This is a genomic window from Campylobacter showae, assembly GCF_963515975.1.
Taxonomy (GTDB): Bacteria; Campylobacterota; Campylobacteria; order Campylobacterales; family Campylobacteraceae; genus Campylobacter_A; species Campylobacter_A showae_F.
This window is the reverse complement of the sequence record NZ_CAUPZM010000017.1, coordinates 1-49,857: the sequence shown is the minus strand read 5'-3', so window position 1 is coordinate 49,857 and position 49,857 is coordinate 1. Positions and strand designations below refer to the sequence as shown.

The window sequence follows — 49,857 nt, the reverse complement described above, 5'->3', positions numbered from 1 at the left end:
GCATATCGGCCATGCCGCCTTGATACATTAGATCTACGATTAGTTTTAGCTCGTGAAGGCACTCGAAATACGCCATCTCAGGCTCGTATCCGGCATCGACCAAAGTCTCAAAGCCCGCGTTTACTAGCGCGCAAAGTCCGCCGCAAAGCACCGCCTGCTCGCCGAAAAGATCGGTCTCGGTCTCGTCTTTAAATGTAGTTTCTATGATGCCCGTTCTGCCGCCGCCGATAGCGCTAGCGTAGCTTAGAGCTAGCTCTTTAGCCTTTCCGCTCGCGTTTTGCTCTACGGCGATTAGATCGGGGATGCCGCCGCCGCGAACGAATTCGCTTCTTACGGTGTGGCCGGGCGCTTTTGGGGCGATCATGATGACGTCGATGTCCTCGGGAGCTTTGATCTGTCCGAAATGCACGTTAAATCCGTGCCCAAATGCGATCGCCGCGCCGCTTTTAAGGTTAGGTTTAATTTCTCGCTCGAAAATTTCGGCTTGAAGCTCGTCGGGGGTTAAAATCATAACGACGTCGGCGGCCTTTGCGGCTTCTGCTACCGTTTTTACCTCAAAGCCCTTTGCCTCGGCCTTCGCCCAGCTTCTGCCGCCTTTTGCCAGGCCCACGATCACCTTTACGCCGCTGTCGCGCAAATTTTCGGCGTGCGCGTGTCCTTGCGAGCCAAAACCTATCATCGCGACGGTTTTGCTTCTAATCAAGCTCAAATCGCAATCTTTGTCATAGTAAATACTTACTGCCATATTCTCTCCTCTTAAAAAATTTGTGAGATTATACTACCTAAACACTGAAACAAACTTGACTTTAAGTTTTTTAAAAAGCCTTTTAGTGTAGAATTAGCGATTATAAAATCTCGATATGAAGTGGGAAAAATGAACGAATCAATCTATAAACATATAAAAGCTCTTCCGCCGCTTGACGACACGGTCGTAAAAATTCAAGCCATTTGCAGAAACGAAAATAGCTCAATGAACGATCTATCCCAAGTCGTCGAAAAAGACCCGATGCTAACGGCAAACGTCTTACGCTCCGCAAACTCTCCGCTTTACGGATTTAGTAGGGAGATAACGACCGTTTCTAGAGCGGTGGCGCTGTTTGGCATGGCGACGGTTCGCGGTTTCGCCCTATCAAGCGCGGTCAAAAAAAGCTTTAAGATAAATTTGGATCCTTACGGCATCACAAACCAAGATTTCTTAAATATATCCATGATACAAAACGCATTGATGTACAACTGGTACTCGAAAATAAACGCTAGCGATCTTGCGATTTTAAGCCCCGCTTCGTTTATGCTCGAAGTCGGTAAAATCGTCATCTCTAACGAGCTAAATGAATCCGGCAAAGCGGCCGAATTTAAGGCAAATTTGAAAAACATTTCAAATCCTTTCGACCTATCTGAGCTTGAAAACAAAATCGTCGAGATTTCAAACGAAACCGTAACGGCTAAAATTTTCGAGCAGTGGAATCTAGAGTCTGAGCTAGTCGATGCGATTTTGTATTCAAACAACCCAGACGACGCGCCGGAGCACATAAAAAGCTATTCAAAAGCGCTTAAAGTCGTAAAAAGCGCGGTAAATATATTCAACCAGCTAAACGACGATAATCTACAAAACACGCTAATGCATCTCGACGAATACGGCTTTGCGCAAGATAAATTCCTAGAAGCCGTCGCAAAAGTCAAAGCGAATTTGTGAAAGAATTTTTAACCAAACTACTTGACGGAGTGAGCGAAAAGGAAGTCGCCTCCTCCGATAAAGAAATCCTACGAAATTTACTAAATTTAAACGCCGTAAGCCAGCACAAAGATCGCTACTATCTAAATAACGGCTTTGTCTGCGGCAAACTCGATATAAGCGCGAACGGCACGGGCTTTTTGGCGCCTTACGACAAACGCTTTAAGCAAGATATAATAATAGAAAATAAAAATTTAAACGCCTCGCACTACGGCGACATCGTACTGGCAAAGCTCCTGCCGCTAAAGAAAAAACGCCAAAGCGCCAAAGTCGTAATGACGCTAAAACTCGCCAACGAAACGAGCGTAGTCTATACCAAACAAATAGGCTCGGTAATCCTTGGCGTAAACGTAAAAACCGCGCTTAGCTCGCCACTAAAAGCGTCGCAAAAATCTCTAAAAATGTTGCCGCCAGGCACGCTACTAAAAATCGGCAATCTAAATAACGAAATAGTCGAAGTCATCGGCAATATAAACGACCCACTTAGCGACGAGAAAATCTCGCTCGCCGTATTTAACAAAAACGACGAATTTAACGAGGAGTGCGAAGCCGAAGCGCTCGCGTGGGGCGATGAGGTCGATGCCGCGATGTATCCGCAAAGGGTAGATTTAAGGGAACTGCCTTTTTGTACGATCGATCCCGTCGATGCCAAAGACTTTGACGACGCGATATATTTTGACGAGAAAAAGCGAGAAATTTACGTCGCGATCGCAGACGTTAGCGAATACGTCACTCCCTACTCTCCGATAGATGCAGAGGCCAAAACGCGCGGATTTTCGATATATTTTCCGCATAAAGCCGTGCCGATGCTGCCACGAAATTTGAGCGAAAATATCTGCTCGCTTAAGCCAAATACCGCGCGCCTTGCATTTTGTTTCAAAATCACGCTAGACGAAAACGGCGAAGTCGTAAAAGAAGAGCTCCTAGAAGCTCTAATCGCCTCAAAAAGACGCTTTAACTACGACGAAGTCGATCAAATTTTACGCGGCGAACGCGAGGACGAAACCGACTGGATCAAGCCTCTTTTCGCGCTCACATCGCGCCTGCGCAAAAAACGCCTGAAAAACGCGTTTGACTTTAGAACGCAGGAGCTTCGCATGAGCCTTGACGCGGACGGCGGGCTTTCATCTACGAGATTTGAGACCGATACCGACTCGCACAGACTCGTCGAGGACTGCATGCTGCTAGCCAACGTCGCAGCGGCAAAACGTATCGGTAAAGGCATCTTTAGAAATCACGGCTCGCCGGATCTGCGAAAAATACAAATTTTGCTCGAAGACCTCGGCGCTCTGGGCTTTGACTTCGTTTATGAAAGCGACATCGCAAATTTAGTTCGCAAAATCCAAGCGCAGGCCGACGCCGTAGGCAACCGCGAGGAGATCGACAAACTCATCATAAAATCGCAAAAAAAGGCCGAATACGGCGCGCAAAATTTGGGCCACTTCGGACTGGGATTTGAGCGCTACACGCATTTTACGAGCCCGATCCGCCGCTACTCCGACCTTACGCTGCACCGCCTTTTAAAGGCCAAGCTGCGCAACGACGAGAAATTTTTCAACTACCTGCTTTTAAATATCGAAGCGACTTGCTCAAATTTAAGCGAACTCGAGCGCGAAGCCGACAGGGTCGCGTTTGACTTTATGGATAGGAAATTTGCGCGCTGGGCAAAAGAGCGCGTCGGACAGCGATTTAACGCCTATATCAGCGAAAATCAAAACGTCGCGATAGCTAGGCTTGACGACGAGATAAAGGGCGCCAGGATATTTTTGGGCGCGTACAGCGTAAATTTACTACAAAAAGTCATCGTCGAAATCACGGATGCAAATATCGCAACGGCCGAAATTTTTGGCAAGGTCGTAAAGAAAATCGATGTATAGAAAAGAGCTCGAGGCCGCGCTAAATTCGGCTAAATTTCCAAATTATTTCCTGCTTTACGGCGCAGACGAATACCAAATCGAGCTTTTTGCGAAGGAAATTTTAGCCAAATTTAAAGATTTTGAAATTTTGAGCCTTTACTACGACGAGTACGATTTTGACGCTGCACGTGCGCACCTTTGCGAGCCTTCGCTATTTGGCGGTAGCCCGCTTTTGCACGTAAAAAGCGATAAAAAAATCCCCGCAAAAGAGCTAAAAATCCTGATAGACGGTTGCAAAAACGGCGGCGTATTTATTTTTGAGCTTTTTGAGCCCGATGCTAAAGCCGTTTTTGATACGCAAAAGGCTTTCGGGGTAAATTTTGCGAGATTTTTTAAACCCGGCTCGCCCGAAGAGGCAGTAAATTTACTCGGCAGACAAGCCGCAAAAATGAACCTAAATATTACAAAAAACGCGCTTTTTGAACTCTACCGCATACATAACGAAAATTTATATTTAGCTGCAAGCGAGCTAAATAAACTAGCCTCTCTAAACGAGCCAATAAACGAAAATATCGTAAGAAGCTTGGTCTTTTCGCTATCAAGCGTGAGTTTTGACGATTTTTTCGATAAATTTATCGCGCTAAAAGATATCAGGGCCGATTTTTTCTCCTACGCGGACGATGGAAATTTTAATGAAATTTTATTTATAAACTCGCTTTACCGCGCGTTTTTTAGGCTCTTTAAACTACATGCCGGCATCAAGATAACAGGAAAATTCGACATCAAAGAAACGCTCGGCTATGCGCCGCCGCCAAACGTCGCAAACGAACTAAAAAGGCAGTGTCTGGCAGTAAATTTAAAAGCGTATAAAGAAATATTTACCGAGTTAAATTTGGCGGAATTTGAACTAAAGGCAAACTCTGCGCTCGATAAAAAAACTTTTTTACTCTCCTGCGTACTCGGCCTACAAAATCTTATCGGTAAAAACAGCAAATATTAAGTAAAAAAAAGATAAAATCAGCTCTTGTCGAAAGACTTCCTTGCCCGTTTGCAACCGCGCAAACGAGCTTAATACCCACAAGGAGAATCAATGAAGCACTACGAGCTTTTATTTATTTTGAAGCCTACTTTGACAGAAGAAGAAGTAAGCGCAAAAGTTGATTTCGTTAAAGAAATCCTAACCAAAAACGGCGCAAATATCGCGTCTGTGCAGTCTATGGGCACTAGAAAACTAGCCTATACCGTAAAAAAATACGAGCGCGGAACGTATTTCGTCGTGTATTTCGAGGCTCCGACCCAAGCTATCGCCGAAGTCGAGCGTATCATCAGAATCACCGAAGAGATCATCAAATTCTTAACAGTCAAATTTGAAAACAAAAAAGAGATCGCCGCTTGGGAAAAGATGAGCAAGGGCATCAAACTAAACAAAAAAGAACCGAAAGTCAAAGCAGAAGAAGCTCCAGCAGCGCAAGAATAAGGACGAAAAATGTTTAATAGAGTCGTTTTAGTAGGAAATTTAACACGAGATATCGAGCTTAGATATACGACTGCGGGCGCAGCCATAGGCAACAGCGCCATCGCCGTAACGAGAAAATTTAACGTAAACGGCGAAAAACGCGAAGAAACGTGCTTTATTGATATAACATTTTTCGGAAAACAAGCGGAAATAGCAAATCAATATCTTTCCAAAGGCTCAAAGCTTCTAGTAGAAGGCCGCTTAAAATTCGACCAGTGGACGGACAATAACGGACAAAATAGAAGCAAACACACGATCAGCGTGGAAAATATGGAGATGCTAGGCGGAGGACAACAGCAAGGCGGATATAATCAAAATAGTAATCAAGGCTATCAGCAAGGCGGTTACCAAAATAACGGCTACGGCGGCGGCTATCAAGGCGGACAAAATCAGCAAAATAGCTATGCTCAAAGCAGCGCACAAAGGCAAAATTTTAATAAACCGCAGCAACAAAAGCAACAGCCAAAAGACGAATACTACGGCGATAACGTCCGAGAAATAGATATAGATGCCGACAAATACGATGACGGCGACGAAACCATACCATTTTAATTAAGGAAAAAACGATGGCTGAAAAAAGAAAATATTCACGCAAATACTGCAAATTTACAGAGGCAAAGATAGATTTTATCGACTACAAGGACACTTCGCTTTTGAAATACTGCTTGTCAGAGAGATTTAAAATCATGCCAAGACGCCTAACCGGCACTTCTAAAAAGTACCAAGAGATGGTAGAAAAGGCTATCAAGCGTGCTCGCCAAGCAGCTTTGATACCTTACGTAGTCGATCGCGACGACGTAGTAACTAATCCTTTTGAAGGACTATAATTTTTAAGCCCTTTTTAGGGCTTATCTTTTCTTTTCAAATTTTCTAAATTTTACACTCTTCGCTTTTCTCAGGCTCAATTCCAATACAAATATTTTTACTTAAAATAAGTATAGTGGTATTGGCACTAACGAGATTAAATTTTATAACTTAGCATCATAAACCCACACAGAAAACATCATATGCTAAATTTTAGATCGATTGATGGCACATATTTTATAAATTCATACCAAAGTAGCATATGTTGCAAGATTATGCATACGGAATGCAAGAATGTTGTTTGCAAATTTGAAGTATCGAGATCCAAGCTAATTTATATAAATAAATCAGTGCTCAAATTTTATGGGTAACCAAAAATTTATACACCCTATCCAGCCGATTTTAGATACTTATCATATTAAAAAAGAATTTCAAAACATAAAATTTATTCAAATAAATTTAAGGATATTAAAGTAGAAATTTAGCCCCGTGATCGAGGCCAAATTTAATCAAATTTTGTAGTTATTTTGCGACGAACGCATTTTTTAGAACATCTTCGATGACGTCCACAGGGATGATTTGCATATCGTTTTTGACGTCTTGCGGGATGTCGCCCAGATCTCGTTCATAGTTTTTGCGCGGTATCAGAGCGGTTTTGATGCCGGCCTTATGCGCGGCAATGAGCTTTTCTTTTAGCCCGCCGATAGGTAGCACGCGGCCGCTGAGCGTAATCTCGCCCGTCATCGCCACGTCGCTTCGCACTTTTGTATCCGTTAGGATCGAAGCAATCGCCGTCACCATCGTGATACCGGCACTCGGACCGTCTTTTGGCGTAGCACCCTCAGGTACGTGGATGTGCAGATCGTAGCGACGATACACTTCGCTAAGGCTCGGCTCTTTTTTTACGCCGTCTTTGACGTCATCAGGCAAGCCCGGGATGATTTTGGCCGGTACTTTTATCTTTTTTGCATCGATCAGTACTTTAACGAGACTAAAAGCTATATACGCGCTCTCCTTCATCACGTCGCCCAAAGAACCCGTGATCTGCAGGCCGCCTTTGCCCTGTATGCGTATAGCTTCGATCTTTAGCACATCGCCGCCCACGCTCGTCCACGCCAGCCCGTTTACCTGGCCGATCTGCGGCTTTTTGTCGGCATGCTCGATCTCAAAGACCTTCTTTTCTAAAAACTCATTTAAATTTTTAGTCGTCACGGTTATCTTTTGCGCCTCGCCTTCGAGCAACCTTTTTGCCACTTTTCTAAAGATATCCGCCAGACGGCGGCGCAGATTTCGCACTCCGCTTTCGCGCGTATAGTCTGAGATGATGAGACTTAGCACGTCTTTGCCTAGGGTCACTTCGCTCGGTTTTAGGCCGTGTTTTTTGAGCTCTTGAGGGATTAGATATTTTTTAGCGATCTCAAATTTTTCCTGCGGCGTATAGGAGCTAAGCTCGATAAATTCCATCCTGTCGCGCAGTGCCGGCGGTATGGCGCTCACGTCGTTTGCCGTCGCGACGAAAACAACCTTGCTCAGGTCGATATTAAAATTTAAATAATAATCCCTAAATTTGTTATTTTGCTCAGGGTCTAGGATCTCTAGCAGTACAGCGGTCGGGTCGCCGCGAAAGCTCCTGCCGACTTTGTCGATCTCGTCTAGCACCACGACGGGATTCATCTGCTTTGCTTCGATGAGCCCCTGCACGATACGGCCAGGCATCGCGCCTATGTAGGTGCGGCGGTGTCCGCGCAGCTCGTTTACGTCCTCAAGACCGCCCAGCGCCACGCGCACTAGCTCGCGTTTTAGCGCCTTTGCGATGGAGTTTGCTAGACTCGTTTTACCAACGCCCGGAGGACCTGCAAAGCACAAGATTGCGCCGTTATTTACCTTGCCCGCGACGCCTCGCAGTTGCAAAAGCTCGCGCAGAGCAAAATACTCCTCTATTCTATCTTTTGGCCTCTCAAGCCCGTAGTGATCGGCGTTTAGCTGCTTTGCGACCTCTTGTACGCTTAGTTTTTTGTTGGCCAGGTTTTCAAACGGCACCTCCACGACCCAGTCTAGGTAGCTTTGCGTCGTGTTGGCGTCGGCGGAGTCTGGATGCATGCGCGATAGTTTGTCGATTTGCTTTTTTATCTCTTTATACGCATCCTCGCCCATAAATTTTTTCTTAGCTTCCAGCTTCTTGCGGTACTCCTCGATCTCCTCTTCGCGGCTCGTATCGGAGCCGAGCTCTTGCTGGATCTGCTTTAGCTGCTCTTTTAGAAAATACTCCTTATTTACCTTGTCGATCCTTGAATGGACTTTGTTTTTTATCTCGCGCTGAAGCTTGTTCGCCTCGATCTCCTCGATGACGTAGTCGATGAGTTTTAGCAGCTTTTGCTCCAAATTTTCCTCGATAAAAAACTCGTACGCCGTCTTTTTCTTTAGCCTTAGCGAGCTTAAAATCAGATCGCAAACGCGGCTAGGTTCGGCGCTCTCTTCTATCGTTTTTAAAAGATCGGGCGGGAAAAAGTGGCTAAGCGCGGCGAGATCTCGCACCTTTTCGCGAAGTACGGTTAGTAGCGCGTCGCTTTTGGTGTTTTCGGGTCTTTTTTCGTGCAGCACATCTACGATAGCTTGCAGTGGCTTTGAGGAGACTTTTGAGACTATACGGCCTTTGCTAGTGCCTTGAAATAAAATTTTCACTCTGCCGTCTGGTAGCGGCACTCGCCTCATCACGGTGCCTATGACGCCAGCGTCGTAGATGGAGTCAAATTCTCGCGCGCCTTCGTTTTGCGCCTTCGTCGGTACGACTAGGATGGGACTCTGCGACTCGAGAGCTAAATTTAGCGCTTCGATATTTTCCTCGTCGCTCAAAAAAAGCGGCGTGATCATAAAAGGATATAAAAATAACTCGTCCTCCACGATGACGGGTAGCTGCGCCGGGAACATTTTTGATTCGTAAATTTGCAAATTTAGCTCCTATTCAAACATTTTTCTATACCAAGGAAGCTGCGGAAGCACGATATTTGCGTCGTTTAAAGGCGATGCTTGCACCTTTTCTTTATAAATTTGCGCCGATTCGTCCCTGCCGGTACGCTCATAAAGATCTGCTATCTGCATGTCTAGGTTGTAGATCGCGAGTTTAAATTTAACCAGCATAGTTTCGATCAGCGGGCGATACTGGGTGTTTGGGTAGATGTAGAGAAATTTTTCTATCTCGGCGATACTGTCTTGCATTAGCTTTTGGTTTCGATTGGGCTGCGAGAATGAATCAAAATTCGCCTTTATCTTTAGATACTGCGCAAATTCGCTCCTAGGGCCGCTATCGCCGTATCTTTTAAGGTATTCGTCTAGGTAAAAATTCGCCATCAAGTACTCTTCGTCGTTGGCGTGAGCTTGGGCTAGGATTAGTAGCATTTGCTCCAAAAGCGGACTAGCTACGTGCTCGCTAGACATCGCCGTGTAGTGTTTGTCGGCGCTTTCTAGGTCGCGATTTTTGATATCGCCGATGATCTCGGAATACCACTGATCCGGCGTTAGATTATAAAGTTCCGTGTATTTGTCGGCACAACCGCCGATTAAACAAACAAAAAATACCGCAGATAAAAATTTGATCAAATTTTTCATACGTTCCCTTAAATTTAAATTTTTTAAATGGGCTATTTTACCATTGTTTTTGTTGCTTTTTGGTAAATTTTTGTTTTATTTATGCTTAAAAATAGAAAAATTTGGGTACAATTCGCGTAAAAGGTAAATGTATAATTAAGGAGATGTATATGGTTTTTCAAGTCAAAAGTCCGATTTTAGGCTTTGAGCATATCAAAAGTTACGAACTAAAAGAGCTAGATCAATTTTTCGTAAAGCTTCAAAGCAAGGACGATGAGACGTCTTTTACCGCGATAAACCCGTACGCCTTGAGAAATTACGAATTTGATATACCGACGTACTACCAGGAGCTGATGGACATAAACGACAAAAGCGAGCTAAGGATCTACAACATCATGGTCGTAAGCACCCCAATCGAGACCTCGACGGTAAATTTCATCGCTCCTATCGTTTGCAATATGACAAACATGACACTCTCTCAAATAGTGCTTGACGCGTGGGCATATCCGATGTATAAACAGGCCGAAAAAATTTCGGATTTTATAGAAAAATAAATTGCTTCTCAGCAAGAGGAAAAATTGAAATGAAAAACATTAAATTTGCGCTAATTGCGCTTGTGACTTTATCTAGCGGACTTTTTGCCTTTGAGCATGACGGACTGGAACACCCAATAGTATGGAAACAAACCGGCGCCACTAACGATATCGGAGTATATACAGACATAAAAGAGGGTATGGTAAGAAGGTCTATAGTAGGCAAAGACGGCAAAGAAATGAAACGCATATACGGCGATATGGATATCATAGGCGCAACCATATCCGTACCGACAAACGGCGGATACAATTATGTGCCGGTAACTGGTACATTATGGAAGGGAACGCTTACTAATATTAAGGGTATTGACGATGCAAACTATAGATCGCAATGCACGCAATGGGACAGAAATAATGGTAAATGTACTTTAGACTATTTTAACTCGTCCTATTCTACCTTTGATTTTTCAAACAAGCCTACCGAACTAGAAAGAAATCACATAGATGGCAGTAAAGTTATATATGCTAGGCTTTACTGGGCGGGCGGTCTCTCAAATCCATGGAATGACCATCCGGCAAGTAACGTTGCAGGACTCAGAAATAAATATCTAAATGGAATTAGCGGCTTTAAATATGTAAGATTTGGTACGCCAGACGGAAAAATGCACCGCCTTACCGCAAATCCGGGAGATGTTTATTGGTGGGGAGCTTATGCATGGTACAATACTGCTTATCAAGGCGGAATGTATTTCATGTACCAAGCTAGCGTCGATGTAACTGATCTTGTTAAAGCAAGCCTAACAAAAGACAAAAGAACCTTTAGCGCCGGAGGCATAAGAACGTCATCCAGCTTAGATGACAACAACTGGATGTCGATGTACAGAGACGGCGACTTCAAATCAAGTAGATACTATTTGCCTCCACATTATGGAGGTTGGGCGCTTTTAATAGTTTATGATTTTGGTGAAGACGAAAGTGAAAACATAAAACCAAAAAGCGTTAATATTTATGATGGACTTAGAGTTTTAGATCCGTCGGTTAGAACCAATCCAGGCTCCGTAAGCAAAAATTTGGAATTAAAATTTGAGGGATTCTATACCCCACCTAGTGGCAATGTGAATTCAACTCTTGCCGTTATGAGCTTTGGCGGTAAATACGAAACCGGAAGCGAAGATATACAAGTTTGGGACAAGAATAATAGGAGATATGAATCCGTCACCTCCGGTCAAAATGGAAGCGGAAAACAGTTTAACAGCACTATAACAAAATTTGGATCAAATATTAACTCTGGAAAAACATACAATAACCAAATGGATTTGGATGTTTTTGACATCAGCGGAAAAATAGGAAACGCACAAACTGACGCCTGGATAAACTTAATAGCAAAATCTGAGTGGAACAGCGGCATATTGTACTCCGAAAGAGCAAACGTCGGCTTGGTGGCTTTTTCTACTGAGCTTTATTCTCCAGAGGTATGCTATGAAGAAACTTTGTTTACAAAAGGCAAAGATGCTCCAGATAGCGAATTTAGAGAAGTAAGTACAAACAAAAACTCGTATACCAAGGTGGAAAAAGACAGTATACTAAGAGCACAAATTGCAATAAAAAACAAAGGAAACGAGTCGGCCCAGAAACTAACGCTCACCTCAAGCCTAGAGCAAAAAGGCTCCGAGTATAAGCCAAATACCACATATATAGTAACAAGCGAGCCTATAACTACGACAAAATTTAAAGTAGGCCCACACAATCCAGACAACACAGCCTTTCAAACATCGTCTAAAAACCTACTTACTTTTGCTCTCGGAAGCGGGGCGGGTCATATAGGCAGCGCAAATCAAGGCGGTACGATAGATCAAACAAATCAAGCCTTTATACAATACGATGCAACCTTAAAACAAATAGAAAAATTTCAAGCAAACATATACAGAGCATCCTTTACTAACACAGCTTTAAATTTAAGCTTTGAAGGAAAAATAAAAAGATGCGACAATAAAGAATACTATCTTAGCGTCATAGACGTACCTGACGTTAACAACTTTAGAGCTGTAAATAAGAACTTTACCAAGGACGGAGATTCGCAAAATCTTTATACTCAAATAGCCAACCGCAAATTTGACATAAAAATAGCCCATTTTGGTAAAGAGACGGCATCTGGCAATCAGCTATCTAAAACAAATATCGATACAACGGTAGGAGTAGATATAGTAACCACTTGCGCTGCAGGCGGCGTTTCGGTAACACAGCCAATGCAAGTAGAATTTAAAAAAGGAGAAAACGGTAAGTCTATAGTGGAACTCAAAGACGTACTAATAGAAAAGGCTTATTCAAATTTATACGTACGACTATCTTTTAAAGACCCGATATCCAACCAAATCAAAACTAGTTGCGCCTCCGATACGTTTACCGTTAGGCCTAAAGAGTTTAAAATTTATGATACTTCATCAAAAAATATAGTAAATAACCTTAATTTAATCGGGGGAAGAAAATATCCTAATTTTAGCGCCTTGGCTACAAATGATACAGGCAAACAAGCCGGCGGCTACACAACCATGCTTCCGGACAGCACAGGCACAAGCTATGCGAGATTTGAACCGACGATACCGCCGACTTGCACTGCCGTTACAAGCCTGCCGATTACTTGGTTTATGACTAAATTTACAGATGGCGTAGCTAAGCTTGAAAGATATAAAGAGGGAGCAACTGCCATCACAGACAATAGGGATTTCGTGTATAATGAAGTAGGCAATGCGAAGCTAGTAATACTTGATAACAAATGGACTACGGCAAGCAACGACCAAGCAAATAGCGACTGCATAGCAAATAGCCATAGCAATACCGAATCCAACGGAAAAGTCGGTTGTAATATCAGATCAGAATTCGACTTTACATTTGATCCGCAAGATATCCATATCGACAGCCTCAGGATAAGCGGCTTTAACGGCGGTCCTATGAGCTATATGTCAAATGACATAGCAATGCCCGCAATAGCTACATTTAATGTACAAGCCAGGCTAGGAGATGCCTCGCGCACTATAGCAAGGATGTATACGGCGGGTTGTTATTCTAAAGATACGCAGTTTACAATGGGAGTAGATACGGGCATAGCTGACCTAAACGATCGAAATAACGTCAAAACTCCGCTACCTGCCGCCGCAAATGCTCGGATTTTATTTTTTAACGATGGCGACAATCCGCAAGTAGTAAAAAGAGATGGCGCAAATAATAACTCGGGAGTCTATAACGTACCTAGTAATGCATTTACAAATGGTCAATTGATAGGCGGGCAAGTTAAATTTAATTTCGCTAGAGTAGTAACGGATCCGATAAATCCATTTACCGTAAATAGCAATATATTTACCTTCACAAATGTAAGGGAGCAAGTAAATACCGCTGCCGTGCCTAATACCTATGTCAAACCGCTAGCAGCCAATGAGACGGCTACTCAGTTCTACTACGGAATGGTATATGCGCCGTACTATGAAGGCCCTAGACGAGGCTTTAATGCCAATGTATATTTTGGCGTGTATTGCAATGCGTGCGATAAAACTATCTACACATTAGCAAACGGTCAGACATTGCCATCCGTCACAAACTGGTTTACAAACGAATCCCATATCGATAACACGTATGGACAAGTAAACGCATATGTTCAGAGTTCAGGTGCCGGCACTGTTACCATAACGCCTCAAACCATAGCAAATGGCGTTCAGATTTTAACCCTATCTGATACCCAAGCCGAGCTTGTGGATATAGATATGCAGGCGTCAAGTTGGCTCATCTACAACAAAACAAATGCAGCTGCGACGGTTAATAGATTTCAAGTAAATTTCTTCGATAGGCCTAGATGGGGCGGTCAAGCCCTGGGACAAAAAGGAGATAATCTTAATGGCCCCGGCAATGTACTAGATACTGAAGACGGTTCGTTAAATTACTCCATAAAGACCAATAAAAGGTCGGATTGGTAAAACATGAGAAGAGGCTTTTCGCTAATAGAATTAATTTTATCTATAGTCGTAGTTGGGATATCTGTAATAGCTATCCCAAAAGTTTTATCGCAGACGACAAGCAATAATCAACGCGGATTAATGCAGCAAAGCGTAATGGATACCAAAACAAGAATGGCGCTAGTATTAAAATCACCCTATGCTTGCGTAGGCAACTTATTGTCTATTACTAGTGACAAAACTCCTATTTTTGGCAATACGGTCGGGATACCGGGCAATAATTTTTATACCATAAACGGCATCGTAGCAGATGTAGGCACTAGACGCCAATTTGGAAACTACAAAACAAACGCAGCTATAGCCCCTCAACCATGCACTGATCCAAATGATGTAAGCGTAAATTCATTTAATACCAATGTAGACGGCGTAGAACCGATCAAAATACAAACATCTCAGCTATACGGTAGCCGAGATAACATAATTAGCTCAACCATCAACACGACAACACAACAAAGAGACATGCAAGGTGCGGCAGATAGTGACATAACCGAGATAATTATGACTACCACGACGTCTATGGGTCGCGATGTTCAAAATATAATCTTAAGAGCATACGCTGCAAATATAGGCGATAGCCCCAACATACTATCAAGGTCTTGGTGATATGATATGAAAAAAGCCTTTACATTAATAGAGCTTATTCTTGTAATAGTTATATTGGGAATATTGTCTTTTGCGGGTATTAATATAATAAAAAATTTATATGAAAACTATCTACAAGCAAGATCCATAAACACTCTCGAAACACAAACGGAACTTGTCTTGGAGCAAATTTCAAAAAGACTTGCGATAAGAGTAAAAGGCTCAACGATAGGACGACGGGCAGCCAATAATAATTTCGTGTCAACAAGAGATCCTGCCCTTAATGTCCAATATAACATATTAGAGTGGATAACATATAGCTACGAAAGCTTTCAAAACGGGGGTTGGAGCGGCTTTGTGGATTTAGACGATCCCGCCACAGTACCCAATGCCGCAAGAAATGGCGGAAATTTGGCAACTCATGGAAGCACGCTAAATAGTGCAAATTTAGATATATCTAATTTAACAAACGGACGTGCTACGCTCAATAACAACCAAGTTGGATTATTTTTCAAAGGTCGACCAACCAACATAAACACCGACTTTGGATTCAATACTGCTACAAACCAAGCAAATGCAATAGCTATAGCTACGCAAAACGGAAATGATGTATTGACGATCGCCAACTATACATCCACGGATATTTTTGAACAATATTATTTATTACATACTGCCTACGCAGTTGTTCCGACCGTTAGCCTTAATCCAGACGGTACAAGAGGTACGGATCTTGATCTATGGCTACACTATAACTACAGACCGTGGGCCGGCCAGAACTACAATGACAATGGCACAAGTAGAGATTTGCTTGCCAGAAACGTGACTAGGTTTAACTTCACGGAAGACAATGGCGTCATAGTTATAAAACTATGCATAAGAGACGCCGGAAGATCGTTGGGGCCGACTAGAGCTGAAACAACGGTATGTAAAACAAAGGCGGTGTATTAATGAGAAAAGGTTTTAGTTTAATCACGGCGATAATTTTTATGGTTTTGATAGCAACTTTATCTATGTTTGCGCTAAATATCTCCTCTCTGACCTCAAAACAAACAACCGATGTATTTTTAAGAGAGCAGGCAGAGCTTTTAGCTCAAAGTGCCACAGAGATAGCCATCCTTAATCTTTTAAGGATGAATTTTAGTACAAATTGTCCGTTAAATTTGCCCAATAGAAATATAGTAAATACTTCATTTCCAAACAATGCTACGCCGATGTTTCGAGTTACGGTAACGCTAGAAAGGTTATTTGGTACCTTTGGAGCTTGTAATCAACCAAATGCCGCAAACCCGGCTCTTAACCATGCTGCATCTGCAGGAACGGTAATATTAGACGTAGTAGTTACTCAAGCAAACGCAAATATGCCGCCGATAAGAATTCACAGACGCACGATTCAAAAACTCTAAAATAATACTTTATATGCTATAATGTTAGCACTTTAACGTAAAGGAGAGATGATGAATTTAAGCATCGTAGGTAAACAATTTGACCTAACGGACCCAATCAAACAGCACATAGAAAACGCATTTGATGCGCTTAACAAATACGGACTGGATATAATTTCAGGTCGCTGCGTAGTTTCAGCGGACGAAAAAAACGGTAAAAAGGGTTTTAGCGTAGAGTTTGCGCTAAATTTGGCAAAAAAGGACACGATCGTAATCCGCCACAAAGATAAAGATCTGTACGCTGCAGTAGATCTCGCGCTTGAGCGCGCATCAAAGGTGCTTCGCCGCGAGCACGACAAAAACACAACCGTGAAAAATAAAGACGACGGCAAAGCTGTTAGAGCTGCGATCGCCGACGAACACCACATAAACGACGGCGAAGTAGATGAGATAATCCCTATGGAGCTTGAGCTATACAAGCCGCTAGAGATCGAGGAGGCTATGCAAAAGCTAAAAGATAGCGATGCGCAGTTTTATGTATTTAACGATATGGATGCCAAAATGCGCGTAATCTATAAACGCTCTGACGGTAAATTCGGACTTTATTAATTAAATTTAGGCGAGATAAATTCTCGCCTTCTTACTTTTTAATCTACAAAACTATCAATCAAAATCCAATCGTTCTTGTTACCGACTTCATCTTAAATTGCTTAAATTTTATGAAATAAATCTCAAATTTCAAAAACTACTAACGATAAAGAAATTTATATAATGCAGGTAAACCGTTCATAATGGAAAAGTTTTAAGTAAGATCGAAATTTGAAAGATATTTTTAGATTTAATAATTCGCAATAAAACAATTTTTTACTACTTTGTTTTTGAAGGCTAGTTTGTAAAATTATCTAAAAATTTACTTTAAATCATACAAGTTTTAATATATTTCCGATTTAGTCTCGGCGAGCTTTTAAGGCTTTGATTCTTAATTAAATTCAAATTTCATGCCGACTCGCCGCGACTTAAAACTACGCCAGATTTATACGATACCTAAAACCGCGCCCAACATTGACGGATTTTTATTTTGTAAGGCTTGCTGCTTTTCTAGCAAGGAGTTGCTTTGCAAGCTAGCTCGAAGCTCTTTTTCATATTTGGTCAAAAGATCGTCCAGTACGGCTTCAAGCTCATCTCTTAGGCTTTTTTTCATATCGGTATTTAGTCCTAGAGCCTCCATCAGCTCCTCTTTTTTGACCCTTAGTTTTTCCTGTATTTTTTGTTCGTTCATCTGTGATAAAAATCCAGCCGCGCCAAGCTCGGTAAGGGTTCTTTTAAACCCCTCTACGTCAGGCTCTTTGGAGGTTTTTACCTGCACGGTAGCTTTTTTGAGCTCCTGTTCAAAGTCGCTCTCTTTTGCCCCTTTTGCGCTCTTTTCTGCAGCTTTTTGCGCAAGCTCGGCCAAAATCTTTTGGATAAATTTTTGCTCTTCGATCGTCATTTCGCATCCTTTATAAAAGATACACTATCGCAAGCAAATTTTATTCCTTAGCTCTATCTGCGATAAATTTAGCAAATTTATCATCGTCGTTTGGGCAGGCTACGACGTCGTAAAAATCAAATTTTAGCTCGTCTGCGATATGGCGAAATTCCTTTGATAGCTCAAAAACGGTTTCGGAGTTATCGATACAAAACGAGATCGGATAAACAAGCGCTTTTTTATCTTTTATCTCGGCTAGCGCTTGATTTAGCGAGGGTTCGAGCCATTTTACAGGGCCTAACTTCGACTGGTATGCGAGCAAAATTTGCTTAAATTTAACCCCTCGCTTCTCCAAAATTTCGGTTAAAATTTGAACGTGCCGCTTGACGTGCTCCTCGTAGATATCGCCCGCATCGATCATCTTTTGCGGCAAAGAGTGCGCCGAAAACACCAGCGTTATCTCATCTGCATTTAGATCGCGCGCGCTTTTTTCGATGCCGTCTACTATGATCTCGTTATATCTCTCATCCTCGAAAAACGGCTCGACGATTTTTACTTTCGCCTTTAAATTTAGCTCACCCCGCGCCTTTTCAAAGTCGCTTATACTAGACGATACGGTCGTAAACGAGTGATGCGGGTATAGCGGGAAAACGACGATCTCAGAGACCTCCGTAAACTCGGCCAAAACGTCTTTCGCAAAAGGCGGTGTGTAGTTCATCGCAAAGGCTACCGCCGTATCATCGTCTAAAAAATGCGAAATTTTACCGCACAGCCTTGCCGTAAGCTCGCAGATGGGCGACTTGCCGCCGATTTGGCGGTAGTTATTTTGCGCGGTTTTTAGGCGAGAGCTAGTTATCATAAACGCCACGAATTTACGTAAAATCGGGCTTTTTATCCCCAAGATATACGGGTCGTTAAACATATTTTTTAAAAAAATTCCAACCTCGCTAAGGTCGTTCGGTCCGCCCATGTTTAGTAGCAAAATAAGTCTCATTCGCAAATCTCCTGAGCCTTTAGGGCATCTTCGAGCGTGCTTAGATCGCTTTTTGCGCCGCAGCAGGCCTGATAAAACTCGTCAAGCATCGCTTTAGCCGGCGAAACGTCGCTGTAAACTTTCAAATTTTGCTGTCCGTCAAGCGTGTATTTGTTTAGCTTAAGGCCCAGCATATCGCCGAAATACACGCCCCCGCTCGCGGCAAATTCTATCGTAAATCGCTCCGCCTTAAAGCGCTTTGAGTTATGGATGCTAGCTAGAGTCTGGTTTTTAAATTTAAGCTGAAAAAGCGAGTCGGTTTCGCTTCTTTTATCGTCGTTTTGGATTGAAACTTTATTGCTAAAGATTATCTCGCTACCCGTTATAAACCTTGCAACGTCGATGTTTTGTAAAATTTCAAGCTGCAAATTTACGCCTTTATTAAAGCCGCGAGCGATATTTATCGAAAAAGCTTCCTTCTCTTTGGCAAGCTCTTTTTTTACCGAGGCGATTACGGGATTAAACCTATCGATAAAACCCATGTAAGCGCTGATATTTTGGGATTTAAAGCAGTATTTTAGCTCCCTTATCTCGCCTGATTTGCAAAACCAAGGATCAAGCAAGATAAATTTTATAAAATTTAAGCACTTAGGTATCAAATTTAGATATTTATGCGTGTCGGTAACGATGAGGGCGTCGATACGCACCGATTCCAAAAGATCGTTTATATTATCGTAAACAGGAATCCGTCCGCAAATTTCACTATTTTGCACGCCGTCAAAAACCGCCGCCAGCTCAAAGTGCTCTGAGCGGCGAAGCTCGTTGTAGTAGTGTTTTGCATCGTTTCCAAAACCTACTATCGCAACTCTTTTTTTCATAATCTTTTTCCCAAATTTTAATGTTTTTGTGACAATTATAGTAAAAAATAGTAATTAAACGGCTAATGCGAGCGATTTTTAAAATTTAGCCGATGCCTTTTACGGCGAGCCTCAAACAAGTTTTATCAAATTTATGATAAAATCAGCCCTATTTTAAAACTTTAACCAGGAAAAAACGATGGATATTAGAGAGGCTTATTTAAATTTTTTTGCAAGCAAAGGTCATGAGATCATTCCGTCCGCGCCGCTAGTGCCAAACGACGCTACGCTGCTTTTTACAAACGCGGGCATGGTGCCGTTTAAGAGCATTTTCACCGGCGAAGTACCGCGCCCTACCCCGCCGATCCGCACGAGCTGCCAGACCTGCATCCGCGCAGGCGGCAAGCACAACGACCTAGATAACGTCGGCTACACCGCGCGCCACCACACGTTTTTTGAGATGCTGGGAAATTTTAGCTTCGGAGAGTACTTCAAAAAAGACGCAATCGCATATGCGTGGGAGTTTGTAACGCAGGTGCTAAAACTACCCAAAGACCGCCTCTACGTGACCGTCCACGAGAGCGATGACGAGGCGTTTGCGCTGTGGGAGCAGCACGTCGCAAAGGAGCGCATTTATAGATTCGGCGATCACGATAACTTCTGGCAAATGGGCGATACGGGACCGTGCGGACCGTGCTCGGAGATCTTTTACGACCAAGGCGGCGAGCACTTTAATACGCCTGAGGACTACATGGGCGGCGACGGCGACAGATTTCTTGAAATTTGGAACCTGGTTTTCATGCAGTACGAGCGCGGCAGCGACGGCAAGCTAACTCCGCTACCAAAACCGAGCATCGACACGGGCATGGGCCTTGAGCGCGTCACGGCGATAATGGAAGGCAAATTTAGCAACTACGACAGCTCGCTTTTTGTGCCTCTTATAAACGAAGTAGCCGCGCTTTGCAGTAAGCCTTACACCTATGAGAGCGGCGCTAGTTACCGCGTCATCAGCGATCACATCCGCTCCGTGACTTTCCTGCTAGCTCAGGGCACTACATTTGACAAAGAGGGCCGCGGCTACGTACTTCGCCGTATCCTTCGCCGCGCGATCAGACACGGATATCTACTAGGTATAAAAGAGCCATTTATGTACCGTCTCGTCGATAAAGTCTGCGAACTGATGGGGGGCCACTACGCCTACCTAAACGAGAAAAAAGCGGCGGTAAAAGAGCAAATCAGGCTCGAAGAAGAGAGATTTTTAGCCACGATAGCAAGCGGACTTGAGCTTTTTGAGAGCGAGCTAGCACGCACGAAAGATATTTTTAGCGGCGAGGCTGCGTTTAAGCTTTACGATACGTTCGGATTTCCGCTAGATCTCACGGCCGACATGCTACGCGAAAAGGGGCTCAAAGTAGACGAAGCTAAATTTGACGAGCTAATGAGCGAGCAAAAAGCGCGCGCTAAGGCTGCCTGGAAAGGCAGCGGCGACAAGAGCGCAAAGGGCGATTTTAAGGCGCTTTTAGAGAAATTTGGCGAAAATAAATTTAGCGGCTACGAGGAGCTTGAGCGCACGAGCAAGGTTTTAGCGCTACTTGACGAGGACTTTAAGCAAACTCAAATTTTAAAAGCGGGCGAGCAAGGCTGGGCGATGTTTGACGTGACGCCTTTTTACGCCCAAAGCGGCGGCCAAGCGGGCGATAGCGGCGAGATAGTAGGCGCGGCCGACGTGCTAGATACGCAGAAGTTTTTCGGACTAAATTTATCAAACGTCGCGGTTAAAAAAGAGCTTAAAATCGGCGATACGGTGAAGCTAAAGGTAAGCGAGCAAAGAGCCGAAATCGCTCGCCATCACAGCGCCACGCACCTGCTCCACTCTGCGCTTAGAAGCGTGCTAGGAACGCATATCGCGCAGGCCGGATCTAGCGTCGAGGCAAACAGACTTAGATTTGACTTCTCGCATCCAAAGGCCGTAACGGCGGAAGAGCTAGCTAAAATCGAAAATTTCGTAAACGGCGCAATCGCCGAGAGCATCGTGGCAAAAACGGAGATAATGGACATCGAGGACGCTAAAAATAGCGGCGCGATCGCGCTATTTGGCGAGAAATACGCCGACAAAGTGCGCGTGCTAAGCTTTGGCGAGGTTAGCAAGGAACTTTGCGGCGGTACGCACGTGGCAAATTTAAGCCAAATCGGCGCGTTTTTCATCACTAAAGAAAGCGGCGTGAGCGCGGGCGTGCGCAGGATCGAGGCCGTATGCTCTAAAGCCGCGCTAAATCTAGCAAAAGCCTGGCGCGGCGAGATCGAGGAGTTAAAAACCGAGCTAAAAAGCGCCGAGCCGATGAATGCAGTAAAAAAACTAAAAGCCGAAATAAAAAGCCTAAAAGACAAGAGCAAACAGGCCAAAGACGCGCACGCGCTCGTGGCGGTGAACGTAAACGAGACTAAGCTTTGCGTCGCGGTGCTTGATAGCGGCGATATAAAAGCCACGATAGACGAGTTTAAAAACGAGAACGAAAAGGTGGCGATCCTGCTCGTGCAAGTAAACGAAGAGGGCAAAATCGCTCTGGCCGCAGGCGTGAAAAATGCGGCTTTGAAAGCTGGCGAATGGGTCAAATTTACGGCGCAAATTTTAGGCGGAAATGGCGGCGGCAAGGACGACTTCGCAACCGCAGGCGGTAAAAACGTACTAGCGATCGAGGATGCGATTAGGCAGGCGTTAGAGTTTGCTAAAACTAGGCTTGAAAAATAAGCTCGCGTCGGTCAAATTTAAGAAAACAGCTTAAATTTGACCGTGGTTTTGCGGCGTGAAATTTTAAAGCGAATTTGAGCCGGTTGCGGCAAGATCAAATTTGACGCCGCAAAGCAAATTTGGAAATTTACATTTTACTAGCCGAGATAAAATTTAAAGGAAAATATAAGTTTATGAGTTTATTTTATTCGCGCATTTTGGCGTCAAATTTTGCTGCCGTCCAAGTAACTTTAGCGCGAGAAAATTTTAGATCAAAGGGGACAAATGCCCGAATTTAACATAGCTTTTGCAAAGATTAGCAACGCCCTGCCCTTTATCCACATCCTCTCCGTGGTCGTTTTTATCGGATTTCAAGCAAATTTTTTTCTCATCGCTAAATTTTTTATGAAAAATATCGAAGGCGACACGCAAAAATACCAAACGATAATCTCCATGCTAAAGCGCCTAGGCTACGCGATCTACGGCTCGATCGCCGTCATGGGCGTAACCGGCGCGATACTAGCTAAGCAAAACGCGATCAAAAACGCCGATCCGATGCTAAACACGATCTTAACGACGAAATGGGCGATCTGGGGATTTTTGTTTCTTAACGTCATTTACGTCACGTACCGCCTAAACAAAGCCTCAAAATCTCTGCAAAATAGCGAATACATCGAGCTTCATGAGAACCTCATAGTTACGATTTATTATTTCATTCCGCTAAACGTGGCGTTTGCGCTGCTGGCGGCGTATCTTGGCGTATCTTATAGGGAGTTTTAATGATTATTTTGGCTTCGAGCTCGGTTACTAGAGCTAAGGTTTTGCGAGATTACGGCGTTAAATTTGAGCAGGTTTTCTTTGACTATGACGAGAGCGGCGTGGATAAAAATTTACCGCCGCACATCTACGTCCAAAAGATCGTCGCGGCAAAAAAAGAGCAATTTTTAAAGGCGAATGAAAACGTAAAAAACGTCGTTTTCGCAGATAGCGTCGTAGTATGTGGCGGTAAAATTTTAGGCAAAGCAAAGGACGAAAAGGAAGCTTTTAAAATGCTACAAATGCAAAGCGGCAACGTCGCTAGGATCGTAACCGCGATGATATTTTTGGGCGAGAAATTCGAGCTTTTTAACGTAAGCTTTGCCGAGTATAAATTTGCTAAATTTGACGAAGCCGACCTACAAAACTACCTATCGGGCGATCTTTGGCAGGGCAAGGCCGGAGCCATGACGATAGAAAATTTCAACAAAAAATATATCCTAAGCCAAAACGGCGAAACTAGCACCGCAATGGGGCTAAACGTGAAAATTTTAAAGGCCTTTTTATGAGAATTTTAGCTTCGATTTTGTTTATTATCTTTGTTTCGCTGAGCGCGGCGTTTGTTTATCTTTATTCGCAAGTCACCTTTGATGCGTCAAATATTATCGACTTTAAGCCAAAGCTCACGACTCAAATTTACGACAGAAACGGCGAGCTCATCGCAAATATCTTTGATGAAAACAGGATCTACGTCAAATACGAGGACATCCCGCCGCGCGTCATTGAGGCGCTGGTAGCTATCGAGGATACAAGCTTTTTCGAGCACGGCGGCGTAAACCCCGAGGCCATCACGCGAGCTATCGTTAAAGACATAAAGGCGGGCAAACTAGTCGAGGGCGCTAGCACGCTCACGCAGCAGCTCGTTAAAAACATGGTGCTCACCAGAGAAAAAAAGCTAACGCGCAAGGTCAAAGAGATGATCATCTCGATGAAGCTAGAAAACGAGCTCAGCAAAGAGCAAATCCTAGAGCGCTACCTAAACCACGTCTATCTCGGACACGGCTACCACGGCATCAAGACCGCGGCCAAGGGGTACTTTAGAAAGGAGCTTAACGAACTCACGCTAAAAGAGATCGCGATCCTAGTGGGCTTGCCAAAGGCTCCTAGCACCTACGATCCGACTCGCCACCTAGACCTCTCGCTAAGCCGCGCAAATAACGTAATCTCAAGGATGAACGCGCTAGGCTGGATCAGCGACGCCGAGTACAAAGCCGCGTTAGTCGAGCAGCCCGTAGTCTTTGACGATACGCTCACGCAAAACAAGGCCCCGTACATCGTGGACGAGGTGCTAAAAGAGGCCTCAAAACGCTTTGAGGATATCAAAACCGGCGGCTACGTCATCGAAACAAACGTCGATCTAAAAGTACAGCAAATGGCGTCCGAGGCGCTCAAATACGGCCATAACGAGATCCTAAAACGAAACAAAGACGCAAACGCTAGCATCCTAAACGGCGCTATCGTCGTCACCCTGCCAAAGACCGGCGAGGTGCTCGCGCTAGTCGGCGGCGTGGACTACGCCAAAAGCAGCTACAACCGCGCCACGCAGAGTACCCGCCAGCCGGGCTCTAGCTTTAAACCCTTTATCTACCAGATCGCCCTAGACATGGGCTACTCGCCGATGAGCAAGGCTGCCGACATATCAAGGGTCTTTAACGAAGGCAGCCAGTACGAGTGGCGCCCGAAAAACTACAGCGGCGGCTTCCAGGGCTACATCACGCTGCGCGAGGCCTTGCGTCAGTCGCGTAACCTCGCTACGATAAATTTACTCGACGAGATCGGGCTTGATACGGCTTACAAAAAGCTAACCGAGATGGGCTTTAAAAACATACCTAAAAACCTATCCATCGCGCTTGGCAGCTTTGGCATCTCGCCGTTGGAGTTTGCTAAATTTTACTCGATGTTTCCAAACGGCGGCGAGATCGTGGAGCCAAGCCTCATCAAACGCATCATAAACTATCAAAATTTAGAAGCGGTTTTCGAGCCTGAGCGGACGTTCGTCACCGAGCCCGAGCAGGCCTATCTGATGACCGATATGATGAAAACGGTCGTGGAGCGCGGCACGGGACAAAGCGCCAGGCTAAACGGCGTGCAGGTCGCGGGCAAGACCGGCACGACGAACAACAACATCGACGCGTGGTTTTGCGGATTTACGCCCGAAGTCGAGGTGGTCGTGTGGTACGGCAACGACGACAACACGCCGATGAGAAAGGTCGAGGGCGGCGGACGCACGGCGGCTCCGGTGTTTAAGAAATTTATGGAAAGCTACATGAAAGAGTACCCGCTAAAACAAAAAACTTTCATCGAGCCAGAAGGCGTCTTTCACACCGCGTACGAGGGCTTGATCGAAGTCTATACGAAGATCTCGCCGGTACCCAAGCAGGACGCGCAAGATACTCTAATCAAACAAGACGACGAGGGACTGATTTTTTAATTTGCTAAAATGTCGGCTAAATTTGAACGCTTTACTGTTTAAATTTAGCCGCCGCTTCGTCAAATTTAACCCCGCTTGCCAAAAAGCTACGACAGCCTAGGCTGGCTCAAATTTTACTCTTACTTTAAATTGAGAGGCTCACCCACATGCGGTCAAATTTGATCTCGTTTGCTCTCAAAATCCAAATTTCAAAGAAAATTTAAGTTCGCTTTATAGTTTAGTCGGGTTAAATTTAGCGGTTATTTTTACATCTCCAAGATAAAACTTAAGAAACAAAAACATCGATATTTTAAAATTTAAATACTACATTTTGCCGTCGCTTGGCAAATTTAATCAGGCAAAAAGTCAAATTTAACGTCAAATGGCCTTAAATTTAACCCGTTTGCCGTAAAATATCTGCGGATAAAAAGATAGCGCCGCACCGCGCACGAGCCTAGGCCCGGTACAAAGCCAAAAGTACGGCGATCAAACCAAAATTTAACCCGAGCTTCCCGGCTAAATTTGAGCTGGTTTCAAAAGCAAAAGAGGATAAATTACTCCACGAGCTTCATCTGCTCGGCGCAGATAGCCTTCCACGAGCTTTGCAGATTTGAGCCGACGCACTCCTGTAGATACGGTTTTGCTTCGCTTTCGCGTTTTAGCTTGATGTAGATTTCCGAGATCTGAGCTAGAGCGCGTAGCCTGTTTTCGGGATCTAGGCGCGTATCTACGAGTTCTCGCGCGGCGTCTAGGGCCTCGCCTAGTCTATCCAGCTTGCTTAGCGAGCCGATGTACTCAAAGTCGATTTTCGGGCTAAAGGTGGCGATATGTAGGCGTTTTTGCAGGTCGATCGCCTTTTTGGCGTAAACAGACGCGTTTAAAAAGTCGTTCGCGCTGTACGTCGCCTCGGCCATGCGGTCGTAGAGCTCGATGACTTTAAAGTCGTTTTTACGTAGCGTCTCGACGGCCGTTATCGTCGCGGCGGCGTCGGTGAGCCTGCCTAGCCCCATCAGCGCCTCAAATCTGTAAAAAAGCACGGGCGAAACGTCGGCATACTCCTGCCTAGACGCGACAGCTAGGGCTTCATCTGCCACGCGCAAGGCGTCGTTATACTTTTCCGTTTTTATCAAAACGGAGGCTAGCTTGATGAGCCACTCCACGCGGTCTAGCATGTCGGGCGCAAGGATATTTTGCGAGGCAAGCTCGTACGCGGCGGCGAAGCGCGATAGGCGCATATAGCAGTCAAAGAGCTTAAATTTAGCCCCGATTTTATCGCCTACGCCGTAGTTTTCGGTCAAATTTACCGCCGTAGCGCAGTCGTTTTGGCGAATGGCTTCGTCCGCCAAATTTAGCGCAGCCTGAGTTAAAACGGCGCTTGCGTCCGTATCGTTTAGATCGCGCACGGCCTGGGTATAGCGCAGGACGGAGTCAAATTTACGCTCTTTTAGATAGAGCGCGACCTGCTCTTTTAGCGCTTTAACGCCGACGTCCGTTTTGCCGTACTTGTCGATGAGCGCGTCGTAGTGATCGTGTAGCTTGGTCGCATTACTCTCGTCGTTTCTAGCGAAAAATAGCTTATCTAGCGCATTTTGCACGATGGCGGCGTACTGCCCATCCGCAAACTCGTTTTGGTATCTTTTTAGGTAGTCGTAGGCCTTTTGCGTATCGGGAGTGCCGGCTAGAGCGATGCCTAGATTTTTTAGCAAGGTTTCGTAATCATCATCGTTTTTGTCTAATCTAGCGAGTAAAATTTCATAAATTCTCGCGGCGATATCGTCCATCTTTTTCTCGTGAAATACCCCAGCCAGCGCCATTAGCTTGGACGCGTCGTTTAGTAGGTATTCTTGGTTTCTGTTTAAAATTTTAAGCATAAAGTCCTTGGCGCGGTCAAATTTGGCCTTGTCGATACTGCCTTGCACGAGGCTAAGAGCCGCGCGGCTAGCTACGTCTAGCGTCTGCGCCGAGTACAGCACGTCCTCATACATCCTCACGGCCTCGTCCTGCCTACCGGAGGCGTAGAGCTTATCGGCAAACTCAAGCTCGGCTAGCTTGGTGAAATTTGAGTTTGGATGCTCGCTTTTAAGGATATCTAGCGTGTAGTTCGCGTCGCTAACCAGCTCCTGTTTTAGGTAGGCTTTGGTCACGAGATAGAGCACCTCAGGGTAGTTTTCGTCCGACACGAACCTACGCATCCACGCGCGCCCCTCGCTTGCTACATCTGCTGCGCCAAGCCCCTCAAAGCTATTTTGCGAGTCTAAAATTTTATCCAAAGCGCGCAGCCTATAGAGCAAAAACTCGCTGGCGAAAATGCTGTTTGGATAGCGGCGTAGCGCCATTTGCGTAGTATTTATCGTCTCATCGTAGCGCTTGGCGTCGTAGCTTTTTTTGACGTCTAGATACATGTTTATGTCGTTGCTATCGCCGCTTTCTATCGGGGCCTTGTTTAGATCGAGCGGCCCGACGCTAGGCGCGGTCATCTGCTCAAATATCGGAGCGAAATTTATCCCCGAGTTTGCTTGTTTTTTAAATTCGCTTAAATTTTGATCTATCACGATGGCGTGGCGTTTGGCTGCGCCGCCGTTTTTACTAAACGGCACAGCGGACGCGCCGTAAAGAGGCTCGCTAGACGAGATCAGGCGGGAGCTCGAGCGGGGCACGACGTAGATCCGCATACCACCCTTTTCCTCGCGAAACCTCACCTCCGCAAGGGCCAAAATTTTATCGTCGACCTTCGGTAGCGCGCCGCTAGCGACGTCGCAAAAATAAAGCTTGCGGTCGTAGGCGAGGATCTCCTCTTTGCAGACGAATTCCTTCTCGTCGCTGATGTTTATCACGGTGTAGGGCCTGCCGTCCTCTGCGCCCGAATTTACGCTCAGGCTAAAAGAAAACGCCAAAATCGGTAAAAAAAGTAAAAAATATTTTTTCATGCGGCCATTATACCCTTTTTCGTTTAAAAAGCGCTATAAAAGCGAATATTACGCGCTTTTGAAGCGATTTTCTACTAAATTTCGCGCATTTGGATAAAATTTTATTTAGCCTAAATTTAACTTTGGCATAGAGGAGAAATTTGGGTTTTGAAGTAGCGAGGTTGCGGGTAAATTTGCCCCTCTAACGTCAAAAAGCTCCGCCCGCTACGTCAAATTTGACATAGCAAGCCCGGCTTTTGTGATTAAATTTATAAAATTCGGTCGCCTCGGCAGATAAATCTATGTGTCAAATTTGACCGATTGCCGCTACGCCTCTTTTGAGATCTTAACGAGCTTAAACGCGTATCCGCTAAATTTCGCTCTGCAAAGCGCGACCGTGCCCTTCATCTGCGGTTCTAGCTTAAATTTGGCCTTTGCCTCTACGCCCTTGGCCTGCACGCTCACCATATCGCCGTCTTTTACCTTTGCAGCCGCGGCAAACGACGCCGAGCCGATTAGCTCCTTTGCCTCGCCGCTCAAATTTGACCCGTCCGCCTCATCCATAAAAAACACGACGCTACCGTCAAAGCTCTCAGGCTCTTTTAGCGGAGCTAGCTCGCCGTCCGTTTTAAACTCGCCCTGCGCGCCGTCGGCTAAAACGACGTTTTTGCCGAGCATTTGCAAAAACTCGAATATATTTTTCGCATCCGCGTGTGCCAAAAAGGAGCTATCGATCACGATATTTTCGCACTCCTCTAAAAACTCCGCGATCTGCTCAAACTCCTCCTCGCCGACGTTGCACTCGCCGCTTAGGTATCCTTCGTCAAGCCCCTCAAAATATTCGTGCGTTTGCTCGTCAAATTTAGCTGCGTCAAGCGAGTATTTACAAAGCAAAGCCAGCACGTAGCTAGCCGATCCGATCTCGCAGCGAACGAGATTTTCAGTGCCTAAAATTTTATCCTCAAAGCAAGAAATATATAAAAAATCATTTTGCTTTATCTGCTCCGCTAGCTGCGGATTTTGCTCGCAGAGCAAGCTTGCCAGGCTTAAAGTTTTTGCATTTTTAAATTCGCCAAATTTCATCGTTTTATCCTTTAAATTTAGCTTGGATTTTATAAAAATTTGTTTTAAGAGGGGGTAAATTTGCGCCGATTAGACGCAAATTTGATTATTTTTCTAGGCCGAATTTGACGGCTGCTTTAGCAAGCTCGAGAGTGGCGTCTACGAATTTATCTTTTTTCGTCGCGTACGGCAAAAATAGCGGTATCTCCGTGCAAGCCGCGATATATGCGTCAGCCTCGATAGCCGAGATCGTATCGTTAAAGAGACCCACGTACTCCTTTAGCTTATTTGCTTTTGCGCCCTTATAAATGCAGTCCATGATGTTTGACATCAAATTTTCGGGGATTTTTACGCACTCTAGGCCTGCGGCGATCAGCTCGTTTTCGTAAATTTTAGCCGCAGTCGTGCCGGTAGTGGCGATGACGGCGATCTTTTTAGCATGCGGGAAATTTGACTTTACCGACGCGGTCGCGATTTTAGCGATGTGCAGGATATTTACGCCGCACTCATCCGTTAGGCGCTTTGCAAAAAAGTGAGCCGTATTGCAAGCTATGCAGATAGCCTCGCAGCCCGCGTTTTTGAGCCTAGTCGCGGACTCTTTCATAAAAGGAAACGGATCCTCGCCTCCGTGCAGGATATACGCCGTGCGGTCCGGGATCTGCGGGTGGTTGTCGATGACGATAGGGATGTTGTCCTGGTCTTTTGCGGCATTTGTGAGTTCTACGATCTTAGCGTATAGATCTATCGTAGCTAGCGGTCCCATGCCGCCCAAAATTCCGATTCGTTTCATGAAAAAGTCCTTAAATTTAAAAAAGCCGAGAGCAAAGTCTCGGCTAAAATTAGCTCAAAATTCTTAGAGAAGAACAGGAGCGATGAGGAATGCTAGCGCAACCGAAAGAGCAACCATGATGGTGCCAGGCACGAAGAATGAGTGGTTAAATACGAATTTACCGACTCTAGTCGTTCCCGTATCGTCCATAGCGATAGCGCCCAAAGTCGTAGGATACGTAGGAAGTACGAATAGTCCTGAAACAGCGGCAAATGAAGCTACTAGGATCCAAATTTGACCTGAGTTTTCAGGCGTAGTCATACCTAGCGCAGCAGCGACCGCAGGCATCATAACGCGAGTGGTTGCAGCTTGAGAGTATAGCAAGCAGCTTAGGAAATATAGCGCGACGGCTAATATGAACGGATACTGCGTAACGATATTTTTAGCTACCTCTTTGATGCTATCGATGTGGCCGTTTACAAAAGTAGTGCCTAGCCATGCGATACCGATGACGCATATGCACGCGTTCATACCGCTTTGGAAAGTGCTGGTTGAAAGCAATTTGCTAGTGTCGACCTTACAAAGCGTAGCGATAAGGAAGCCGATAGTAAGCATAAAGCTGATGATCGCAGCATCTCTAGATAGGATAGGTTTTGCCACGATGCCAAGGCTCTTAGAAATAACGAGCGCATAGCAAACGACGACTAAAACGCCGACGGCAAATATCGCAACCGATCTTTTCGCATAAGGTTTTAGAGCTTGATACTCTACCTCTTTTATCTCTGCAACCGCGCCTCTAGCAAGTCTGTCTTGATAGATAGGGTCTTTTGAGAGGTCAAGATCGTAAAATTTATTTACGATGAAGGCCGTAATAATCATAGCTACGAAAGTAGTAGATATGCAGATGAAAAGTAGCATCGGATAGCTAACGCCAAGAGGCTCGCAAACGCCCGTCATCGCAACAAAAGCCGCAGATATAGGGCTAGCGGTGATCGCTACCTGAGACGAAACGACCGAGAGCGCAAGAGGCGCGCTAGGTTTGATGTTTTGCGTTTTAGCAACCTCTACGATAACCGGGATCATAGAAAACGCGGTGTGACCTGTGCCCGCTAGTATCGTAAGTAGATACGTAACGATAGGCGCTAGGTAGTTGATTTGTTTTGGGTTCTTACGCAAAATTTTAGATGCGACCTGGACCAAATAATCAAGTCCGCCCGCGACTTGCATCGCAGTGATGGCTGAAATAACGGACGCGATGATTAAAATAACGTCCATCGGGATATCTTTCATATCCACTTTCATACCAAGCATCGCCAAAACGACTACGCCAAGACCGCCGGCGTAACCTACGCCCATACCGCCTAGCCTAACGCCTAGGTAGATACCTCCGAGTAGGACTATAATCTGTAAAATCAGCATTATATCCATAGGAAAACTCCTTGTATTAGATTTTGTTTTTTCACTTACTAAATTTAAAAGGCGCCGAATTTTACCTCGGCGCTTTAAGACTTTTGCTCAGTTATTTGCCCATGTGAGGGTTTAGCATATTTTTAGGCTCTAGGATCTTGTCTATCTCCTCTTTTTTCAAATATCCTCTCTCCAAGCAGATATCGCCTACGGCTTTGCCTGTTTGCAACGCTTCTTTAGCGATGCTTGCAGATTTTTCGTAGCCGATGTACGGGTTAAACGCAGTTACGATACCGACTGAGCCGAGCACTGATTTTAAGCATGCTTCAGGGTTTGCAGTTAGTTTTCTGATAGCTTTTTCAGCTAGAGTTTTCATCGCGTTTTCAAGGATGAAGATCGAGTTAAATAGCGCGTAAGCGATGCCAGGCTCAAATGCGTTTAGCTCAAATTCGCCTCTCTCGCTGCAAAGCATGATGGTTACGTCGTTGCCGATTACCTCGTAGCATGCCTCGCCTACAACTTCTGCGATGACCGGGTTTACTTTACCAGGCATGATAGAGCTACCAGGCTGCATCTGAGGTAAATTTATCTCGCCAAGACCGCATCTTGGGCCTGAGTTCATTAGTCTTAAATCGTTTGCGATCTTGCTTAATCTAACGGCAGCGGTTTTTAGCGCGCCGCTAACGTGAACAAAATCTGCGGTATCTTGCGTAGCTGCTATGAAATCATCGGCAGGTTTGAAATTTACGCCTGTAATTTGGCTCAAAATTTTATGAACAGCCGCTTTATAATCAGGATGGCAGTTGATGCCCGTTCCGATCGCAGTTGCGCCCATGTTTAGCACGGCCATAGACTCTCTTGCGGCGGTGATTTTTTCGATATCGCTTTTGATGTAGCTTGCAAATGCGTTAAACGTGTTGCCAAGCGTCGTAGGAACGGCGTCTTCCAGCTCGGTTCTACCCATTTTGATGATATCTTTAAAGTCTTTTGCCTTGGCTTCTAGCTCGTTTTTAAGTAGCTCCATAGCCTTTAGAAGGTCGGTTAATTTCGCGTAAGCGGCAACTTTAATCGAACTTGGATAAGTGTCGTTGGTGCTTTGGCCTAAATTCGTATGGTCGTTTGGATGCAGATACTGATACTCGCCTTTTTTGTGTCCTAGGCTTTCAAGCGCGACGTTTGTTATAACTTCGTTTGCGTTCATATTGGTGCTAGTGCCCGCACCGCCTTGAATCATGTCTACTACGAATTGATCTAAATATTTACCCGCGATCAGCTCGTCGCACGCTTTTGCGATGGCGTCGGCTTTTTGCGCGTCTAGAACTCCGACTTCTTTGTTGGCTAAGGCCGCAGCCTTTTTGATTTGAGCAAATGCCTTAACGAAATACGGATAATCTTTAAGCGGTCGTCCGCTCATGTGGAAATTCTCAAGCGCCCTAAATGTTTGCACGCCGTAATATACATCATCAGCTATCTCTAGCTCACCTATGAAGTCGTGTTCTCTTCTGGTTCCCATATCGGTTCTCCTTGTGATGAAATTGAATAATGAAACTATAGCGCAATTAAACTGATATTTAAATTAAAAGTTTAATTTTCTATTTATTTTTTTATTACTATTTTGTTATTTTTATATATACATGTGAACTTAATTTATCTTTAGAATAGCGTAAATAACGCAATACTTTTTGCTTTTCAATATTATATATTTTTTAAATACGAGCGATAAATGTATGAGATGGTATTTCTAAATTTTAAATTATTAACTTTTTATTTTACTATTTTATACTTATAATAAAGCTTAACTTAAAATGTTATATTAATTTTTCTTGAAAGAGTTTGATGGTTTAAATTTTGATTTTTTGAGTGATTTGACAGCTATAAATTTTATATGGTTTTAAATTTGTATTTTTATTGCAGACTGACAAAAGCTTAGTTTTTTATAGTTTAAGAAATTTTCGAGCATTAAATTTAAATCTGCTTATTTTTATATACTTAGTTTTTACTTTGTTTTTTAGGCCAATGCTAATAAATTTGACAAAAGCACTTCTAGTTGCGCGCCATCGTCTAAATTTTATAAAATTTAAAGCTAAACCTTATACACATAAGACTTTATGAGGATTAATAACTTCACCACTGCCACTCAGAGGCAAACCATGCAAAATCACATATTAAAAAAGCTTAAAAGCCTTATGAAACGACGCCAACACGATAAAATTTGAATTACCGCAATATGGGCAACCTGCCAAAGCCTCCCTCAGCAGACTTGCCCATCTTAAGCTCTTTTTTATTATTATATTTTTGGCGCCAAAAAATTAAGCATTTATTCTTACATAGCGCCACTACAGCTATTCTATAGACTAATTATTATCGGTAGCTTTATAGCAAAGTACAGGAATAGAGGCTAAGGCCTTAAGACCCCAAAAACTCTACTTACATCGTCATTTTTGCTCAAGCTAAGTCTTACGATGCTATTTTCCAAAGCAACCAAGGCATGTACTACGTTTGGCTCGAGCGTAATCATATCTAGCACATCCAAGATAACATTATTTTCTCCAACGCTAAAATCTATCTTGCCGCTTAAAACCTGCACCATGATAGCGCCAGGAGCCTTATGTTCCTTCATTTGGGCACCTTTTTCTAAATTTATGCGTATTTCTTTACTGTTCGGTCCATCAAAAAGCTTAGCTACAGTAACGCCGTTAAATACGTCATTTTGCCATACAATTTTTTCCATTTATAACCTTTATTATAAAATAATAACAGGATTGTAACTCTAATTTTAGATAAAATGATTGATTTTAATTAAGCGTTTTTAAAATTTAAGAATACAGAAAGAAGGCAAAAGCCTAAAACTAGACTTTTGCAAGGAGTAAAACTATTTTTTAAGCTCTTTAATACGAGCGGCTTTACCGCGTCTATCACGTAGATAAAATAGCTTAGCACGGCGAACGCGACCTTGTCTTAGAACGGTTATGCTCTCTAGACTTTCGCTATAGATAGGGAAAATTCTCTCTACGCCTACGCTATTTGCGCCTATTTTTCTGATGATAAATGTTTCGCCAGTTCCGCTTCCGCGTCTTGCTATGCAAATACCTTCAAAATTTTGAATTCTTGCTTTATCGCCCTCTTTGATGCGGATAGCTATACGTAAAGTATCTCCAGCACGAAAATCAGGCACAGACTTTTGGGCTATTTGAGTTTGTTCAAACGCCTCGATATACTTGTTTCTCATATTTTTTCCTTAGTCGGCGGCTCAAATTTTTGGTATAAATCCGGACGAAAAAACCTAGTTTTTAAGAACGCCATATTATTTTTCAAAGCTCTGATTTTAGCATGGTCTCCCTTTAAAAACGCTGAAACTACACCAGAACCTTTGTAATCACTGGGTTTTGTAAAAGACGGAGCCTCAAGTAAATCACCTTCAAAACTTTCAACTTCAAGACTTTGATTATTTCCTAAAACGCCTTCAATATTGCGAGAAATCGCATCGGCAATACAAAGCCCCGCCAGCTCCCCTCCAGTCATCACAAAGTCGCCGATACAAAAAATTTCATCTGCGTATTTTTCTACCATTCGCTCATCTATGCCCTCATACCTACCGCAAACCAGACAAATATGTTCTTTTTTTGCCAGGCGCCTAGCATCGTTTTGGGTAAATTTTTTCCCGGCGGGCGCAAGAAAAATAGTATGAGATTTTGGCTTATTTTTTAGTAAAAATTTTAAAGCATCATCAAGAGGCTGACATGTCATGAGTAATCCTGCGCCGCCTCCAACCATATAGTCATCTACCTTTTTATGCTTATCTGCGCTAAAATCCCGAGGATTTAAAAAATCAATTGAGATAAGTTTATCTTTTACCGCACGACCCAAAATACTATCTTCAAAATAAGGTCGCACAAGGCTTTCAAAAAGCGTAACAAAGGTAAATTTCATCAGGAATTTTCTAAAATTAAGATAGCATTTTTGGTGTAAATTTTTTTATTTTCCACATCGACTTTTTCTATATAAACGTCGATATAAGGAATGTAAAAACTTTTTTCCAACCCTTTGGCAATCAAATTTTCATCGGTTTTTACTAAAAATAGATGATTTGCGCCGACTTCGTCTATATCCTCTACTTCGCCGAGTCTTTGGTTATTCTCATAAATTTCGCAACCGATGACATCAAAATAGAAAAATTCGCCCTTTTTTAGTTTGCAGTTTTTTCTAGTTTCTTCTTTTGTAGTGTAGATTGTTTTATTTGTAAGAGTTTTTGCGCTATCTATATCTTCAAAACCGTAAAAAGAGATCGTATTATTTGTATGATTGTAGTTTTTTACGACGAGTTCTTTACCGTCTTTGTCGAAAAATGTAGCATTTTTTTTAAACTGGTTAGGAAAGTCGCCTTTATTATGAAGCTTGACAAACCCCTTTAATCCTATCGTTTTGCCAAGCAATGCGACTTCTACAAGCTCACTCAAGAGGCTTTACCGTAACGCGGTATGATGTCGCATCTTTGGCTTTATAGCCCACGATTACGGTCTTTATCGCGTTTATCATCCTGCCGTCTTTGCCGATAAGCTTGCCTGTATCGACTTTATCGGCGTAGATTATCAACTCGGCAAAATTTTCGCCAAGCTCAACTCGCTCAAGTTTCACTTTATCTGGAAAATCAGCGATGAGCTTAGCGTATTCAAGTAAAAAATTTTCTACCATTTTTTAATTATTTGCTAGTTATTTTTGCAACCCTGTCACTAAGTTTCGCACCGACGCCTTTCCAATAAGCCAAACGCTCAGCGTCAAATTTTACCACCTCAGGCTCAACCATAGGGTTGTAGTATCCGATCGACTCTATCCAGCCGCCGTCTCTTCTTTTTCTGCTATCCGTTACGACTATACGATAAAAAGGTTTTTTCTTGCGTCCCATTCTCGTTAGTCTTACTACTGTTGCCATTATATTTCTCCTTCTGTTTTTTAAATAGGCTTAAATTTGGCCACGCTCGTAGCCAAATTTAAGCCCTTTAATTAGGGCGAGTGTTTTTAGCTTGGTTTAGTAAATTTCCAAGCCCTTTCAGACCTTCTTTACCAGAAAACCTCTTTGCTATTTTTGATGCGTTTTCAAACTGCTTCAAAAAGCGATTTACCTCTACTTGAGATAGTCCAGATCCCGCAGCCAAACGTCTTTTTCGGCTATTGTTTAGCAAATCAGGATTTTCACGCTCTTTTTGCGTCATCGAATTTATCATAGCTTTTATATGTAAAATTTCCTTCGAGTTATCAAGGTCGATATCTTTTATCTGATTTGCGACGCTTGATAGACCAGGTATCATACCGATTAAGCTTTTCATATTTCCGAGCTTTTTGACGCTTTCCATTTGCGATAAAAAGTCGTTAAAGTTAAACTGCCCTTTTTTGATCTTTTTATTTATTCTTTTTGCTTCTTGCTCGTCTATCACGGCGCTAGTTTTTTCAACCAACGTCGCCAAATCGCCCTCGCCCATTATGCGGCTCACGATACGCTCAGGGATAAAGCTCTCCATATCGCCGACTTTTTCGCCGATACCAACGAATCTAAGCGGTATATTTAGCTGCTTGGCTATGCCGATAGCTACGCCGCCTTTGCTGTCCGAGTCAAATTTGCTTAGCACCACGCCGCTCATTTTTAGCGCATCGTTAAACATGCTTGCGGTTTTTACGCCGTCTTGTCCGCTCATAGCGTCGGCTACGTAAAAAATTTCATGCGGCTGGAGCGCTGATTTGATATCTTTTATCTGCTTCATCAAAGCTTCGTCTATCGCTAGACGTCCCGCCGTATCGACCAAAAGTACGTCGTAAAGACCGCTTTTTGCTTTAGCTAGCGCTTGTTTAGCTACGTTTAGAGGATCGGTTTCGTTTTCTATGCTAAAAAGCTCTATCTCGTTTGCTTCACAAAGCTGACGAAGCTGCTCGACGGCCGCCAAACGCTGCAAATCGCACGCTGCGACTAAAACTTTTTTCTTTCTAAGCTTTAGATAATTAGCTAGCTTTATCGTCGTAGTGGTTTTTCCGCTACCTTGCAAGCCAGCCATTAGCACGATCGTAGGAGCTACGGGCGCAAAGACAAAGCCCTGATTACCCGGCGCGGTTAAAACCTTCGTCAAATTTGACTTTATAGCGTCTAAAAATTGCTTTTGGCCTATTCCGCTTTGCTTTAGATCGGCCTCTATGAGAGCTAGCAATTCTTTGGTAACTTTGTGATGAACATCGGCTTTTAGTAGCGCTTTTTTAAGCACGTCAAGCGCGTTATTTAGCGCTTTTTCATCGTCTACGAAACGAATTTTACTAACGGCTAAACGAAACGACTCGCTGATTTGTTCAAACACATTCTACCTTTTATTTACATTTATAGCTAAAGCGCGTATTTTATTAAATTTAAGCTTTATCGCTCTTTAAATCTCAAAATTTCTTGAAATTTCAAAACCGAGCCTGTTAAAATCACTGCTCAAATTTGACCTAAATTTATATCCTAAAAGCTCGATTTTGTAAGCATGCAGATACATTCTTGCGGATTTATTTTTAGCGTATTTTTCATCGCCGACGATCCCGTATCCCGCGTGATTTAGGTGCACTCTGATTTGGTGCGTTCTGCCGGTTTTTATCTCGACTTTTACGAGGCTTTTTTTGCCTGCGACCATAACCGGTGTCACGTGCGAAAACGCCTCTTTGCCGTTTGGCGATATCTTAGAAAACGCTCCACCCTTATTTTTTAGCGTGATTATTGGTTCGTTTACGCTAAATTCCTCGCTCACGATACCTTTTACTGCCGCTACGTACTCTTTTTTTACGCGGCAGTTTTTAAACTCCTCGATCGCTTTTTTTTGAAATTCCTCGTTTTTCACGAGCAAAAGCACGCCGCTAGTTTCCTTATCTAGCCTGTGAAGCAGAGGAAATTTATAAGTTTCGCTCACTTTTTCCGACGTTAAAAATGCCGGCTTATCAACCGCGATCAGATTTTCATCCTCAAAAATTACGCTTGGACGCGGTAGTTTTTGCACGTTAAATTTAGTCGCCGCGCTCATCATTGCGCGCGCCACGGCAATCCTTTGCCCTTTGGCGCTAACTAGGCCTGCGTCGATTAGTTCCTTTGCCTCGTTGTTTGAGATGCCTTCCTGGATCGCCAACAGTTTATAGGCTTTTTCTTCTTTCATAAATTTTCCTCAATATCTTTTAAAATCTCGCTTGCATCGCCCTTGGCGACTATTTTTGCTTTTGGTAAATTTTGCTTTAAAAGCAAACTTATCTCGCCCGCTTTTGCAAATTTTATCCCCTCCACCGCGCTATACAGGGCTTTTTGGTTAAATATAAACTCCCCGCTTATCACCGCGTTTTCAAATTGCGCCGCCTCGATCGGATTGTGTCCGCCCACGTTTGGCACGAAGCTACCGCCCAGCACGACGATGTCGCTAAATTTGTAAATATTTACCAGCTCGCCCATCGTATCGACCAGCACACACTGCGCGTCAAATTTTTTGGCTTCGCTAAATTTAGCAAAACTAAGTCCGTTTTTTGCGGCAAATTTAGCCAAAATCTCGCTCGCTTCGCCAAACCTCTCCGGATGGCGCGGCACGAGTATCAGCTTATCGTTTGCGCTCAAATTTAAATTACGCAAAATCAACTCCTCTTCGCCCGCATGAGTACTAGCCAGCACGATCACGCGCTCTTTTGGTTTGGCGTAAATTTTACTCGGGCTTGGTAAAAAGGCTGATTTTATATTTCCGCTAACGACGATATTTTTAGCGCCGAGCCACTCCAGACGCTCTTTATCTAGATCGCTTTGAGCGTAAATTTTATCTATAAATTTAAACAAATACCTATAAAAAAAGCCAAATTTTAGATAGCTTTTGTAGCTCCTATCAGAAATCCTAGCGTTTATCAAAATGACGCGAGAACCTTTAAATTTAGCCCAAAAAACAAGCCCCAACCAAAGCTCGGCCTCAAAAATAACCGTTATCTTAGCAGGCTTTAGCCAAAACGGTAAAAATATCTCAAACGGCAAAAAGCGCGTATTTTGCGTGATTTTTTTCGCCTCGTCAAATCCCGTTTTGGTTACGACCGAGACTGCGACCGCATCTTTAAATCTACTAACTAGCGGCGCGATAGAACGTACCTCACCGAAACTGCACGCGTGAAAATGCACGCGAGAGGCGTCAAATTTGGGATTTTTAAACAAAAAAAATCTAGCGGGGATCGAGGCTCTGTACTTTTTCTTAAAAGCTAAAATCGCAAGCGGTAAAGCCCCCAAGGCAAACGCCGCGAGGACTAAAACGTAATAAATTATTATCAAATTTAAAGGCTAGTTCGCCGCTTCTTTGTATAAAATTCGGCCGCAATGAGGGCAGGTCACGATATCTTCGCCCTTGATGACGGCAGAATAAGTCTTGTCGTTTATCTGCATAAAGCAGCCGTAGCAGGCCTGCTTTTTGACCGGTACGACGGCGGTGTTGTGCGCCCATTTGCGGATTTTCTCGTAAAAGGTCAAGATTTTTTGATTCATCTCGCCGACTAGCTTATTTTTCTTAGCGTATATTTCGTCTCTTTGCTGCTCGATGGCGCCGACCTCAGCCGAGATTTCGCTCTCGATCTTGGTCAAATTTTCGCTAAGCTCCGCAGCCTTAGCCTCAAGCTCGCTTTTTAGCACATTTTTGCTGTCTATGATTTTTTCTAGTCTTTCGACCTCTTCGTTTGCGGCCTCTAGCTGCTCTTTAGCTAGCTCGTCTTCTAGTTGAAGCGCTTTTATCTCTTTTTCGGTTTTTGCAGCACCGCTCTTTTTAGCGACGTCTTTTATCTTCGCGCTAAATTCGGCTATGTGCGCGTTGGTTTGAGATTTTTGATTTTTTAGCTCGGTCACGCTCGTAGCCGCTTCCTCGATCTGCGCTAAAATCGCCGCCTGCTCGTCCTTAGTCGCTTTTAAAACGCTTTGAACCTTCTCGAGGCGCGGGGTAAAATCGTCGATATCTTTATCGATGTTTGAGAGCTCGACTAGCTGTTCTAAATATTTATTCATCTTTTTCCTTTAACTGTATGAAAACGGGTTTTTTGAGTTGGATATTATAGTAGGAATCGGCAAAATTTGCAAATATTTTGCAAGCGACTCCCCAAAATACCGCTCGCTCTCGTAATGGCCGATGTCTATCAATTTTAAATTATTATGCGAGGCTTCAAGCGCTTGATGGTATTTCAAATCGCCCGTCAAAAAGACGTCAGCCTTTACTTCGCCGATCAAATCGCCGCCGCTTCCCGTACAAAACGCAAGGCGCTTTACCTGCGTATTGCGGTCAAATTTTCGCCCCTTACAAACTCTTAAATGGCTCAAATTTAGCTTTGTTTTTACCCTCTCGCAAAGCTCGTCAAAGCTCAAATTTACATCCGCATAAAGCACGAATCCGTCGCGCTCCTTTGGCATAAAGCCCAAAATTTCGCTTAGCACGTATTCGTTTAGATGGCTTAGATCATAATTAGTATGCATAGCGATTAGGCTTAAATTTTTAACCATCATCTTTGCGATTAGACTGCTTGGATATTTGTCCAAATTTAGCGATTTTAGCCCTTTAAAAATGAGCGGATGATGCGTAATGATAAGCGAATTTGGCTGCGCCTCGTTCAAAAGCTCGTCATCGATGTCAAGACTAAGATAAACGCGCTGCGCGCTCGCCTCAAAGGAGCCCACTAGCAGTCCGCTATTGTCCCACTCCTCTTGACTCGCAAAGGGGCTAATCTCGTCTAAAATTTTATAAATTTCGCCGATTTTCATCAAATTTTATTCGCCCTTCGCGTCGTTTTGGGCAGCGGCATCGATGCTGGCTTTATATGTCAGAGCGCACTCTTTGGCCAGCTCGCGGATTTTTAGGATATAGTCTTGCCTTTGCGTTACGCTGATAGCTCCGCGCGCGTCAAGGACGTTAAACGTATGCGCCGCAAGCATGCAATAATCATACGCAGGCAGCGAAATTTTGGCCTCCAAGCAGCGTTTGCACTCGCCGAATGCGTTTTCAAACTGGCGGAACAGCATATCTACGTCTGCGATTTCAAAGTTATATTTGCTCCACTCAAATTCGCCCTGCTTATGCACGTCGGCGTAGGTCACGATGTTGCCGCCTCTATCGTCCCAAACGATATCATAGACGCTATTTACGTCCTGCAAATACATCGCAAGACGCTCTAGGCCGTAAGTGATCTCAGCCGAAACCAGCTCGCACGCGATGCCGCCAACTTGCTGAAAATACGTAAACTGCGTCACCTCCATACCGTCTAGCCAGACCTCCCAGCCTAGCCCCCAAGCGCCAAGCGTCGGGCTCTCCCAGTTATCCTCGACGAAGCGGATGTCGTGATTTTTTAAATTTAATCCGAGCTTTTCAAGGCTTTTTAGATAAAGCTCCTGTATATTTTCCGGGCTTGGTTTAATGAGCACCTGAAACTGATAATAAGCACCCAGGCGGTTTGGGTTTTCGCCGTATCTACCGTCGGTCGGGCGGCGAGATGGGGCGACATACGCCGTCGCCCACGGCTTTGGCCCCAGGCTCCTTAAAAAAGTCGCCTGATGATAGGTGCCCGCGCCCGCAGGCATATCGTAAGGCTGCAGTATCACGCAACCCTGCTCGCGCCAGTAGTTTTGCAACGTCAAAATAATCTCTGAAAACGTCATATTTCTTCCTTTTTAAAATTTTATTTTAGATAATGTATAACCGCGCCAGGCCCCAAAGGCAGGTCAAAAACGTACCAAACCGATATCAGCGCCGCCCACGAGATCAAAAACGCGACCGTGTAGGGTAGCATTATCGAGACTACCGAGCCGATTTTTAGCCCCTTGTCGTAGCGCTGCATAAACGCCACTATCAGCACGAAAAACGGCATCAAAGGCGTGACGATATTCGTCGTCGAGTCGCCTATCCTAAAAGCAGCCTGCGTTAGCTCGGGCGAGAGGCCTAGATTCATAAACATCGGCACGAAAATAGGCGCCATCATCGCCCATTTAGCCGAATCCACGGCGATAAATAAATTTATAAACGCGATCACGACTATAAAGATGATAATTAGGCTAAGCCCGGTTAGACCGATATCTTTTAAGAAAACCGAGCCTTTTATCGATAGCACCAGCCCGATGTTCGAGGCGTTAAACAGATAAGTAAACTGAGCCGCGAAAAATATCAAAACCAAAAATCCCGATAGCTCGGCGACGGCTTGCTCCATAAATTTGACCGCATCGCCGCTGTTTTTTATCGTCCCGGCTCCGACGCCGTAAGCCGCGCCCGCCACTATAAAAAACAGCATCATAAAAATGATGATAGAGTGCATGAAAACGGACTTCGTAAAGCTCTCGCCCTCTTTTGCGCCAAAGAGCGAATTTGACGGTAAAAGCGCCGCTAGCAAAAGGACCATAAAAATAACCGACGCGATGAGGGCAAATTTTAGCCCGCGTCTTTGCTCTGCGCTTATCTCGCCGCGCTCGTCTAAATTTAGCACGCCTTCAAAGCTAAATTTACCCAGCCTAGGCTCGACGATCCTATCCGTAACAAACGAGCCCACTATCACGATCAAAAAGGTCGATGCGATCATAAAATACCAATTTGCCGTAGCTAAAACGACGTAGTCGGGATTTAGCACGCTAGCTGCCTGCGTAGAAAACGCCGCGAACATCGGATCGTTCGTGCCGATTAGCAGATTTGCCGACCAGCCACCGCTAACGCCTGCAAAAGCCGCCGCAAGTCCCGCGATAGGATGGCGTCCGAAGCCGGCAAATAAAATAGCTCCGAGCGGTATCAGCACGACGTAGCCGACTGAGGAGGCGACGTTGGACATCACGCCCAAAAAGATCACGATAGGAGTTACCCATTTTTTGGACGAATTTAGGGCGATTTTTTTAACCAGCGCCGATAAAAGCCCGGCCTTATCCGCCACGCCGATACCCAAAATGATCGCAAAAACCACGCCAAGGGGATAAAAACCGGTAAAGTTTTTAAGCATGGACGAGACAAAGGTCCTGATACTATCAGCCGAGAGCAAATTTACGACGCTTGCGCTTAGCTGCGAGATCTGCCCGTCCTTGATAGCCTGGTAGCTGACGCCAACTCCGAGCCTCTCCAGCACAAACGACAGCAAAATCGTGATAACCGAAAGATAGACGAAAAGCATGGTGGGATTAGGCAGCTTGTTGCCGAATTTTTCGATAAAACCTAAGATCGATCCGCTATTTTTGTTGTCCATTTTTTCCTAATCTAAAACCGAGATATAAATTTTTATCCCGTCGCTGCCGTAAAGCTCAAAGTCTGTTTCGTAGGCTCTTTTTAGCTTCGAGCTTTCAAAATATTTCCAAATTTCTCCCCAAAATTTCGCTACGTTTTGCGGCTCGCATGGAAAGCTAAAAAAGGCGTATTTGCCGCTTTTTATCTCTAAAATTTCGCCGCCCGAACAAAGCGATTTAGTTCCGATAAATAAATCGTAAAGCCCGTTTACGCCGTTTTCGTAACTGCAATAAACGCCGTAAATTTCGCTTTTGCCGTCATAGACTTCTTTCATAAATTTCGCCCACAATGCCGGAATTTTACCGTCGCCGTTAATCTCGTCGGCATTTTTAGTGCGAGTTTTTAGTCCGTAAATTTTAAAACCCTCTACCGCTAAAATTTCCACGACTACTCCTTGTCGCCTTTAAAATTTTCAACCGCTTTGTTCCACATAAGTTTATATTTTCGTTTTAAAAACTCGACTTCGTCTTGCGAATTTTTTAGCTGCTTCGTGAGTGTCTCGACCGTTTTTCTATCCTCGTCGTAGAGTTCTTGCATCGAGATTAGCGCCTCTTTTAAAAACTTATTTTCGTTGCGCAGGGTCTCTAGCGTTTCGTCTTTAGCATCAAGCACCTTTTCGTGCAAATTTAATATCGTGCCGATCGTCTTTTCCACGAAGCTAAAGCCGTCGGCACCGATCTGGGGCGCAGGTACGGCCACGACGTTAGGCACCACGCTCATCGTGCCCTGGCTAGCCTCTATGAGGATCTCGCCGCCTTCTTCTTTCGTATTTAGCACGCCGCGGTTTATCATCCCCTCGATTACCTCGCGCTCTAGGTGCACGAGCTTGCAAAATTCGTCTATACTTAAGTATGTCTGCATATTTGCTCCTTTAGGCGAGTAAAACTTCCACCTTCGCCGAGTCATCCTCCACCTGCTTGGCTTTGGCTGCTCGGTCGGCTTTTAATGTCTCGTCTAGATTTTGATCGTTTAGGGCTAAAATTTGTAGCGCCAGGTAGGCTGCGTTTACCGCGCCGGCCTTGCCGATCGCCACCGTGCCCACAGGCATACCGCCTGGCATCTGCACGGTGGAGTATAGAGCGTCCACGCCGCTAAGCGCCGAGCCTGCCATCGGTATGCCGATCACAGGGCGAGTGGTGTTTGCTGCGATAGCGCCTGCTAAATGCGCCGCCATGCCGGCTGCCGCGATAAAGACCTGCGCGCCCTTTTCCTCGGCTGCGGCGACGTATTCGCTCGTTCGCTTCGGGCTCCTGTGTGCCGAGCTGATGATTAGCTCGTAAGGGACGTTAAATTTTTCAAGCACCTTTGCCGCCTCGCTAACTACGTCGTAGTCGCTCTTGCTTCCCATTATTATAGATACGAATTTCATTTTATTTCCTCTCTTAAAAAGCTAAATTTAGGCAGCCTCGCGCCCAAATTTACTTCGTTTTCGTTGCCACTATGGATCTCGGCTATCTCTTTGCCTTTTTTGGTTACTAGTTTTTTAAATTTGATAAATTTCTTGCCGTCGCGACCGAAAATTTGCGAGATTTCGCTCTCGCACTCATCTATCTGCGAGCCCAGCGGCGCTACGATCTCATACTCGCTACCCGGGAAAATTTTATATTTGCATTTAAAAAACTCGCCGTCAATAGTCATGGCGTTTACCTGATGAGTCCCCTCCTCTAGGCTGCTGGCGTGATTTTGCGTATCAGCCTTTTCAAACGGGCGATTTACCAGGTAGCCGTCGGTAAAGCCGCGATTTTTTAGCGTATTTAGCTCTCCGGCGTAAATTTGAGCGTCGAATTTTCCCGCCGCTGCGTCGTCGACGGCCATGCGGTAGGCTCTAGTCGCACAGGCGGCGTAGTATTCGCTTTTTGTGCGGCCTTCGATCTTTAGGCTATCGACCGCGCCGCTTTCGATGATATCTTTGATGTGCGCGGATAAATTTAAATCCTTCGAGTTCATCACGTGCGTACCGCCTTCTTCGTCCTCCTCGAGGCGAAACAGCGTCCCGCTCTCGGGGTTTTTGGCGTAGAGTTCGTATTTAAACCTGCAGTCGTTTGCGCAGCTTCCACGATTTGACTGGCGGCCGCTTTGCACCGCGCTAACCAAGCAGCGCCCCGAGTATGCGAAGCACATCGAGCCGTGTACGAAAATTTCGATATCTAGCGTCGGGATTTGCTCTTTTATCTTTACGACGTCTTTTAGGCTCATTTCGCGCGCTACGACGATGCGTTTTGCGCCCATTTCGTGGTAGATTTTAGCGTCAAGCGCATTCATGACGTTTGCCTGCGTCGAGAGGTGTATCTCAATCTCGGGCGCGATCTCTTTTGCTAGGCTCATGACGCCCGGAGTCGCGATGATAAAGGCATCTGGCTTCATCACAGAAATCGTTTGCAAGTGGCGTTTTAGCGGCTCGATTTGCGAATTAAAAGGAAACGCGTTTACCGTCGCGTAAAATTTCTTGCCCTTTGCGTGCGTGTATTCGATGGCTTCTTTAAAGGTTTCAAGGTTAAATTCACGCGCCGAACGAGTGCGAAGCGAAAAGCTCGCCACCGATGCGTAAACCGCGTCCGCGCCGTACTCTAGAGCTATTTTTAGCTTGGTTAAATTCCCCGCGGGAGATAAAAGCTCGGGCTTTAGCACTATTTTTTGCCCAAACTTTCTATCAGAGCTTCGATATCGTCGTTACTGACGAGGTTTTCCGTGTGCGTATCGCCAGCGATATGTACGGCCGAGGCCACGCGCTTCTCGTCGTCGATCTTGCCCTCAAACAGGCTGCTCATATACTTGCTAAGCGCACGCATGACGTTAATTACACGCTCGATCTTTTGACGGTGGATGTCTTGATACTGCATCATATCCATCGCCATCATTATCTCGTCTTCGGCCATTCTGACGTTATCTAGCGTCGTTTCGGCGGAGCTTTTTAGGGCGTTATTTTTTTCTAGTGCATCGGAAAACGCGGCGATATTTGGGAATTTCTCGTGTAGTTTGGTAAAAATTTCGATATTAGCCTCTATACCGCCGATAATCTCGCTAAGTCCGCTCTCCGCGTCCATAGAAAAGTTATTGATCGCATCAAGCTTATCAAACATCTGCGTGGCTTTTTCCTCGCTATCCTTTGTGACGTCGTCTAGCTGGTGAACCATCTTGTGATCGTCCGTCGGTGGAGGCGGAGGCCACGGCATGTTCGAGGATATACGCATCTCGGTGCCCTCGTAGTTTATTATCTGTTCACTCGGCGCCGGATCGGTTTTTTTCGCGCTCTCTTCCGCAGGCGGCGCAATTTCTTCCGCTGTTTCCTCGCCGATCTCTTCATCTTCAAAATCGCCCGCCATCAAGGCGTCAAGTTCTTCTTGCGTCATAAAATCTCCTATTTAAATTTGGGCTGATTATATAGAAAATTAACGAAATATAAGTTTAAAAACCCAAACTTTATCCTTAAATTTATTAAATTTTAGGTAGCATTTGCAAAATATTTAAGGATAAAAATGAGAGTCGATCTGCACAACCACACGCCGCTTTGCAAACACGCCGTAGATGAGCCTAGAGAGTATGTTTTAAGCGCGATAAATTCAAACTGCGAGTATTTTGGCTTTAGCGATCACGCGCCGATGAAATTTGACGAGGCGTACCGTATGGAATTTTCGCAAATACCCTCTTACGAGAGCGAAATTTTGCGCCTCAGAGACGAATTTGACGGGCGGATTAAAATTTTGCTGGGATACGAAGTCGATTTTTTAGAGGGCTTTATGGACGAGCGGGTTTTAGGGCGCAAGGTCGATTACCTCATCGGTTCGGTGCATTTTTTGGGCGGCTGGGGCTTTGACAATCCCGAATTTATCGGCGAATACAAAAAACGCGACATAGATCAAATTTGGCGGGATTATTTTTACTGCGTCGAAAAGATGGCAAAGTCGGGTAAATTTGACATAGTCGGGCATTTGGATTTGCTAAAGGTATTTAAATTTATGCCAAAAACCGACGTTAGACTCCTCGCCAAAGACGCAATCGAGGCTATAAAAAAGGCAAATTTGACGGTGGAGATAAATGCGGCCGGCTTTAGAAAACCGGTCGGAGAGCAGTATCCGAGCGTAAATTTACTAGAAATGATCGCCGAAAAAAAAATCCCTATCACGTTTGGCTCGGACGCGCACACTAAGGACCAAGTCGGTCTAAACGGCGAAAAATGCGAGCAAATCGCTAGAAATTTAGGCTTTAGCAAGTGTGCGGTATTTCAAAACCGCGATAGAGAATTTGTAAAATTTTAGATCGGGTAGAAAAAATTATTTAAATTAATCTTAAAAGTAAAATTTTATGATAAAATTACAAAATCAATAAACACAGGAGCGAAAAATGGGAAAATTCGTAAAAAGTGTCGATCATTTTTTTGATTTTTGCAAAGAACACGAGGTCAAATTCGTGGATTTTAGATTTACCGATATGAACGGCGCTTGGCACAGCATATCTTATAACATAAAATTCGTAGAAAAAGATCACTTCGTAAACGGCATACCGATGGATGCGAGCTCGCTAGGAGGATGGCAACCGATCGAAAGAAGCGATATGCTGATGTGCCCCGAGGCAACTAGCGCCTTTTTAGATCCATTTACCGCCGACGTTACGGTCGTGGTTTTTGCCGATATTTACGACATTTACAAGGGTCAAATTTACGAAAAATGCCCGCGCTCGATAGCCAAAAAAGCTATGGCCTACGTCAAAGAAAGCGGCATGGGCGATGTGGCGTATTTTGGGCCGGAGAATGAGTTTTTTATATTTGATAACGTAAAAATAGTAGACAGCCCAAACTGTGCGATGTTTGAAGTAGATAGCGAAGAAGGCGAGTGGAACGATGCTAGAGACTTTAAAGACAGCTACAACACCGGCCACCGCCCAAGAAGAAAAGGCGGCTATCTAATGACGCAACCGACCGACAGCATGGTTGATCTGCGCGCCGAGATGATGCAGGTTTTAGAGCAAGTCGGCCTTGAAGTCATGCTAGGACACCACGAGGTCGCGCAAGGACAAGGCGAGCTGGGGGTTAAATTCGGGACCCTTCTTGAAGCGGCCGATAACGTGCAAATTTACAAATACGTCGTCAAAATGGTCGCCCACCTAAACGGCAAAACGGCGACATTTATGCCAAAACCGCTATACGGCGATAACGGTAGCGGCATGCACGTGCATCAGTCGGTGTGGAAAGACGGCAAAAATTTATTCTACGGCGAAGGAAAATACGCAAATTTGAGCGATTTTGCGCGCTGGTACATCGGCGGAATCTTAAAACACGCAAGGAGCGTCGCGGCCTTTACAAACCCTAGCACAAACAGCTACAAACGCTTGATTCCGGGCTTTGAGGCGCCGTCAATCCTAACGTATTCTAGCCAAAACCGCTCCGCCTCGATCCGTATCCCATACGGCTCGGGAGAAAAATCGGTCCGCGCCGAAATGCGCTTCCCTGACGGTACGGCAAACCCGTATTTGGCATTTTCAGCGATGCTGATGGCGGGACTTGACGGCGTAAAACACAAGATGGAACCGGTCGGCCCGATGGATGAAAATTTATTTAAACTCACGCTTGACGAGATCCGCGAACGCGGTATCGAGCAGCTCCCACACACGCTAAGAGGTAGCCTTGAGGCGCTAATTCGCGACAACGAATACCTACGCCCGATCATGACTCCGACGTTTATAAACGCGTATCAGCATTATAAATTCGAGAGTCAAGTGTGGCCTTACGAAGCGCGACCTACTCCATACGAGTTTAAAACCTGCTTTTCTTGCTAAATTTAAGGGATTGCAAAATCCCTTTTTAGTTTTTCGGTCAAATTTCGCCTTTTTAAATTTGGGTCAAATTTGACTTTTTTTGTGATTTTAACGAACGCGAAATTTGTTAGATTAAATCAAATTTGCGGCTAAATTTAAAAAACAGCGGCTTTTTGTCTTGACAAATCAGCCTTTTTTATATATAATCACGTTTCGTTTTTTGAAAAATGTCTTGTTAGCTCAGTCGGTAGAGCATTTCACTTTTAATGAAGGGGTCGCTGGTTCGAGTCCAGCACAGGACACCATTTTTTACATAGACCCTTTCGTCTAGTGGCCCAGGACTCTACTCTCTCAGTGTAGCAACAGAGGTTCAAATCCTTTAAGGGTCGCCACGATTTAGTCTTTTTGGTCGCTTAGCTCAGTTGGTAGAGCGCCACCCTTACAAGGTGGATGTCATAAGTT

Annotated in this window: 47 protein-coding genes, 2 tRNA genes and 1 pseudogene; 21 read left to right on the top strand and 29 right to left on the bottom strand. The window is 44.4% G+C overall.

The window, feature by feature from the left end:
- Positions 1 to 745: ketol-acid reductoisomerase (gene ilvC, locus RWM02_RS07245; protein WP_314070585.1), on the bottom strand; the 745-nt coding region annotated here is incomplete at its 3' end.
- Between the two features lie 129 nt (positions 746 to 874).
- Here ilvC and RWM02_RS07240 point away from each other — a divergent pair.
- The 6 genes from RWM02_RS07240 (at position 875) to rpsR (ending at position 5,931) form a co-directional block, all read left to right on the top strand.
- Entirely contained in the window at positions 875 to 1,693 is an 819-nt protein-coding gene (locus RWM02_RS07240) for an HDOD domain-containing protein (protein WP_122862176.1), read from the top strand.
- Positions 1,690 to 3,609 carry a ribonuclease R gene (locus RWM02_RS07235; protein WP_314070580.1) on the top strand — a complete coding sequence of 640 codons (1,920 nt, stop codon included), beginning with the start codon at positions 1,690 to 1,692 and terminating at the stop codon, positions 3,607 to 3,609. Before RWM02_RS07240 ends, RWM02_RS07235 begins: the two co-directional genes overlap by 4 nt.
- Positions 3,602 to 4,588: a DNA polymerase III subunit delta gene (holA, locus tag RWM02_RS07230; protein WP_314070579.1), complete on the top strand. Its 987-nt coding sequence runs from the start codon at positions 3,602 to 3,604 to the stop codon at positions 4,586 to 4,588. The genes RWM02_RS07235 and holA overlap by 8 nt, the downstream gene beginning before the upstream one ends.
- A gap of 90 nt (positions 4,589 to 4,678) precedes the next feature.
- On the top strand, positions 4,679 to 5,065 hold the full coding sequence (rpsF, locus tag RWM02_RS07225) for a 30S ribosomal protein S6 (protein WP_122874108.1): 387 nt from the start codon (positions 4,679 to 4,681) through the stop codon (positions 5,063 to 5,065).
- A 9-nt stretch (positions 5,066 to 5,074) separates the two neighbouring features.
- Positions 5,075 to 5,656: a single-stranded DNA-binding protein gene (locus RWM02_RS07220; protein WP_122862172.1), complete on the top strand. Its 582-nt coding sequence runs from the start codon at positions 5,075 to 5,077 to the stop codon at positions 5,654 to 5,656.
- Between the two features lie 14 nt (positions 5,657 to 5,670).
- Entirely contained in the window at positions 5,671 to 5,931 is a 261-nt protein-coding gene (gene rpsR / locus RWM02_RS07215; RefSeq protein WP_002946417.1) for a 30S ribosomal protein S18, read from the top strand.
- 499 nt (positions 5,932 to 6,430) lie between these two features.
- Here rpsR and lon read toward each other — a convergent pair whose 3' ends face one another.
- Together lon and RWM02_RS07205 are read right to left on the bottom strand one after the other, a co-directional pair.
- Positions 6,431 to 8,857 carry an endopeptidase La gene (gene lon / locus RWM02_RS07210; protein WP_314070575.1) on the bottom strand — a complete coding sequence of 809 codons (2,427 nt, stop codon included), beginning with the start codon at positions 8,855 to 8,857 and terminating at the stop codon, positions 6,431 to 6,433.
- A 9-nt stretch (positions 8,858 to 8,866) separates the two neighbouring features.
- Positions 8,867 to 9,514 (bottom strand): outer membrane protein assembly factor BamD, encoded by a 648-nt coding sequence (locus RWM02_RS07205; protein WP_314070573.1) that lies wholly within the window; start codon positions 9,512 to 9,514, stop codon positions 8,867 to 8,869.
- Positions 9,515 to 9,663: 149 nt separating this feature from the next.
- Between RWM02_RS07205 and fliW the strand changes: the two genes are divergently transcribed.
- From fliW to hpf, 7 genes and pseudogenes are all read left to right on the top strand, one after another.
- The gene (gene fliW / locus RWM02_RS07200; protein ID WP_122862169.1) at positions 9,664 to 10,047 is read left to right on the top strand and encodes a flagellar assembly protein FliW; all 384 of its coding nucleotides are present in this window, start codon (positions 9,664 to 9,666) and stop codon (positions 10,045 to 10,047) included.
- Positions 10,048 to 10,076: 29 nt separating this feature from the next.
- Positions 10,077 to 13,991: a hypothetical protein gene (locus RWM02_RS07195; protein ID WP_314070569.1), complete on the top strand. Its 3,915-nt coding sequence runs from the start codon at positions 10,077 to 10,079 to the stop codon at positions 13,989 to 13,991.
- A 3-nt stretch (positions 13,992 to 13,994) separates the two neighbouring features.
- Positions 13,995 to 14,057, top strand: a pseudogene (locus RWM02_RS10620) (prepilin-type N-terminal cleavage/methylation domain-containing protein); the annotation flags it as partial.
- A gap of 54 nt (positions 14,058 to 14,111) precedes the next feature.
- Positions 14,112 to 14,633, top strand: coding sequence for a hypothetical protein (locus tag RWM02_RS07190; RefSeq protein ID WP_314070567.1), 522 nt, complete (start codon positions 14,112 to 14,114; stop codon positions 14,631 to 14,633).
- A gap of 6 nt (positions 14,634 to 14,639) precedes the next feature.
- The gene (locus tag RWM02_RS07185) at positions 14,640 to 15,560 is read left to right on the top strand and encodes a prepilin-type N-terminal cleavage/methylation domain-containing protein (protein WP_314070565.1); all 921 of its coding nucleotides are present in this window, start codon (positions 14,640 to 14,642) and stop codon (positions 15,558 to 15,560) included.
- On the top strand, positions 15,560 to 16,015 hold the full coding sequence (locus RWM02_RS07180) for a hypothetical protein (RefSeq protein WP_314070563.1): 456 nt from the start codon (positions 15,560 to 15,562) through the stop codon (positions 16,013 to 16,015). The genes RWM02_RS07185 and RWM02_RS07180 overlap by 1 nt, the downstream gene beginning before the upstream one ends.
- 51 nt (positions 16,016 to 16,066) lie before the next feature.
- The gene (gene hpf / locus RWM02_RS07175; RefSeq protein ID WP_185898616.1) at positions 16,067 to 16,603 is read left to right on the top strand and encodes a ribosome hibernation-promoting factor, HPF/YfiA family; all 537 of its coding nucleotides are present in this window, start codon (positions 16,067 to 16,069) and stop codon (positions 16,601 to 16,603) included.
- A 424-nt stretch (positions 16,604 to 17,027) separates the two neighbouring features.
- On the opposite strand, the gene RWM02_RS07170 is transcribed toward hpf, so the two are convergent.
- The 3 genes from RWM02_RS07170 to RWM02_RS07160 are packed head-to-tail and all read right to left on the bottom strand — an operon-like array spanning position 17,028 to position 19,313.
- Positions 17,028 to 17,483 carry a response regulator gene (locus RWM02_RS07170; protein ID WP_314070560.1) on the bottom strand — a complete coding sequence of 152 codons (456 nt, stop codon included), beginning with the start codon at positions 17,481 to 17,483 and terminating at the stop codon, positions 17,028 to 17,030.
- 40 nt (positions 17,484 to 17,523) lie between these two features.
- Complete coding sequence (gene hemH, locus RWM02_RS07165) at positions 17,524 to 18,456, bottom strand: ferrochelatase (protein ID WP_314070559.1); 933 nt, start codon at positions 18,454 to 18,456, stop codon at positions 17,524 to 17,526.
- A complete protein-coding gene (locus RWM02_RS07160) occupies positions 18,453 to 19,313 on the bottom strand; it encodes a Gfo/Idh/MocA family oxidoreductase (protein ID WP_314070556.1) in 861 nt (286 codons plus the stop codon). Before RWM02_RS07160 ends, hemH begins: the two co-directional genes overlap by 4 nt.
- Positions 19,314 to 19,491: 178 nt before the next feature.
- Between RWM02_RS07160 and alaS the strand changes: the two genes are divergently transcribed.
- The 4 genes from alaS (at position 19,492) to RWM02_RS07140 (ending at position 25,267) form a co-directional block, all read left to right on the top strand.
- Positions 19,492 to 22,041 (top strand): alanine--tRNA ligase, encoded by a 2,550-nt coding sequence (gene alaS / locus RWM02_RS07155; RefSeq protein ID WP_314070553.1) that lies wholly within the window; start codon positions 19,492 to 19,494, stop codon positions 22,039 to 22,041.
- Between the two features lie 264 nt (positions 22,042 to 22,305).
- Positions 22,306 to 22,800: a 3-isopropylmalate dehydratase gene (locus RWM02_RS07150; RefSeq protein WP_314070551.1), complete on the top strand. Its 495-nt coding sequence runs from the start codon at positions 22,306 to 22,308 to the stop codon at positions 22,798 to 22,800.
- Entirely contained in the window at positions 22,800 to 23,345 is a 546-nt protein-coding gene (gene maf, locus RWM02_RS07145; RefSeq protein WP_314070549.1) for a septum formation inhibitor Maf, read from the top strand. Before RWM02_RS07150 ends, maf begins: the two co-directional genes overlap by 1 nt.
- Positions 23,342 to 25,267 (top strand): transglycosylase domain-containing protein, encoded by a 1,926-nt coding sequence (locus RWM02_RS07140; RefSeq protein WP_314070547.1) that lies wholly within the window; start codon positions 23,342 to 23,344, stop codon positions 25,265 to 25,267. Before maf ends, RWM02_RS07140 begins: the two co-directional genes overlap by 4 nt.
- Before the next feature lie 533 nt (positions 25,268 to 25,800).
- Here the strand turns inward: RWM02_RS07140 and RWM02_RS07135 are convergent.
- The 23 genes from RWM02_RS07135 to RWM02_RS07025 form a co-directional block, all read right to left on the bottom strand.
- Entirely contained in the window at positions 25,801 to 28,173 is a 2,373-nt protein-coding gene (locus RWM02_RS07135; RefSeq protein ID WP_314070545.1) for a DUF7494 domain-containing protein, read from the bottom strand.
- A 306-nt stretch (positions 28,174 to 28,479) separates the two neighbouring features.
- Entirely contained in the window at positions 28,480 to 29,235 is a 756-nt protein-coding gene (locus tag RWM02_RS07130; protein ID WP_314070541.1) for a hypothetical protein, read from the bottom strand.
- Positions 29,236 to 29,320: 85 nt separating this feature from the next.
- Positions 29,321 to 30,004, bottom strand: coding sequence for a cysteate racemase (cuyB, locus tag RWM02_RS07125; RefSeq protein ID WP_314070539.1), 684 nt, complete (start codon positions 30,002 to 30,004; stop codon positions 29,321 to 29,323).
- Between the two features lie 63 nt (positions 30,005 to 30,067).
- Positions 30,068 to 31,411, bottom strand: a complete 1,344-nt coding sequence (locus RWM02_RS07120; protein ID WP_122862153.1) for an anaerobic C4-dicarboxylate transporter — start codon at positions 31,409 to 31,411, stop codon at positions 30,068 to 30,070.
- A gap of 91 nt (positions 31,412 to 31,502) precedes the next feature.
- Entirely contained in the window at positions 31,503 to 32,903 is a 1,401-nt protein-coding gene (locus RWM02_RS07115; RefSeq protein ID WP_314070537.1) for an aspartate ammonia-lyase, read from the bottom strand.
- Positions 32,904 to 33,788: 885 nt separating this feature from the next.
- The gene (locus RWM02_RS07110) at positions 33,789 to 34,121 is read right to left on the bottom strand and encodes a cupin domain-containing protein (protein ID WP_314070535.1); all 333 of its coding nucleotides are present in this window, start codon (positions 34,119 to 34,121) and stop codon (positions 33,789 to 33,791) included.
- A 141-nt stretch (positions 34,122 to 34,262) separates the two neighbouring features.
- On the bottom strand, positions 34,263 to 34,619 hold the full coding sequence (rplS, locus tag RWM02_RS07105) for a 50S ribosomal protein L19 (RefSeq protein ID WP_122862150.1): 357 nt from the start codon (positions 34,617 to 34,619) through the stop codon (positions 34,263 to 34,265).
- Complete coding sequence (gene trmD / locus RWM02_RS07100) at positions 34,616 to 35,320, bottom strand: tRNA (guanosine(37)-N1)-methyltransferase TrmD (RefSeq protein WP_122862149.1); 705 nt, start codon at positions 35,318 to 35,320, stop codon at positions 34,616 to 34,618. The genes rplS and trmD overlap by 4 nt, the downstream gene beginning before the upstream one ends.
- Entirely contained in the window at positions 35,320 to 35,847 is a 528-nt protein-coding gene (gene rimM, locus RWM02_RS07095) for a ribosome maturation factor RimM (protein ID WP_122862148.1), read from the bottom strand. The genes trmD and rimM overlap by 1 nt, the downstream gene beginning before the upstream one ends.
- Positions 35,840 to 36,082: a KH domain-containing protein gene (locus RWM02_RS07090; RefSeq protein ID WP_002946320.1), complete on the bottom strand. Its 243-nt coding sequence runs from the start codon at positions 36,080 to 36,082 to the stop codon at positions 35,840 to 35,842. The genes rimM and RWM02_RS07090 overlap by 8 nt, the downstream gene beginning before the upstream one ends.
- Before the next feature lie 7 nt (positions 36,083 to 36,089).
- Positions 36,090 to 36,320, bottom strand: coding sequence for a 30S ribosomal protein S16 (gene rpsP / locus RWM02_RS07085; RefSeq protein ID WP_002951203.1), 231 nt, complete (start codon positions 36,318 to 36,320; stop codon positions 36,090 to 36,092).
- Between the two features lie 67 nt (positions 36,321 to 36,387).
- The gene (ffh, locus tag RWM02_RS07080) at positions 36,388 to 37,728 is read right to left on the bottom strand and encodes a signal recognition particle protein (protein ID WP_314070531.1); all 1,341 of its coding nucleotides are present in this window, start codon (positions 37,726 to 37,728) and stop codon (positions 36,388 to 36,390) included.
- Positions 37,729 to 37,794: 66 nt separating this feature from the next.
- On the bottom strand, positions 37,795 to 38,553 hold the full coding sequence (locus RWM02_RS07075) for an RluA family pseudouridine synthase (RefSeq protein ID WP_297941270.1): 759 nt from the start codon (positions 38,551 to 38,553) through the stop codon (positions 37,795 to 37,797).
- Positions 38,550 to 39,689, bottom strand: coding sequence for a lipid IV(A) 3-deoxy-D-manno-octulosonic acid transferase (gene waaA / locus RWM02_RS07070; RefSeq protein ID WP_314070528.1), 1,140 nt, complete (start codon positions 39,687 to 39,689; stop codon positions 38,550 to 38,552). The genes RWM02_RS07075 and waaA overlap by 4 nt, the downstream gene beginning before the upstream one ends.
- 9 nt (positions 39,690 to 39,698) lie before the next feature.
- Positions 39,699 to 40,409, bottom strand: coding sequence for a zinc ribbon domain-containing protein (locus RWM02_RS07065; protein ID WP_314070526.1), 711 nt, complete (start codon positions 40,407 to 40,409; stop codon positions 39,699 to 39,701).
- 9 nt (positions 40,410 to 40,418) lie between these two features.
- The gene (locus tag RWM02_RS07060) at positions 40,419 to 41,156 is read right to left on the bottom strand and encodes a Nif3-like dinuclear metal center hexameric protein (RefSeq protein WP_314070524.1); all 738 of its coding nucleotides are present in this window, start codon (positions 41,154 to 41,156) and stop codon (positions 40,419 to 40,421) included.
- Between the two features lie 6 nt (positions 41,157 to 41,162).
- Positions 41,163 to 42,047, bottom strand: a complete 885-nt coding sequence (gene glyQ / locus RWM02_RS07055) for a glycine--tRNA ligase subunit alpha (protein ID WP_002946299.1) — start codon at positions 42,045 to 42,047, stop codon at positions 41,163 to 41,165.
- Positions 42,048 to 42,067: 20 nt separating this feature from the next.
- Positions 42,068 to 43,606: an AbgT family transporter gene (locus RWM02_RS07050; RefSeq protein ID WP_314070521.1), complete on the bottom strand. Its 1,539-nt coding sequence runs from the start codon at positions 43,604 to 43,606 to the stop codon at positions 42,068 to 42,070.
- A 6-nt stretch (positions 43,607 to 43,612) separates the two neighbouring features.
- Positions 43,613 to 44,029, bottom strand: coding sequence for a GyrI-like domain-containing protein (locus RWM02_RS07045; protein WP_314070519.1), 417 nt, complete (start codon positions 44,027 to 44,029; stop codon positions 43,613 to 43,615).
- A 2-nt stretch (positions 44,030 to 44,031) separates the two neighbouring features.
- Entirely contained in the window at positions 44,032 to 44,505 is a 474-nt protein-coding gene (locus tag RWM02_RS07040; RefSeq protein ID WP_314070517.1) for a DUF3972 domain-containing protein, read from the bottom strand.
- A 10-nt stretch (positions 44,506 to 44,515) separates the two neighbouring features.
- Positions 44,516 to 45,013, bottom strand: a complete 498-nt coding sequence (purE, locus tag RWM02_RS07035; RefSeq protein WP_314070516.1) for a 5-(carboxyamino)imidazole ribonucleotide mutase — start codon at positions 45,011 to 45,013, stop codon at positions 44,516 to 44,518.
- A complete protein-coding gene (locus RWM02_RS07030) occupies positions 45,010 to 46,272 on the bottom strand; it encodes a peptidase U32 family protein (protein ID WP_314070515.1) in 1,263 nt (420 codons plus the stop codon). The genes purE and RWM02_RS07030 overlap by 4 nt, the downstream gene beginning before the upstream one ends.
- Positions 46,272 to 46,994: a chemotaxis protein gene (locus RWM02_RS07025; RefSeq protein ID WP_314070513.1), complete on the bottom strand. Its 723-nt coding sequence runs from the start codon at positions 46,992 to 46,994 to the stop codon at positions 46,272 to 46,274. Before RWM02_RS07025 ends, RWM02_RS07030 begins: the two co-directional genes overlap by 1 nt.
- Before the next feature lie 126 nt (positions 46,995 to 47,120).
- Between RWM02_RS07025 and RWM02_RS07020 the strand changes: the two genes are divergently transcribed.
- The 4 genes from RWM02_RS07020 (at position 47,121) to RWM02_RS07005 (ending at position 49,787) form a co-directional block, all read left to right on the top strand.
- The gene (locus RWM02_RS07020; RefSeq protein ID WP_122862136.1) at positions 47,121 to 47,900 is read left to right on the top strand and encodes a histidinol-phosphatase; all 780 of its coding nucleotides are present in this window, start codon (positions 47,121 to 47,123) and stop codon (positions 47,898 to 47,900) included.
- 85 nt (positions 47,901 to 47,985) lie between these two features.
- Positions 47,986 to 49,416, top strand: a complete 1,431-nt coding sequence (glnA, locus tag RWM02_RS07015; RefSeq protein ID WP_002946283.1) for a type I glutamate--ammonia ligase — start codon at positions 47,986 to 47,988, stop codon at positions 49,414 to 49,416.
- A gap of 208 nt (positions 49,417 to 49,624) precedes the next feature.
- Positions 49,625 to 49,700 (top strand) — tRNA-Lys (locus RWM02_RS07010).
- An 11-nt stretch (positions 49,701 to 49,711) separates the two neighbouring features.
- A tRNA-Glu gene (locus tag RWM02_RS07005) sits at positions 49,712 to 49,787 on the top strand.
- The last annotated feature ends 70 nt before the right edge of the window (positions 49,788 to 49,857 follow it).

Coding starts and splice junctions, on each gene's coding strand:
- RWM02_RS07240 (WP_122862176.1), top strand. CDS start 875: ATGAACGAATCAATCTATAAACATATAAAAGCTCTTCCGCCGCTTGAC.
- holA (WP_314070579.1), top strand. CDS start 3,602: ATGTATAGAAAAGAGCTCGAGGCCGCGCTAAATTCGGCTAAATTTCCA.
- rpsF (WP_122874108.1), top strand. CDS start 4,679: ATGAAGCACTACGAGCTTTTATTTATTTTGAAGCCTACTTTGACAGAA.
- RWM02_RS07220 (WP_122862172.1), top strand. CDS start 5,075: ATGTTTAATAGAGTCGTTTTAGTAGGAAATTTAACACGAGATATCGAG.
- rpsR (WP_002946417.1), top strand. CDS start 5,671: ATGGCTGAAAAAAGAAAATATTCACGCAAATACTGCAAATTTACAGAG.
- RWM02_RS07205 (WP_314070573.1), bottom strand. CDS start 9,514: ATGAAAAATTTGATCAAATTTTTATCTGCGGTATTTTTTGTTTGTTTA.
- fliW (WP_122862169.1), top strand. CDS start 9,664: ATGGTTTTTCAAGTCAAAAGTCCGATTTTAGGCTTTGAGCATATCAAA.
- RWM02_RS07195 (WP_314070569.1), top strand. CDS start 10,077: ATGAAAAACATTAAATTTGCGCTAATTGCGCTTGTGACTTTATCTAGC.
- RWM02_RS07190 (WP_314070567.1), top strand. CDS start 14,112: ATGCAGCAAAGCGTAATGGATACCAAAACAAGAATGGCGCTAGTATTA.
- RWM02_RS07185 (WP_314070565.1), top strand. CDS start 14,640: ATGAAAAAAGCCTTTACATTAATAGAGCTTATTCTTGTAATAGTTATA.
- RWM02_RS07180 (WP_314070563.1), top strand. CDS start 15,560: ATGAGAAAAGGTTTTAGTTTAATCACGGCGATAATTTTTATGGTTTTG.
- hpf (WP_185898616.1), top strand. CDS start 16,067: ATGAATTTAAGCATCGTAGGTAAACAATTTGACCTAACGGACCCAATC.
- RWM02_RS07170 (WP_314070560.1), bottom strand. CDS start 17,483: ATGACGATCGAAGAGCAAAAATTTATCCAAAAGATTTTGGCCGAGCTT.
- hemH (WP_314070559.1), bottom strand. CDS start 18,456: ATGAGACTTATTTTGCTACTAAACATGGGCGGACCGAACGACCTTAGC.
- RWM02_RS07160 (WP_314070556.1), bottom strand. CDS start 19,313: ATGAAAAAAAGAGTTGCGATAGTAGGTTTTGGAAACGATGCAAAACAC.
- alaS (WP_314070553.1), top strand. CDS start 19,492: ATGGATATTAGAGAGGCTTATTTAAATTTTTTTGCAAGCAAAGGTCAT.
- RWM02_RS07150 (WP_314070551.1), top strand. CDS start 22,306: ATGCCCGAATTTAACATAGCTTTTGCAAAGATTAGCAACGCCCTGCCC.
- maf (WP_314070549.1), top strand. CDS start 22,800: ATGATTATTTTGGCTTCGAGCTCGGTTACTAGAGCTAAGGTTTTGCGA.
- RWM02_RS07140 (WP_314070547.1), top strand. CDS start 23,342: ATGAGAATTTTAGCTTCGATTTTGTTTATTATCTTTGTTTCGCTGAGC.
- RWM02_RS07135 (WP_314070545.1), bottom strand. CDS start 28,173: ATGAAAAAATATTTTTTACTTTTTTTACCGATTTTGGCGTTTTCTTTT.
- RWM02_RS07130 (WP_314070541.1), bottom strand. CDS start 29,235: ATGAAATTTGGCGAATTTAAAAATGCAAAAACTTTAAGCCTGGCAAGC.
- cuyB (WP_314070539.1), bottom strand. CDS start 30,004: ATGAAACGAATCGGAATTTTGGGCGGCATGGGACCGCTAGCTACGATA.
- RWM02_RS07120 (WP_122862153.1), bottom strand. CDS start 31,411: ATGGATATAATGCTGATTTTACAGATTATAGTCCTACTCGGAGGTATC.
- RWM02_RS07115 (WP_314070537.1), bottom strand. CDS start 32,903: ATGGGAACCAGAAGAGAACACGACTTCATAGGTGAGCTAGAGATAGCT.
- RWM02_RS07110 (WP_314070535.1), bottom strand. CDS start 34,121: ATGGAAAAAATTGTATGGCAAAATGACGTATTTAACGGCGTTACTGTA.
- rplS (WP_122862150.1), bottom strand. CDS start 34,619: ATGAGAAACAAGTATATCGAGGCGTTTGAACAAACTCAAATAGCCCAA.
- trmD (WP_122862149.1), bottom strand. CDS start 35,320: ATGAAATTTACCTTTGTTACGCTTTTTGAAAGCCTTGTGCGACCTTAT.
- RWM02_RS07090 (WP_002946320.1), bottom strand. CDS start 36,082: ATGGTAGAAAATTTTTTACTTGAATACGCTAAGCTCATCGCTGATTTT.
- rpsP (WP_002951203.1), bottom strand. CDS start 36,320: ATGGCAACAGTAGTAAGACTAACGAGAATGGGACGCAAGAAAAAACCT.
- RWM02_RS07075 (WP_297941270.1), bottom strand. CDS start 38,553: ATGAAAGAAGAAAAAGCCTATAAACTGTTGGCGATCCAGGAAGGCATC.
- RWM02_RS07065 (WP_314070526.1), bottom strand. CDS start 40,409: ATGAATAAATATTTAGAACAGCTAGTCGAGCTCTCAAACATCGATAAA.
- RWM02_RS07060 (WP_314070524.1), bottom strand. CDS start 41,156: ATGAAAATCGGCGAAATTTATAAAATTTTAGACGAGATTAGCCCCTTT.
- glyQ (WP_002946299.1), bottom strand. CDS start 42,047: ATGACGTTTTCAGAGATTATTTTGACGTTGCAAAACTACTGGCGCGAG.
- RWM02_RS07050 (WP_314070521.1), bottom strand. CDS start 43,606: ATGGACAACAAAAATAGCGGATCGATCTTAGGTTTTATCGAAAAATTC.
- RWM02_RS07040 (WP_314070517.1), bottom strand. CDS start 44,505: ATGCAGACATACTTAAGTATAGACGAATTTTGCAAGCTCGTGCACCTA.
- purE (WP_314070516.1), bottom strand. CDS start 45,013: ATGAAATTCGTATCTATAATAATGGGAAGCAAGAGCGACTACGACGTA.
- RWM02_RS07025 (WP_314070513.1), bottom strand. CDS start 46,994: ATGACGCAAGAAGAACTTGACGCCTTGATGGCGGGCGATTTTGAAGAT.
- RWM02_RS07020 (WP_122862136.1), top strand. CDS start 47,121: ATGAGAGTCGATCTGCACAACCACACGCCGCTTTGCAAACACGCCGTA.
- glnA (WP_002946283.1), top strand. CDS start 47,986: ATGGGAAAATTCGTAAAAAGTGTCGATCATTTTTTTGATTTTTGCAAA.